The sequence below is a fragment of the Bifidobacterium tissieri genome (assembly GCF_002259645.1).
Lineage (GTDB): Bacteria > Actinomycetota > Actinomycetes > Actinomycetales > Bifidobacteriaceae > Galliscardovia > Galliscardovia tissieri.
Genome location: NZ_MWWV01000016.1, coordinates 1 through 49,722, shown reverse-complemented (window position 1 = coordinate 49,722; position 49,722 = coordinate 1). Strand labels below are relative to the sequence as shown.

Annotated in this window: 36 protein-coding genes, 2 tRNA genes, 1 rRNA gene and 1 pseudogene; 21 read left to right on the top strand and 19 right to left on the bottom strand. The window is 60.3% G+C overall.

Annotation, left to right across the window (positions count from 1 at the left end; all coding sequences use genetic code 11):
* A 16S ribosomal RNA gene (locus BTIS_RS09630) occupies positions 1-179 on the bottom strand; the annotation flags it as partial.
* A 24-nt stretch (positions 180-203) separates the two neighbouring features.
* Between BTIS_RS09630 and BTIS_RS11890 the strand changes: the two genes are divergently transcribed.
* The 10 genes and pseudogenes from BTIS_RS11890 (at position 204) to pknB (ending at position 12,985) form a co-directional block, all read left to right on the top strand.
* Positions 204-488, top strand: coding sequence for a hypothetical protein (locus BTIS_RS11890; RefSeq protein ID WP_158216889.1), 285 nt, complete (start codon positions 204-206; stop codon positions 486-488).
* A 453-nt stretch (positions 489-941) separates the two neighbouring features.
* Positions 942-1,694 (top strand): SIR2 family NAD-dependent protein deacylase, encoded by a 753-nt coding sequence (locus tag BTIS_RS09625; RefSeq protein WP_094664928.1) that lies wholly within the window; start codon positions 942-944, stop codon positions 1,692-1,694.
* A gap of 243 nt (positions 1,695-1,937) precedes the next feature.
* Positions 1,938-2,585 (top strand): NUDIX domain-containing protein, encoded by a 648-nt coding sequence (locus tag BTIS_RS09620; protein WP_094664926.1) that lies wholly within the window; start codon positions 1,938-1,940, stop codon positions 2,583-2,585.
* Between the two features lie 426 nt (positions 2,586-3,011).
* Positions 3,012-3,713 carry an FhaA domain-containing protein gene (locus tag BTIS_RS09615; protein ID WP_093961166.1) on the top strand — a complete coding sequence of 234 codons (702 nt, stop codon included), beginning with the start codon at positions 3,012-3,014 and terminating at the stop codon, positions 3,711-3,713.
* A gap of 33 nt (positions 3,714-3,746) precedes the next feature.
* Positions 3,747-4,262, top strand: coding sequence for an FHA domain-containing protein FhaB/FipA (locus BTIS_RS09610; RefSeq protein WP_094664924.1), 516 nt, complete (start codon positions 3,747-3,749; stop codon positions 4,260-4,262).
* Positions 4,263-4,265: 3 nt separating this feature from the next.
* Positions 4,266-5,966, top strand: coding sequence for a PP2C family protein-serine/threonine phosphatase (locus BTIS_RS09605; protein ID WP_094664922.1), 1,701 nt, complete (start codon positions 4,266-4,268; stop codon positions 5,964-5,966).
* A complete protein-coding gene (locus tag BTIS_RS09600; protein WP_094664920.1) occupies positions 5,963-7,714 on the top strand; it encodes an FtsW/RodA/SpoVE family cell cycle protein in 1,752 nt (583 codons plus the stop codon). The genes BTIS_RS09605 and BTIS_RS09600 overlap by 4 nt, the downstream gene beginning before the upstream one ends.
* Complete coding sequence (locus BTIS_RS09595; protein WP_094664918.1) at positions 7,711-9,177, top strand: peptidoglycan D,D-transpeptidase FtsI family protein; 1,467 nt, start codon at positions 7,711-7,713, stop codon at positions 9,175-9,177. Before BTIS_RS09600 ends, BTIS_RS09595 begins: the two co-directional genes overlap by 4 nt.
* Positions 9,174-10,061: pseudogene (locus tag BTIS_RS09590) on the top strand (serine/threonine-protein kinase); the annotation flags it as partial. The gene BTIS_RS09595 and the pseudogene BTIS_RS09590, both read left to right, overlap by 4 nt.
* A gap of 686 nt (positions 10,062-10,747) precedes the next feature.
* A complete protein-coding gene (gene pknB / locus BTIS_RS09585; RefSeq protein ID WP_094664916.1) occupies positions 10,748-12,985 on the top strand; it encodes a Stk1 family PASTA domain-containing Ser/Thr kinase in 2,238 nt (745 codons plus the stop codon).
* 86 nt (positions 12,986-13,071) lie between these two features.
* Here pknB and BTIS_RS09580 read toward each other — a convergent pair whose 3' ends face one another.
* The 3 genes from BTIS_RS09580 to BTIS_RS09570 form a co-directional block, all read right to left on the bottom strand.
* On the bottom strand, positions 13,072-13,737 hold the full coding sequence (locus BTIS_RS09580; RefSeq protein WP_094664914.1) for an anthranilate synthase component II: 666 nt from the start codon (positions 13,735-13,737) through the stop codon (positions 13,072-13,074).
* A gap of 69 nt (positions 13,738-13,806) precedes the next feature.
* Positions 13,807-14,928, bottom strand: a complete 1,122-nt coding sequence (locus BTIS_RS09575; protein ID WP_375137759.1) for a class E sortase — start codon at positions 14,926-14,928, stop codon at positions 13,807-13,809.
* Between the two features lie 13 nt (positions 14,929-14,941).
* The gene (locus BTIS_RS09570; RefSeq protein WP_094664912.1) at positions 14,942-15,682 is read right to left on the bottom strand and encodes a DUF881 domain-containing protein; all 741 of its coding nucleotides are present in this window, start codon (positions 15,680-15,682) and stop codon (positions 14,942-14,944) included.
* Between the two features lie 119 nt (positions 15,683-15,801).
* On the opposite strand from BTIS_RS09570, the gene crgA reads away from it, so the two are divergent.
* Entirely contained in the window at positions 15,802-16,281 is a 480-nt protein-coding gene (gene crgA, locus BTIS_RS09565) for a cell division protein CrgA (RefSeq protein ID WP_094664910.1), read from the top strand.
* 156 nt (positions 16,282-16,437) lie between these two features.
* On the opposite strand, the gene BTIS_RS09560 is transcribed toward crgA, so the two are convergent.
* Positions 16,438-17,202, bottom strand: coding sequence for a rhomboid family intramembrane serine protease (locus tag BTIS_RS09560; RefSeq protein WP_094664908.1), 765 nt, complete (start codon positions 17,200-17,202; stop codon positions 16,438-16,440).
* Positions 17,203-17,384: 182 nt separating this feature from the next.
* On the opposite strand from BTIS_RS09560, the gene BTIS_RS09555 reads away from it, so the two are divergent.
* Positions 17,385-17,627: a hypothetical protein gene (locus BTIS_RS09555; RefSeq protein ID WP_094664906.1), complete on the top strand. Its 243-nt coding sequence runs from the start codon at positions 17,385-17,387 to the stop codon at positions 17,625-17,627.
* 232 nt (positions 17,628-17,859) lie between these two features.
* Here BTIS_RS09555 and BTIS_RS09550 read toward each other — a convergent pair whose 3' ends face one another.
* Positions 17,860-20,316 (bottom strand): glycogen/starch/alpha-glucan phosphorylase, encoded by a 2,457-nt coding sequence (locus tag BTIS_RS09550; protein WP_094664904.1) that lies wholly within the window; start codon positions 20,314-20,316, stop codon positions 17,860-17,862.
* Between the two features lie 228 nt (positions 20,317-20,544).
* On the opposite strand from BTIS_RS09550, the gene BTIS_RS09545 reads away from it, so the two are divergent.
* On the top strand, positions 20,545-20,934 hold the full coding sequence (locus BTIS_RS09545) for a sterol carrier family protein (RefSeq protein WP_094664903.1): 390 nt from the start codon (positions 20,545-20,547) through the stop codon (positions 20,932-20,934).
* Between the two features lie 133 nt (positions 20,935-21,067).
* Here BTIS_RS09545 and BTIS_RS09540 read toward each other — a convergent pair whose 3' ends face one another.
* Positions 21,068-21,466, bottom strand: coding sequence for a DUF3073 domain-containing protein (locus BTIS_RS09540; protein WP_094664901.1), 399 nt, complete (start codon positions 21,464-21,466; stop codon positions 21,068-21,070).
* A gap of 151 nt (positions 21,467-21,617) precedes the next feature.
* On the opposite strand from BTIS_RS09540, the gene trpS reads away from it, so the two are divergent.
* Positions 21,618-22,709 carry a tryptophan--tRNA ligase gene (gene trpS / locus BTIS_RS09535; protein ID WP_094664899.1) on the top strand — a complete coding sequence of 364 codons (1,092 nt, stop codon included), beginning with the start codon at positions 21,618-21,620 and terminating at the stop codon, positions 22,707-22,709.
* A 734-nt stretch (positions 22,710-23,443) separates the two neighbouring features.
* Here trpS and BTIS_RS09530 read toward each other — a convergent pair.
* Complete coding sequence (locus BTIS_RS09530) at positions 23,444-23,941, bottom strand: MerR family transcriptional regulator (RefSeq protein WP_094664897.1); 498 nt, start codon at positions 23,939-23,941, stop codon at positions 23,444-23,446.
* Positions 23,942-24,102: 161 nt separating this feature from the next.
* Here BTIS_RS09530 and BTIS_RS09525 point away from each other — a divergent pair, with 161 nt between their 5' ends.
* Positions 24,103-25,116 (top strand): aldo/keto reductase, encoded by a 1,014-nt coding sequence (locus BTIS_RS09525; protein ID WP_094664895.1) that lies wholly within the window; start codon positions 24,103-24,105, stop codon positions 25,114-25,116.
* 362 nt (positions 25,117-25,478) lie between these two features.
* Here the strand turns inward: BTIS_RS09525 and BTIS_RS09520 are convergent, their stop codons facing one another.
* Complete coding sequence (locus BTIS_RS09520; RefSeq protein WP_094664934.1) at positions 25,479-27,302, bottom strand: threonine/serine exporter family protein; 1,824 nt, start codon at positions 27,300-27,302, stop codon at positions 25,479-25,481.
* Between the two features lie 369 nt (positions 27,303-27,671).
* Here BTIS_RS09520 and BTIS_RS09515 point away from each other — a divergent pair, with 369 nt between their 5' ends.
* The 4 genes from BTIS_RS09515 (at position 27,672) to BTIS_RS09500 (ending at position 33,603) form a co-directional block, all read left to right on the top strand.
* Positions 27,672-30,431 (top strand): phosphoenolpyruvate carboxylase, encoded by a 2,760-nt coding sequence (locus BTIS_RS09515; protein ID WP_094664893.1) that lies wholly within the window; start codon positions 27,672-27,674, stop codon positions 30,429-30,431.
* A gap of 331 nt (positions 30,432-30,762) precedes the next feature.
* On the top strand, positions 30,763-31,395 hold the full coding sequence (locus BTIS_RS09510; RefSeq protein WP_094664891.1) for a carbonic anhydrase: 633 nt from the start codon (positions 30,763-30,765) through the stop codon (positions 31,393-31,395).
* 112 nt (positions 31,396-31,507) lie between these two features.
* Entirely contained in the window at positions 31,508-32,929 is a 1,422-nt protein-coding gene (locus tag BTIS_RS09505; RefSeq protein WP_094664889.1) for a hemolysin family protein, read from the top strand.
* A 194-nt stretch (positions 32,930-33,123) separates the two neighbouring features.
* Positions 33,124-33,603 carry a Dps family protein gene (locus BTIS_RS09500; protein WP_094664887.1) on the top strand — a complete coding sequence of 160 codons (480 nt, stop codon included), beginning with the start codon at positions 33,124-33,126 and terminating at the stop codon, positions 33,601-33,603.
* 363 nt (positions 33,604-33,966) lie between these two features.
* Here the strand turns inward: BTIS_RS09500 and BTIS_RS09495 are convergent, their stop codons facing one another.
* A complete protein-coding gene (locus BTIS_RS09495; protein WP_245819402.1) occupies positions 33,967-34,635 on the bottom strand; it encodes a M48 family metallopeptidase in 669 nt (222 codons plus the stop codon).
* 270 nt (positions 34,636-34,905) lie between these two features.
* Between BTIS_RS09495 and BTIS_RS09490 the strand changes: the two genes are divergently transcribed.
* Both BTIS_RS09490 and BTIS_RS09485 read left to right on the top strand, forming a co-directional pair.
* A tRNA-Ile gene (locus BTIS_RS09490) sits at positions 34,906-34,979 on the top strand.
* A gap of 48 nt (positions 34,980-35,027) precedes the next feature.
* Positions 35,028-35,100: transfer RNA gene (locus BTIS_RS09485), tRNA-Ala, on the top strand.
* Between the two features lie 626 nt (positions 35,101-35,726).
* On the opposite strand, the gene BTIS_RS09480 is transcribed toward BTIS_RS09485, so the two are convergent.
* The 9 genes from BTIS_RS09480 to BTIS_RS09440 form a co-directional block, all read right to left on the bottom strand.
* Positions 35,727-36,644, bottom strand: a complete 918-nt coding sequence (locus tag BTIS_RS09480; protein WP_158216888.1) for an ABC transporter permease subunit — start codon at positions 36,642-36,644, stop codon at positions 35,727-35,729.
* Positions 36,645-36,649: 5 nt separating this feature from the next.
* Positions 36,650-37,465 carry an ABC transporter permease gene (locus BTIS_RS09475; RefSeq protein WP_094664883.1) on the bottom strand — a complete coding sequence of 272 codons (816 nt, stop codon included), beginning with the start codon at positions 37,463-37,465 and terminating at the stop codon, positions 36,650-36,652.
* Positions 37,462-38,643, bottom strand: coding sequence for an ABC transporter ATP-binding protein (locus tag BTIS_RS09470; protein WP_245819401.1), 1,182 nt, complete (start codon positions 38,641-38,643; stop codon positions 37,462-37,464). Before BTIS_RS09470 ends, BTIS_RS09475 begins: the two co-directional genes overlap by 4 nt.
* 118 nt (positions 38,644-38,761) lie before the next feature.
* The gene (locus BTIS_RS09465) at positions 38,762-39,766 is read right to left on the bottom strand and encodes an AEC family transporter (RefSeq protein WP_094664881.1); all 1,005 of its coding nucleotides are present in this window, start codon (positions 39,764-39,766) and stop codon (positions 38,762-38,764) included.
* 814 nt (positions 39,767-40,580) lie between these two features.
* A complete protein-coding gene (locus BTIS_RS09460; RefSeq protein ID WP_245819400.1) occupies positions 40,581-42,278 on the bottom strand; it encodes an MDR family MFS transporter in 1,698 nt (565 codons plus the stop codon).
* A gap of 284 nt (positions 42,279-42,562) precedes the next feature.
* Entirely contained in the window at positions 42,563-44,251 is a 1,689-nt protein-coding gene (locus BTIS_RS09455; RefSeq protein WP_094664879.1) for a DUF5605 domain-containing protein, read from the bottom strand.
* A gap of 1,214 nt (positions 44,252-45,465) precedes the next feature.
* Positions 45,466-48,141, bottom strand: coding sequence for an alpha-L-rhamnosidase (locus BTIS_RS09450; protein WP_094664877.1), 2,676 nt, complete (start codon positions 48,139-48,141; stop codon positions 45,466-45,468).
* Between the two features lie 273 nt (positions 48,142-48,414).
* Complete coding sequence (locus BTIS_RS09445; protein ID WP_094664875.1) at positions 48,415-49,035, bottom strand: TetR/AcrR family transcriptional regulator; 621 nt, start codon at positions 49,033-49,035, stop codon at positions 48,415-48,417.
* Positions 49,036-49,217: 182 nt separating this feature from the next.
* The coding region (locus BTIS_RS09440; RefSeq protein WP_143248930.1) for an IS3 family transposase at positions 49,218-49,722 on the bottom strand (505 nt) is incomplete at its 5' end.

The following is a 49,722-nucleotide window of genomic DNA, read 5'->3' as shown; positions in this document are numbered from 1 at the left end:
GCATCCGGCATTACCACCCGTTTCCAGGAGCTATTCCAGAGTACAGGGCAGGTTGGTCACGCATTACTCACCCGTTCGCCACTCTCACCACCAAGCAAGCTTGATGGATCCCGTTCGACTTGCATGTGTTAAGCACGCCGCCAGCGTTCGTCCTGAGCCAGAATCAAACCCTCCACAAAAAACCTTCATGAAGAGCCAAAACAATGACTCGAAAAAAAGAAAAGAAAAAGACAGACAAAACACACAACCAGCAACCACCACGGGAAACCCCGCGACAGCCAACCAGCCGCATGCTCGCACAATCCTTCCAAAAACCCGGCCACAATCAAACCCCCTCGGGCACTCCCACCACACAACGACAGGAGCAGCAGCCGGACTGGCAATCAAAACTTAGTAGTACAAAACACGCTCTTGAGTTCTCAAACCACCACCACACCAACAAACACACCCCAAAACCAAGGAGCGCCGTCGTGCCGGGCAACGAGTGAATAACTTACACGACAACACACAACCACGCAAATCGGCATGCAAAAACACACCCCAAATCGTTGAAACGACGGCATTCCCCCGGCGTGTCGCAAACCGCACAAAACCAAGCCCCACAATCATCGCAACAACCGATCATGGGCGCAGACACCATCAGAGTACCGTCAGCACGGTTAACACAACATTGCCAGCACCGGCAATCCGTCTGATCACCAGGGAAATTCTTGACGGGAATCCGAAACCATCACCAGAGCGGCAATGAATCCCCACTCATCTGACCATCCCAGCCGCCCCAACCACGTCGGCAGGCAAACCATATCAGCAGGCAAACGCACCCACGCCTCATGAAGTCCTCGAAGCGGAAAAGTAGAAGTATGGGCGAACGCCAGACGAACAGCATGCCATACAGACGCCAACTGCGGAATCCATACATATTCCGGGTGTAAGAAAGAGGTATGAGTACAAAGAAGATTGCGGTACTGACGGGCGCCGGCATCTCCACCAGCGCGGGTATTCCGGACTTCCGCGGTCCGGATGGCGTGTGGACCAAGCATCCCGAACAGATGAACGTCTACGATATCGACGCCTTCATGACCAGCAAGGAGGACCGCGAATACTCCTGGCGCTGGCAGAAGGAGTCGCCGGTGTGGGGTGCGCAGCCCGGTGCCGCCCACAAGGCGCTGGTCGATCTTGAGAAGGCCGGAATGCTCACGCTGCTGGCCACGCAGAACTTCGACGCCCTGCACGAGAAGGCCGGAAACTCCCCGGATGTGATCGTGAATCTGCACGGCACCATCGGCACGTCACACTGCATGAAATGCCATGCCAAGTACGACACGGCCGAGATCATGGATCGTCTGGACGAGGAGCCTGATCCGCGTTGCCATCGCAAACTGCCGTACAAGGGGAATATGCCCTGCAACGGCATGATCAAGACCGACGTGGTGTATTTCGGCGAGGCACTGCCCAACGGCGCCATGGAAAAGTCGATCAAGCGGGTGCAGGAAGCGGACGAATTCTGGGTCATCGGGTCTACGCTGGAGGTGTTCCCGGCGGCGTCGCTGGCACCCATCGCAGTGCAGGCCGGTGTGCCGATGACCATCATGAACATGGGCCGCACACAGTACGACGGCATCGCCACCCGTCTGATCCATGACGATATCGCCGTCGCACTACCGGAATTGGTGGAACAGACGATCAACGGATAACGCTTCGACTGTATACCGGCTGCATATGCGTACACGCCGTATATATACGTATATATACGTGGTTATACGGCCATGCACGACCGTCCTTCAGACGTATATATACACATCGCATATATACGTATATATGCGATGTGTATCGGCAGTGACACACATACGTGGCCGTTCGGACGAATGCGGAAGCGGTTACGAATTGAATACGACAGTCCCCCTTATGGAAAGTGGGTACGGCAAGTGGGTGACCAGATGAACGACACGAACGATACCAACGATGTGATCAAGCGGCTGGAGGCCAGCAACGACATCGACATGGAAACGACACCGGTGGTGGAATCGGTCGAGACCGTGTATACGGGTGCGATTTTCCGCGTGGAGGATCAGACGATACGACTGACCCGGCACGACGGCTCGTCGACGCGAATCCATCGTCAGGTGATGAGGCATGCACCCTGCGTGGTGATGCTGGTTCATGATTGCGCCACCGACCGATACCTGCTCGAACGTGAGTACCGAGTCGGACCGAACATGTACGCGTTCGGCATACCGGCCGGACTGATCGACGACGATGAGGAACCGCATGCCGCGGCCCTGCGCGAACTGCACGAAGAGACCGGCGTACGACCGGACGGACAGGACGGCATCGTCATCGACGACGTGGCACAATGCTATTCCTCGGAGGGCATGACCGACGAACTGGCGAACATCATGGTGCTGCATCTGCGTCGTTGGCACACGGGGGAGCGGCACTTCGACAAGGACGAACATGTGGCAAGCACGTGGGTGAGCTGGGATGAGCTCAATGCCGTGGGTATCGTCTCGTCGAATGCGACGATCGCGCTCAAGCACGAGGCCTTGCGCCGGGCGCTGGGCAAACCGTGTGGTGACAAGGCCTAGAGCCCAAGTCGTCAGGGGGTATACACCGATCTCGGCCCATGTGACGCGTCACGCGGGCCGCATTGCGTCACGCGGGCTGGGCGGTCCACGTGACGAAGAAATACAAACGTTGAAAAATCAACGATTATGAGATGCCGTCACATGGGCCGGGCGGTCCACGTGACGGTAGTCGGCCCAAGTGACGCAATACCAGCCGGGCCATCGGGGGCGCGGCGACGGCACATCGGGGGAGTGAAACACCCCAAGTGGGGGATTTTCCCTCTCAGCCGAAGGTTTTGCAGGAAGATGCGGGCAAAATTCCCAGTCGGGATTACGATTGGTGGAAGAAAGAAAGCGTAATGAAGACTTTGCAATGATAGCTTGGGATACCCATGCCTTGGTAAAGACAGCTGCGTACGATGGAGCCATTGCGAGAAAGGGATATTCATGAGCGTTCTCGACCGTTTCGAAAAAAGTGTCGAAGGTGCCGTAAACGGCGTATTCAGCAAATTCGCCTCCAAGGACCTCCAGCCGGTGGACCTCTCCAGCGCCCTTGAACGTGAGATCGACGCACAGGCCATGCCCATGGGACGAGATCGTACCGTGGCCCCCAACGAATACCGGTTCCGCCTGTCCACCCCCGATTTCGACCGAATCGAACAGTGGGGGTCCGAGACTCTGGCCAACGAACTCGCCGACAATCTCACCAAGTACGCGGAAAGCCAGCATTACGCCTTCGTCGGCCCGGTCGTGGTGATCTTCGAGGAGGATCTCGATCTGAGCCGCGCCGAATTCAAACTTTCCAGCGAGTCCGTGCAGGGCAACGCGGCTCCCGTGACCACGCCGAGCGAAACGAAGGACTGCCCGGTGCTGGAGATCAACGGACGCCAGTACCTGCTTACCGCTCCGAAGACCGTGATCGGCCGTGGATCGAACTGCGACATCGTGATCGACGATCCGGGTATCTCGCGCAGCCATCTTGAGATCGATATCACCGACAACGGGGTGATCGCGCGTGATCTGCGATCCACAAACGGCACCTATGTGGAGGGACATCAGGTTCCCGCGGCCACACTGCTCGACGGCAACACCATCACCATCGGGCGTACGCGCATCCTGTTCTGGGCGTCTTCCACCCCGCAGGACTGATCCACTTCCCCGACGCACGAACGCGAGCCAATCATGACCGAACTTACTTTCACCGTTCTCAAATACGGATTCCTGATCTTGCTATGGGTATTCGTATGGCTCGCCGTACGCTCTTTGCACCGCGACGTGGCGTCGTACAGCCCCAAGCCTTCCAAGAAGCATCGTAAACGTACCCAAGCCGCCCAGCAGGCGGCTCAGGCGCCTGCCCCCACTCCTACGCCGGCGCCGATCAAACCTGCCCGACCCGTGACGGAACAGCCCACCATTCTCACGATCATCGACGGCCCGCTGGCCGGAACCACCATGCCACTGGGCAATGGTCAGATCACGCTGGGCCGCGCGGCAGGCAATTCCGTCGTGCTCGACGACGAATTCGTATCCTCCCATCATGCGCGCATATTCTGGGATTCCGGCAGTGGCGGATGGGCCATCGAGGATCTCGGCAGCACCAACGGCACGGTGGTGGGCGGTAAGAAGCTCACCGAAGCCGCCGTACTGCCGGCACGCGTACCCGTACGCATCGGTGCGACCACTTTCGAGCTGAGGTAAAGCATGGCCACCAATCAGTCTTCTTCATCGTCCTTACAGCAGGTTCAGCAGACGGCCTCGGAGACCACGGATCCAACGCCCGCGGTGAACGCGGCACCTGCGCTCACGTTATATTCCACAACGGTGTCCGATGTGGGATATGTGCGTAGCAACAATCAGGATTCATCGTTCGCCGGACGCCATTTCGCGGCGATCTGCGACGGCATGGGCGGCCATGCAGGCGGCGATACCGCTTCGACCATTGCAATCCGTTCGCTGGCCCATATCGAGCATGAGGAATCGTCGAACGACATCGAGACCGTGTCGAAGATCATGGAGACCTCCGTGCTGGCGGCGCACGACGCCATCGTGGGCAAGGCGAAGCATGAACGTCGTCTGTCCGGCATGGGCACCACCGTGGTGGCACTGAGTCTGGTCGAAAACCATTGGATTCTTGCGCACATCGGTGATTCACGCGCGTATCTGCTACGTGATGGTCATCTGATCCGAGCGACCAAGGATCACAGCTATGTGCAGCATCTGATCGACACCGGCAGGATCACCGAGGCCGAAGCGAAGAATCATCCACAGCGCAACGTGGTGATGCGCGTGCTTGGAGATTTCGACATCGATCCCCGCCCCGACATCTCCATCCGCCGCGCCAAGGCCGGCGACCGCTGGCTGCTGTGCTCCGATGGCCTTTGCGGAGTTCTGGAGGATTCCACACTTGAAGAGACGCTGAGTGAGCTGACCGATCCCGAGGAGTGTGCACAGCGTCTGGTCGCCATGGCGTTGAAGGCCGGCAGCACCGACAACGTGACCGCCGTGATCGCGGACGCCACCGTGCCGTTGAGCGAGAAGCCAACCGATGAGAATTCGCCGGTGCCTCTGGTGGGTGGTGCCGTAAGCGCCAGCCTGGAAAGCATCGCCGACATCATCGACGAATCCGTGGTGACGGCTCCCGCGCTCAAGGCGGATCAGGGCAGTCCGGCGCAGCGCGCGGCCGCGCTTATGCAGGAGCAGAAGCCAAAGAACGAGCAAACCGACGAGGCGACATCGCCGCGAGTGGCGCAGCCGTCGAGCCAGCGTCCCGAAACCACCGACGTCGCCATGCCGAATACCGGGGAAATCCCCGTGGTGCAGAAACGCGACGGCAGTGCGAGCGCCGACCCGCACGATCCCGAAGTGGCACGGGCCATCAAGACCCAGCAGCGGGAACAGGCGCAGCAGGCGCGCAAGCGTCGCTCCCGGTTCCGCATGACCATCATCGGCATTATCGTGGCGGTGCTGCTGGTGCTGGGAGGCGCCGGCTTCATGGCCTTTCGATGGTCGCAGACGCAATACTATCTAGGCGAGGCGGAAGGTTCGGTGGCGATTTATCAGGGTGTGCCCACCGATCTGTTCGGATTCTCGCTCTCGCACGAGGTGAAACGAACCGACATCACGGTATTGTCGCTGCCGGCGAATTGGCGGGAGCAGCTGAGCCGTGGCATCACGGTCGGCTCGTATGCCGAGGCTGAAACGCACGCGCAGACGATTCGTCAGCAGGCCGAGGACCTGCAGAGTCAGGAGAAGCCGAAGGACGAGTTCGGCGGCGCGGAACAGACTGACCAGTCCGGTCAGAACGATCAGTCGGCGCAAGACAACCAGCAGAATCAGAATGATTCCGCGGGGGCATCGCAATCACCGTCGCCCAGCGCATCGAATACGGAGACTCAGCAATGATCGCACGTCGAATCGAACAGGCCTCAATGCTGATACTGGCGGGTGCGACCGTGATGCTGGGATTCTTTCAGATGTTCATGCGAGTGCATAACTCATTCCCGGCCGCCTACGCGACTCGTCTTGGCATCGTCGGAGCGCTGTTCGTGGTGTTCTGGATCATTCTGCTGGTCCGACAGCCGCATGCCGATCAGACGATCCTGCCATGCGTGATGCTGCTCAGCGGTATTGGTCTTATCATGATCGCCCGTATCGATAACCAGAACGATGTGTTCGGCAAGGGACATAGCACCGTAGCGCTGACGCAGATGATCTGGCTGTGCGTGGCGCTTGTCCTGTGCGCGATCCTGGTGATATTCATGCGGGATTATCGCGTACTGCGCAAATTCTCGTATCTGAGCATGGTCGTGGGTCTGGTGCTGCTCCTTTCCCCCATGCTGCCGTTCATCGGCAAGGAGATCAACGGCGCACGCGTCTGGTTGGCGTTCGGCAGCCATACGTTGCAGCCGGCTGAATTCGCCAAGCTGTTCCTGGCGTTCTTCTTCGCCTCGTACCTGTTTGATCATCGCGACCAGTTGGCCGTGGGCGGCAAGAAGATCCTCGGCATTCGGTTGCCTCGACTGCAGGATCTGGGCCCGATCCTCGTGGTGTGGGTGGTGTGCATGGGCGTGCTCGTGCTGCAGCACGATCTTGGTACGTCGCTGATGTTCTTCGCCATGTTCGTGTCGATGCTGTATGTGGCGACCGGACAGAAGAGCTGGATCCTGATCGGCTTCGTTGGCTTCGCGGTCGGTTCCGTGGCGGCTGTGATGATGTTCTCGCATGTGGGTAATCGTGTGAACGCCTGGCTACACCCGTACGACGACAAGATCTACAACGCAGTCGGCGGCTCCTTCCAGCTGGTGCAGGGTCGATTCGGTCTTGCGACGGGCGGTATGACCGGCACCGGACTTGGTCAGGGGCATCCGACCGTCACGCCGTTCGCCAATTCCGACTTCATCTACGCATCGCTGGGCGAGGAGCTTGGCATCGCCGGACTGTTCGCGATTCTGGCGCTGTACCTGATCATCATCGGCACCGGCATGATCATCGCCATGAAAGTGACCGACGGATTCGGCAAACTGCTGGCATCGGGTCTGGTGTTCACCATGGCGTTTCAGGTGTTCACCGTCGTGGGAGGCGTCACCGGCGTGATCCCGCTGACCGGTCTGACGCTGCCGTATCTGGCGGCCGGCGGTTCCAGCCTGATCGCCAACTGCATACTTGCATCCCTGCTGCTGATCATTTCGAATTCGGCGAACAAGCCGGTCAGCGACACCGATGATGACGCCTTCCAGTACGAGGCGCTGATGGCGCTACGCGAGAAGGAGAAGAAGGCCTCACAGGCCCGTATGGCACAGTCCGAGTCCGAAGCATCTGCAAACGAGGCGGAGGCTTCCGATGAGTCAGGCGCGAATGCCGACGCATTCGCAACCATGGCCGTGCCTGCTCCGGTGACGCCCGTCGCTCCTATTGAGCCCATCGAGCCCATCGCGTCAATGACCGAGACGCCGCGTCACGCACGTCATACCGCGCAGGCCGTCCAGAACCCTTCCAACGAGGAGACCGAGATCATCGCACAGCGTACTCATGATGGCAATACGCTGCCGGAAGCTACGGCCATGCCGAATCTGCGCCCGCCGGCACCGTCCGCACCCCGTCACGCGGCAGGATCGGCAGGTTCGGCCTCTTCGGAGAGGAGGGATCGATGAATAACTCACTACGGCATCTGTTCAACGCGGTCATCGTATTGTTCGCGATCCTCGGCCTGTCCACATCATTGATCATGACCGTGCGCGCGAATGAACTGAACGCGGACACGCGGAACACCCGTGCCCTGTATCACGAGTACGGAGCGCCCCGAGGATCGATTCTGGCAAGCGATGGCACGGTGATCGCCAAATCTGAGAAGTCCGACGACGCGTTCTCCTACCAGCGCACGTATAGCAACGGTCAGGTCTATGCCCCGGTCACCGGATACTTCTCCGTGAACCAGCGTGCGGACCGCGGCGTGGAAGCGAGCCGTAACTCCCTGCTCAGCGGTGAAAGCAGCTCGCTCTGGCTCAGCCGATTCAAGTCGCTGTTCACCGGCGAGGAGAATCTGGGTGCCACGATTGAGACCTCGATCGATCCCAAGCTGCAGACACTGGCCTACCAGTTGCTGGGTGACAAGCAAGGTGCCGTTGTTGCCATGGAACCCAAGACCGGTCGAATCCTGGCCATGGTGAGCACACCCAGCTATGATCCGAACACGCTGGCGAGCCACAACACGTCCGAGGTCAATTCGGCCTATGCCGCACTGGTCGGCGACGCCAACAACCCGATGCTCAACCGCACCACCGGTGAACTGTTCCCGCCTGGATCCACATTCAAGCTGGTTGTGGCCGCCGCCGCACTCGAAGAGGGCGATTACAACACCGATACGCAGATTCCCGCCGGTGCCTCCTACACGCTGCCCGGCACGGTGACGAACCTGACGAACACCACCAGTGCCGCCAACGGATCCAATGGGCAGATCACCCTTGAGGACGCGCTGGCATACTCGTCGAATACCGCCTTCGCACAGCTGGGCGTGAAGCTCGGCAAGGACAAGGTGGCCGATCAGGCCAAGAAGATGGGCTTCGGCAGTTCGATCACCGTGGACGGCAACACCGCCACGGGAACACCGATGAAGGCCACCGCGTCCAAGTTCCCCGACTCACCCACCGACGACAAGCTCGCATTGGCCTCGATCGGCCAGGGTGATGTGCTGGAGACCCCGCTGCTCAACGCCATGATCGCGTCCGCCGTGGCCAATGATGGTGTGATGATGCAGCCCACCCTCGTGGATCGTGTACGTTCCAGCGACCTGACCGTGATCAGCGAAAGCTCCCCGTCGGAGTTCTCGCGCGCGTTCTCCAGCGACACCGCAGGCAAGATCAACGCCATGATGCAATCCGTGATCACCAAGGAGGACCCGCAGCTGCAGCTCGCCAACGCCAAGGTAGCGGCCAAGACCGGTACCGCTCAGATCGGCACTAACAACAACACCAATGACGCGTGGATCACCGGATTCGCGCCCGCCGACAATCCTGAAATCGCCGTGGCCGTGGTGGTGCACAACGTCAACACCTACGGAGCTCAGGCGGCCGGACCGATTATGCAAAAAATCATGCAGGAGGCCCTGAAGCAATGAGACTGATCGAAGGACAGCTGATTCACCGCCGCTACCGTCTGGACCAGCGCCTCGCGCAAGGCGGCATGGGCGAAGTGTGGAAAGGCTACGACATCGAGCTTGAACGGCCCGTGGCCATCAAGGCCCTCCGCGCCGACATGGGCAACGAGGAGGCGAAGCTCAAGCGGCTGCGCGCCGAAGCCCACAACTCGGCGAATCTGGCCCATCCGAACATCGCCGCCCTATTCGAATACTACGAGCACGACAATATCGGATTCCTGATCATGGAATACGTGCCCAACAAGTCGCTGGCCGAAATCTACAAGGCACGGGGACCTCTGAGCACCGACGAACTGCTTCCCATCCTTATCCAGACCGCCCGCGGCCTGTATGTGGCGCATTCGCATGGTGTGATCCACCGCGACGTGAAGCCGGCGAACATCATGGTTTCGGAGACCGGCGAAGTCAAGATCACCGATTTCGGCGTCTCCTACTCCACCAACCAGGCGCAGATCACACAGGACGGCATGGTGGTGGGCACCGCGCAGTACATCTCCCCGGAGCAGGCCCAGGGCGAACAGGCCACACCGCAGTCCGACATCTACTCACTCGGCGTGGTGGCGTACGAGGGACTGTGCGGACACCGTCCGTTCACCGGTGCCACGCCCGTGGATATCGCCGCCGCGCATGTGAACGACCCGGTGCCGCCGTTACCGGACAGCATCGATTGGCAGTTGCGTGAATTCGTAATGAGCATGCTGGCGAAGGATCCTGCGGATCGTCCAGCCAACGCGCTTGTCGTTTCACGCACACTTGCGAAGATCGAGCGTCGGCTGCTGGATCAGGAGGCGTCCGAGGCGCTCACCGAAACCGGCCATCTGACCCGACGGGTCATGAGCGCGCCGCATCAGCCAATCCAGCTGTTCTCCGCGGCCGATTGGGTGGCCAAGCAGACTCCGCGTCCGACTCAGACAACCGTCGCACCGGCCGTGACTCAGACTCCTACGCCGGCGGCTGCTCCGGAAGCGACTATTGTGCCGCCGGCGCCCATTACGGTGCCGGAGTCCGCGCCGGATATCCCGATCCCGGACATTTCACTCGATGCCGGAGCTGGCGGGACTGGAACGTCGGCCACGGACTCGGCAGCGCCCATGGCGTTGGATTCCGTACCGTTACCGAATACACCGGGCGTGCAGATCCCGACGGAGTCGTCCTTGCGGGCATCGTCTCAGTCGGCATCGTCGGAGACCTCGTCATCAGCGTCATCAGCATCGGCATCGTCCTTGCCGTCGGTCGAACCGGCCCTGGCCGGCCCGACGCCACAGGACATTCCGATTCTGGAACCTTTGGACTCCGGACCGCTGCCCGGATTCGTTCCTGCCGCGAAACCGCGTCAGACCGCGATTCCGTCGACGCCGATCGCGCTATCCGTTCCGCCGACGCCAACGCCGTACACGGGCACGCCGGTCACCGGTGCCACAGGAGTGACCGATACGACCGGCATCACAGGAACGCCTCCGACGACGGATGCGCCGTCGGGCATTGCGAATATAGACTTGAACATTAATGAAACAGGGAAGGAAGAGCCACGATGAGTATGTACATCCCCGCATCATTAGCCGGCGGACGGTACACCGTTGGCAATCTCGTCGGGCATGGCGGCATGGCGGAGGTCCACGTGGGTACGGACACTCGTCTGGGCCGCACTGTCGCCATCAAGATCATGAGGGCCGATCTGGCCAGCGATCCGATCTTCATCGCACGATTCCGTCGTGAAGCGCATTCGGTAGCCCAGCTGAACAATCCCAATATCGTATCGATCTACGATTCCGGCGAGGAGAATCTCAAGGACGACGCCGGACGTGACGTCAGCGTCCCGTATCTGGTGATGGAATACGTGCAGGGACAGACGCTGCGCGACATCCTCAAGGCCAACGGGGCACTGAGCCAGCGCGATTCCGAACAGATCATGCTCGGCGTGCTCGGCGCACTCGAGTATTCGCATCGTATGGGCATCATCCACCGCGATATCAAGCCCGGCAACATCATGATCAGCGATCAGGGTGTGGTGAAGGTGATGGACTTCGGTATCGCCCGAGCGCTTGATGACTCGTCCGCCACCATGACCCAGTCGCAGGGCGTGGTGGGCACTGCACAGTATCTTTCTCCTGAGCAGGCCCGAGGCGAGAACGTGGATATGCGTTCCGATCTGTACTCGGCCGGATGCGTGCTGTATGAGATGCTGACCGGACGGCCGCCGTTCACCGGCGACTCCGCCGTGGCGATCGCCTACCAGCATGTGTCCGAAGTGGCCACACCGCCGAGCGCGATCGTTCCCGGACTGCCCAAGATGTGGGATTCGATCTGTGCCAAGGCCATGGCCAAGGACCGTCAGAACCGCTACACCACGGCCACCGAGTTCCGCAACGATGTGCTGGCCCTGATGAACGGCGGCACCCCTGTGGCGGCCGCGTTCAACCCGCTCACTGATCTGGCCAATATGAAGGCCCGCAAGGAGCAGGAAGCCGGCGAGACCATGGTGATGGGTGCCGGTGCGAACGGGGCTGCCGGCAATGGCGGTGCGAACGGCGGCACCATGGCGTTTAATCCGATCGAGACCGGTACCGGTGTTGCCGGCAACGGCATGAACGGTATGGACGCCGGCAACGCCGGTCGCGGCGCGGCCCGTGCCGAGGCCGCCAGGGCCAAGAAAAAGAAGCGGATCATCATCAGCACGGTTCTGGCCATCGTCGCTTTGGTGGCGGCCGGACTGGGCATCTGGTATGTCACGTCGGGCAGCTCAACCGAGCAGGTGACCGTGCCTACGATCACCGAACAGATGTCGAGCGAACTGGCCTGCCAGCGCATCCAGGACGCCGGATTGACCTGCAAGACCGCCGATGACAATGATTCCGCCAAGGAGAAGGGCATGTTCACCAAGCAGAGCCCCGACGGCGGTTCCAAGGCCGCCAAGGGCAGCACGGTGACCGTGTGGTTCTCCACCGGCCCCAAGCAGGGTGAGGTGCCTGATGTGTCCGGCATGACGCAGGAGAAGGCCAAGAAGACGCTCGAGGACGCCGGATTCACGGTGAGTGGCAGCGCCTCCGTTGAGGAGAGTGCGACCGTGGCGAAGGATCACGTCACCCGCACCGACCCGGCCAGCGGCACGCAGAAGGCCAAGGGCACATCGATCCTCATCTACATCTCCTCCGGTATGACCACCGTCCCCGACGGCCTGTCCGGCATCTCCGCCGACGCCGCCGAGGCCAAGCTCAAGCAGGCCGGTCTGAACGCCACCACACAGCAGGTGGCATCCAGTGACGTGGATGAGGGCAATGTGGTCAGCACCAGCCCGGATGAGGGTTCCAAGGTGGAGCAGGGCAGCACGGTGACGCTGTACGTGTCGAAGGGTTCCGATCAGGTGACCGTGCCCGACGTGACCGGCCAGTCGCTCTCCTCCGCGCGTCAGGCGCTGCAGGCGCTCGGCCTCACGGTGAGCTCCAGCGGCAACGACAGCGACACGGTGACCAGCCAGAGCCCGACCGCCAACAGCAAGGTGAACGCCGGCAGCTCGGTGACGCTGAATACCAGCGGCTCCGGCTCCAACAATGGCGACACAAACAGCACGGTTGGATCCTCGCCGAGCCCCAACACCAGCTCGTCGGGCAGTGATCCGTTCGGTGTGATGGGCAAGTCGCAGTCCGAGATGAAGTCGATCATGGACGGCCAGAAGGTGAAGTACACCATCAGTGGTCCCGGCAACGACGATGCCAAGGTGACCGGTGTGACCAAGAACGCCGACGGCTCATACACCATCACCGTGCAGTAGTCGGTGATCGCAAAAGGTCCGGCGGAAGATTCCTATTCAGGAGTCCTCCGCCGGACCTTTTCGTTTGCCGTTTTCCTCGGTATCAATCACTCCGCGTCGACGGCAACCTTGGGCTTGAGCCCCTTGGACTTCTCGACGGCGTTGGTCTGTCCGCACACCGCGAGCCAGTTAGCGAGCAGACGATAGCCGCCTTCGGTCATCACGGATTCGGGGTGGAACTGCACGGCGTACAGCGGCAGTTCCTTGTGGCGAATCCCCTGTACGATATGATCGCCCTGCGTCCACGCGGTCACCTGCAACGTGTCGGGCACACTGTCGGGTTCCACGGCCAGCGAATGGTAGCGTGTGGCGGTCATCGGGTTGGGGATGCCGGCGAAGATCTCATCGTCCAGATGCTCGATCTGGCTGGTCTTGCCATGCATGATCGTGGGCGCATGCCCCACCGTGCAACCGAACACCTCGGCGAGCGCCTGCATGCCCAAGCACACACCGAACATGGGCTTGCGCACCTTGGCGCACAGTCGGATCATGTCCTCGCTCACGCCGGAGTCGGCGGGCGCGCCGGGGCCAGGGGAGATGAGCACGCCGTCGTAGTCGTCGAGCAGTCCGGGCGTGGCCGGGTCGATCGCGTCGTTGCGCACCACTGTTACCGTGGCACCCAGCGTCTCCACATATCCGACGATCGTGTATACGAACGAATCGTAGTTGTCGATGACCAGAATCCTTGCGGAATCGGTTGTCGTATCCGTCATGGCTGCTCCTCCGCTGTCTGCTGTTTGCTGCCTGTTATTGGTCGTTCCGTTGAATGGGCTTCGCTGCGTCTACTCTACGGCAACGAAGTTCGACGTGACTTTCAGATATGGAATATTGGACGCCGCCCACGGGAACGCCCATTCGAACAGGGTCGCGGCGATCGCGAGGGCCAGAATGAGCATCAATACCCATCGGATGAGCATGGGGCCGGGCTGGTGCCGGTAGAACCATCCGTAGAGGCTTGCGGAGGGCTTGCTGCGCACGCCGTACTTGATCTGCCTGAGTACCGGGTATCGCCAGGCGACAAGCGCGGCGAGATACACCACGACGTAGGCGATGGCGAGCGCGATCACCAGGTTCTCCATGGATCCGGACACTTTGGCGAGCGGTGAGGACTGGCCGCGTTCGAACTGTACGCCGCCGGATGATGCGGATGCGGCGAGTTCCTGTGGGATGCCGTCGGAGACCTTGGCCCAGTAGTCGAATTTGCCGTAGGAGATCCAGCGGTGTGTGGCTTCGGTGTATCGCGGCTCGCATGTGGTGAGTGTGATGTAGCGGTCGGTGGGCGTTGCTCCGGGCTGTCCGGGGACCGCGGCCACGACTTCGGTGGATTCGGGGGTGACGATCTTGTAGTCGGTGTACGTGTACACGTACCAGTAGTCCTGTGTGCGCAGGATGATCTTGTCGCCGGGTTGGAGTTCGTCGACGTGGGCGAGGGGTTCGCCGTAGCCGGATCGGTGGCCGGCGATGGCCACGTTGCCGAGTTGTCCGGGCATCTGGGTTTCGGAGTAGTGGCCCAGGCCGTGGCGGGAGAGCTGGTAGGCGTCGGTGCCCTCCACGACGTTGCGCTGCCATGATTGTCCGAATCGGGGGACGTAGAGCTGCGCGATCAGGTCGCCGGTGACGGCTCCTTGCGGCTGGACCGGCGGATCGCCCTGCTGTGCCTTGGCGATGGTGTAGTCGTTACCGTTTTTCTGCGGGTCCACCCAGGAGACGCTGTCTCGTTGGGAGCTTTGCGCCTGTTCGGATTCCACGCCGGTCCACCACAGCTGCCATGCGATGTACAGGGCGAGTACTGCGGCGAGGGTGAGCAGGATCTCGCCGAGAATGCCGAGGATCGCGGATGCCGCGGAGCCCCTCCCGCTGCCGGGGTTGCGCGTCATACGGGCGTTGGCGGTCGGTTGGGCCATGGTTTGTGCCATGTTAGCTTTCCTTTACCTTGGCGTATTTGAGTGTCTGCGGCACCGCGTTGGCGGCGTCGAATCGAAGATTGTCGGATCGTTCGACCTTCCATCCGAGGCCGATCGAGTCCACGTATTCCTTGTACACCTGCACGGTTGGTGAATTGTTGAGCGCCTGGACCATGTCGTTCACCGGTCCGATGGCGGATATCTTGAACGGTGGCGCGTATCGCTTGCCTTGGAGCAGCAGTACGTTGCCTACGCATCGCACGGCGGAGTTGTAGGTCACGCGCTGGTCCTCGATCATCATGGATTCGGCGCCACCGGCCCAGAGCGCGTTCACCACGCCTTCGATGTCCTGCTGGTGGACGACGTAGTCGTTGATGTCGGCCGATGATCCGGAGTCGCCCACCTTGGTCTCCCACAGTGGGGAGTCGTCGAGCGTGACGGTGACGCCTGGCCCCTCCACGGCCTTGAGTTTGGTGCCTGATCCCACGTCCTCAGAGTTCGTGGAGCTGTCGTTGCCGGTCAGGGTTTTCAATGCGTCGATCTTGTCACTGAGAGTGTTGACATCGCCTTCGAGTTCAGTGACCTTGCGGGATCGCTCATTGAGCAGCTGGGTGGTGTCGGACGTGACGGTGACGGAACGGTTGATGCGCACGTTCGTGACGAAGAGGTATCCGGCGAGCGCGAACACGATGATCACGGAGAGCGCGCCGACCATCGACTTACGCGCTACATGTCTGCCTCCGTGCTTGCCCATGATCGTCAATCCGCCTTATCCGTTCGTATTGTTCGTCCTATTATTGGATTCGACTTGTCAACTGTTTCCACTCTAGCCACTACTATGACTAGTAGCTTACGTTAAAGGAGTAATCTCTCATGGCTGAACAGGACGAGCAGAAGCTCGACGAAACCAAGGCGGACACCGTCACCGACACCACCGCCGATGTTGATGTCAAGGAACCGGACGACAAGACCGTGGATGTCGCCGACAAGGACGAGACCGCCGACAAGGACAAGTCCGACGACAAGGACGACGATTTCGGCATTTCCATGGACAAGGTGGAGGCCGTGCTCAACAAGAGCGTTGACGAGGCCGCCATGACGCCGCAGATGCGCAAGATGTTCGCCCGTCAGCAGGAGAATACGAAGCGTGTGGAGGAGTCGATCAAGGGCACCAAGTCGAATCCGGCCTGGTTCGTGCCGCTGTTCTGCGCGCTGCTGGTGATCGGTCTGGTGTGGGTGGTCGTGTACTACATGACGTACGATTACCCGATTCCGAACATCGGTGCGTGGAATCTTGCCATCGGATTCGGCATCATGCTGATCGGATTCCTGATGACCATGTGGTGGCGCTGACCCGCTCAATGCACCGTACCGCACTACGACACCGTATGCTGTCGACATACGGATGGGTATGGCACTGATCGTATATATGACGATCCTCCCGGATCAATTCATGATTCGGGAGGATCGTTTGGTATTGGTGCCGTGCGATGACTCGTCGTATCGGCCTTATCCCAGTGTGGGAATCAGGCACCACGCGCTCACACCGGCAACGACGATGAACAATGCGATGCCGTATACCCAGGCCCGCGCGGTAAGGCCTGTTTTGCGTAGTGCCGGCAGTCCGGCGACCATCAGCCATGCGTACAGTCCGCCGATCACGAATCCGCCGACGTGCGCCTGCCATGCGATGCCGGGGGCGATGAACGGCATGATGAAGTTGATCGCCAACCATACGATCATGGATGTCATGTCCATGCCGATGCGACGGTAGGCGACGAAGATGGCGGCGAACAGGCCAAACAGGGCTCCGGACGCCCCGTATGTGGACATGCCCCAGCCGGTGCCGCCGGGCAGCAGTCGGGCCCAGAGCAGCAGTGCCATGTCTCCGCCCAATCCGGACAGCAGATAGAAACCGAGGAACTGCCAGTGGCCGAGCATGCGCTCCAGTACCGGCCCGATGGCCCAGAGGGTGAGCATGTTGAACAGGATGTGGAAGATGCCTGGTTCGTGCAGGAACAGTGCGGTGATGAACGTCCATGGCATCTGCGCGGCAAGTGCGGAGGTGAACATACCGTAGCCGAGTATGGTGCCCAGCAGGTTCGGCGCGATGAATCTGGTGATGATTTCCACTGCCCACATGACCACGCAGATCATGATGATCGCGGAGGTGATCACTGGTCCGCCCATGCGCCACTGATGGCGGATGTTGTCGCGATCGAATAGGTCGTGCGATGTGGGGGAGTTGGGGAACAGACGAAAACGTTGGCTCATGGACCCTACTGTATGGCATGGTAGGGCCGGTGAGAAGAGACGGACGGGCGAGGATGCCTGTGATGGGATGACTTTCAAGGGACGTTCGGCGTGGATGCTCACAGCTTGGGCACATCGTCGGCTTAGAATGGGTGAAAGCGGTCTGAAAGGGCAGGCTGTAATTCCCTGTGAAAGGAGCCAATATGGAGAACAAGTCGTCGAACGGGTGGAAGTTCTTCGCGCTTCTGTTCGGTGCGTTGCTGGCCGGTCTGGCGGCGCTGTACCTGTACAAGCAGCAGAACCCGGAGTATGACCCGTGGGAGGAGCCGTGGGAGAACAGCTCTTCTCCGGTCGATCTGAGTGTCACGAAGAAGGAGAAGGCCGAGGCCGACGAGGCCGCGGAAGAGGCTGAGGCCGACGAGGCTGAAACCGCCGAAGAGGCCTGAGAGTTTTCCCGTTAGGGTTGGGGTTCAGGTTCGCCTGACATACAAAACGTGGGTGGTGGCGCTACCGGAAGCACATTGCTTTCGATAGCGCCACCACCCACATTGTTTATGTACTCAATCACCCTCCGCAGTCGCGAGCAAGCGAGTTGACTGACGAGTGTGGCATCGGCTGCGCAGAAGGTGAAGGCGTACAAAGGTACGTCGAACCTTCTGCGCAACCGATGACACTCCGTCAGTCAGCGAGCGGAGAAGTGTGCCAGATTCGCTCGAGATAATCCTCAATCGCGCGGTCGGAGCTGAAGTAGCCGGTGTTGGCCACGTTGAGGATGGCCTTGCGGTTCCACTCCATGGGCTGACGGTAGAGGTCCTCGATCTGGTACTGGATGTCGGCGTAGGCGCTGAAGTCGGCGAGGGTCATGAAGTAGTCCTTGGTGAGCCAGTCGGCAACGAGCGGCGCGTAGGTGTTGCGGTCGCCGTCGGAGAAGGTACCGGAGGAGATCATGTCGATGGCCATCTTGAGGCGGGGGTCGGCTTCGTAGTACTTGGCCGGATCGTAGCCTTCCTCGTAGAGGGCTTCGACTTCGTCGACGGTGAGACCGAAGAGGAAGAAGTTGTCGGCACCGACGCGTTCGCGGATCTCGACGTTGGCACCGTCGAGGGTTCCGACGGTAAGGGCGCCGTTGAGGGCGAACTTCATGTTACCGGTGCCGGAGGCTTCCTTACCGGCCTGGGAGATCTGCTCGTCAAGCTCGGTGGCGGGGATGAGGTGCTGAGCGAGACGAACGTTGTAGTTGGCGGGGAAGTGGACGGCCAGCTTGCCCTTGACGTCGGGGTCGTTGTTGACGACACGGGCGACGTTGTTGATGAGCTGGATGGTGAGCTTGGCCATGTAGTAACCCGGGGCGGCCTTGGCGCCGAAGAAGACGGTACGGGGGAGAACGTCATCAACGTTGACGGTACCGTTCTTGATGGCGGCGTAGCGGGAGATGAGGGCCAGGATCTTGAGGGACTGGCGCTTGTACTCGTGGAGGCGCTTGACCATGGTGTTGAACATGGTGTCCGGGTTGGCTTCGAAGCCGTAGCGGTCCTTGGCGAAGTTGGCGAAGGCGACCTTGTTGGCGTGCTTGACTTCGGCGAACTTCTTGACGAATTCGTCGTCGTTGGCCAGAGGAACGAGGCCCTGGAGCAGGTCGAGGTCGCTGAGCCACTTGTCGGTGCCGAGGCCTTCGGTGATGAGGGCGCTCAGGCGGGGGTTGGCAAGGCGGATGAAGCGACGGGGGGTGACACCGTTGGTGACGTTGGTGAACTTGGTGGGGAAGAGGTCGGAGAAGTCACGGAGGGTGACGTCCTTGAGGAGCTGGGAGTGGAGCTCGGCAACGCCGTTGACGTGGGATCCGCCGGCGGTAGCGAGGTAGGCCATACGCACCTGCGGGTGCTCGCCTTCGGTGACGATGCGCATGCGGTTGATGCGCTCCTTGTCACGGGTGAGGCCCTTGAGCTCGGCGAGGAAGTGCTCGTTGATCTCGTTGATGATCTCCATGTGGCGAGGCAGCAGCTCGTTGATGAGGTCGACGGGCCAGACTTCGAGGGCTTCCGGAAGCAGGGTGTGGCAGGTGTAGTTGAAGGTCTTGGTGGTGATATCCCAGGCGGTATCCCAGTCGTAGTCGTATTCGTCGATCAGGATGCGCATGAGCTCGGGGATGCCGATCACCGGGTGGGTGTCGTTGAGCTGGAAGGTGATCTTGTCCGGGAAGGTGGTCAGATCAGGCTTGTCCTGGCCGGGGTAGAACACGCGGATGGCGTCGTGCAGGGATGCGGCGACGAAGAAGTACTGCTGCTCGAGGCGCAGGCGCTTGCCCTGAGGAGTGGAGTCCTCCGGGTAGAGGATCTTCGAGATGTTTTCGGCCTCAACCTGCGGCTTGACGGCGTCGAGGTACTCGCTCTTGTTGAAGGTGAGGAGGTCGAACTCGTCGTAGCTCTTGGCACTCCACAGACGCAGGGTGTCAACACGGCCGGAGGCGTAGCCCGGAACCATGTAGTCGACCGGGACGGCGCGCACGGACCAGACCGGCTTCCAAACCTTCTTGCCGTTCTCCTCGACGACCTCGCCGCCGAAGGAGACCTTCTGGGAACGGTTGTAGTCGATGTGGCCCCACGGCTCATCGTTGGCGAGCCAGTAGTCAGGGCGCTCGACCTGCTTGCCCTCGGCGTCGAACTCCTGCTTGAAGATACCGTACTTGTACTGGATGCCGTAACCGAAGGCCGGCACGCCCAGCGAGGCGAGGGAATCAACGTAGCAGGCAGCCAGACGACCCAGACCACCGTTGCCGAGGCCGGGCTCGTACTCGGCGTCGACGACGAGCTGCGGGTCATGGCCCAGAGTCTTGACGGCTTCATCGAACTCGGTCAGCATGCCCAGGTTGAGCAGCGCGTTACGCAGCTGCTTACCGATGAGGAACTCGGCGGACAGGTAGCCGACGGCCTTGGTGTTGCCTTCGACCATGGCCTTCTGCGTAGCGGTCCAGGAGTCCATGAGGTGGCGGCGAACGGCCAGGGACGACGCGACGTAGATGTCGGCGTCGGTAGCCTGTTCAAGAGTCACGCCCTGGTTGTACTTCAGCTGCTCCTTGATTTCGTCAATGAACTGCTCGGTGGTCACCGGGGACTTCGGTGCGGTTTGCTCAGTCATAAAGCACTCTTTCTCGTGAGAAACATCTCCCGCTAGACATTATCCGTCCGCAAAGGCGACTCTGCCTAGCTTTCAGATGAATTCTGGATGACGGATTCACCTGTCTGAGACCAACAATATCCGATGGTAGCACTTGAACGTGCCAATTGCAGTTGTTTCAAGTGAACAAACGCTGGCGCAATCATCCTTCAAACCACACATCGGAAAGGGACGTGGGATGATGATCATATGGCATCCATTTTGAAGAAGGATCTACCCGAAGGAAAACGGGCGTTGGAGCAATGGCGGCAAACGGCAGCGAACGAGCCCGCGGAAACGGACGATCTGCCTCGTCGGGTCTGGGCCATGGCCGTGCGATATTCGTTGTATCTCATGGAACGCAGAGCGCCGGGTGAAGGCGTGGAAGTGCGCGTAGCGCCATGGGGCGCGATCAAAATTCTGGATGGGCCTGCATCAGATCCGCATAATCTCACGCCTCCCGACGTGATCGAACTCGAACCGGACGTATGGCTGCGATTGGTCTGCGGAATGAGCACATGGGACGAGGAGAAGAACGCCGGACACATCAGCGCGGTGGGCGAGCGCGACGATCTGAGTGAACTGCTCCCGTTGATATAGCGGAAGGGAACTACCGCGAACGACGACGCGCACAGACTTCGATACAAATATATATAGGTATGAAAAAGGGGCAGGCACCCGAATGGCGTCTGCCCCTTACATTATCTGCCGAATACGAACGATCACTGATCGATCATTCGTCGGAATCGGACTCGGAATCCTCCGTCTTCGGCTTGGCCGGAGCGGCTGGTTTTACGGTTTTCTTCAATGCGGAAGGCATCGGCATGGGAATCGGTCCCCGTCGAACGGGAGCCTTGGCGGCCGGCTTCTCCTCCGCCTTCTTGGCGGCTTCGGCGGCCCACTGCGCGTACTCGTCCAGTTCCTCGCCATCAACCCCGCCGGACGCATGATCCGCATGATCATCGGCATGAATCTTGGTTTCGATCGTCGCAAACGGATCCGCAGCGGATGGAGTCACCTCATCCTGACTTGACAGTTCCTTCGCGAGCTCATCGTAATCGGTATCAGTGGTGAGGTACTTGAGCTTACGGGCAATTCGCGTCTGCTTAGCCTTCTGACGTCCGCGGCCCATCTGACCCCCTTCGCCAGTCTATTGTGCCCGAGGCAACACGTTTCCTAATTCATCACATAAGAGAGTACCACTAATCTTGGGATGTCGGCTCAGACTTTTACGATTAGAGCGTTATTTTTCAATACCTTCAACAAAAACGGGTTGGTGCGTAATGGCCGAAGAGCAGCAGTTGACAGCAGCAGGCAACGAAATGAGCGCGAGCTTCCTCGCAGCGAAGAAACGCTCCGACGCCACGCTCGCCAAACTTGAGGCCGATCCCAGCAAGTTCACCATGCTCACCGGCGACCGCCCGACCGGCCGTCTGCACCTCGGCCACTACTTCGGCTCCATCAAGGAGCGCGTGGCCATGCAGAACCGCGGCGTGAACACCAACATCATCATCGCCGACTATCAGGTGATCACCGACCGCGACACCACCGAGCACATCGAAGACAACGTGCTCAACCTCGTTCTCGACTACATGGCCGCCGGCATCGACCCGACCAAGACCATGATCTTCACGCATTCCGCAGTGCCCGCCGAGAACCAGCTCATGCTGCCGTTCCTCTCCCTCGTCACCGAGGCCGAACTGCACCGCAACCCCACCGTCAAGTCCGAGATGGAAGCCAGCGGCCACGCACTGACCGGCCTGCTGCTCACCTACCCCGTGCATCAGGCATGCGACATCCTCTTCTGCAAAGCCAACGTGGTGCCGATCGGCAAGGACAACCTGCCGCACGTGGAGATCACCCGCACCATCGCCCGCCGCTTCAACGAGCGTTTCGCCAAGAAGAACCCCGTGTTCCCCGAGCCGTCCGCCATCCTGTCCGACGCTCCGGAGATCCCGGGCCTCGACGGCCGCAAGATGAGCAAGTCCTACGGCAACTCCATCATGCTGGGTGCCACCGCGGAAGAAACCGCCAAGCTCATCAAGAAGAGCCCCACCGACTCCGAGCGCACCATCACATTCGACCCGATCAACCGTCCGCAGGTCGCCGCCCTGCTCACCACCGCCGGTCTGGTAACCGGTCGTGACCCACAGGAGATCGCCGACGAGATCGGCGCCGCCGGTGCCGGTGCCCTCAAGAAGTACGTCACCGACTCCGTCAACGAGTTCCTGGCCCCGCATCGCGAGCGCCGCGCCGAACTCGCCAAGGACATGGATTCCATCCGAGACATCCTCCACGACGGCAACAAGCGCGCCAATGCGATCGCCGAAGAGACGTTGGATGAAGTGCGCTCCGCCATGGGCATGAAATACTGAGTTTTGGATGATGGAGTGTCCGCGGCGTTACTCCTCAGTCGACGTACCTTTGTACGCCTTCCTTCGGTGCGCCTTGCGGACACACACATCATCCAAAACTCGACAATGAACCGGCGTTACGGAACACTCGACGTACTTTTGTACGCCTTCGCGTTCCGCGCCTTGAAGACACACGCATTACACAAACAATCAACCACACGCAAATGGAGTGTCCGCGGCGTTACTCCTCAGTCGACGTACCTTCGTACGCCTTCCTTCGGTGCGCCTTGCGGACACACACATCATCCAAAACTCAACGGCGAACCAGGGTTTGTGGTTCATAAATCGTGGTTATGGTAGGTAGCCCCGCGGAATGTCTCGGTAAGTGTGTAGCTGGTTTTGGTCGCATGCGTGCGTCGAATGTGCACTGAAGCGTGCCCCTTGATGCGGGTTTGGCACAAGCGTGCGTCGAACAAGCACTGGAGCGTGTCCCCGGTGCTTGTTCGACGTCTCTGTGCGTCATATGCGCATCGGGGCGTGCGTCCGGTGCTTGTTCGTCACAAGCGCGCGTCAGATACGCACCGAGGCGGGGAACCGTCTTTCTCCATGTCGTCACCGCTTTGATCGGCGCGGCTCTCAGCGGGAGACCCTTCCCGCCGGCATCACGACCGGTGGCAGCCAAAACCAGTCACACACCTGTCGAGACAATCCCCAGCCCCATGGAACTTCTCGGTGTTCCGCGGGGTTTTGTCGTGTCATGAACCGGAAATCTCCGTGAACACCGCGTGGCGATAGTCGGACCATTGGGGGAGTGGGCGACGCTCACGAGCGGCTTTCTGGATGTCGCCGTAGAAATGCAGTTTGCAGAGCAAATGCGCATGCGCCTCCTCAAGTGCACGACGCTGTTCGTCCAACGCCTCATGCCGCTCGTACAGCAGCTCCATGATCTCATCGATATGGCCGACTTCGTCGGACTCGTAGGAGAAAAACCGCTGCAACTCGCTGATGCTCATGCCGGCGTGCTTGAAGCAGCAGATTGTGCGCAGTCGGTTGATGTGACATTCCCGGTACACGCGCTGCCCTGCGGAGTCGCGTTCCACGTTGGTGAGCAGACCCGCATCCTCGTAATAACGCAACGTGGACGGCTGCATGTGAAACATCGCGGCGACCTGCCGGATGGAGTATCCGACGGGATCGGCAATGGCAACGTCGTTGTTATCATGGCCGTTGTCGATATGCGTAGTCGTTGCCATACATCAGCTCCTGTCTTGAAATCATCGCCACCGCGCAATCATCGTCATCGTGCAATCCGGTGTGATTTGCGTTCAAGTGCGCTTGAAGTGTAACGATGGAATCACGATATCAACCGATTTCGATATCGCCTGGTTTTTTGCATGTCAGCAAAGGAGCAATGATGTTCGAACCCACAACCGTGTACACGCCCGCGCCCAGCCGATACGATGACATGGTCTATAACCGTTGCGGCAATTCTGGTTTGAAGCTGCCGGCACTGTCACTGGGATTTTGGCATAATTTCGGTGATCTCACGCCGTATGAGCATATGAAGCAGCTGGTGTTCACGGCGTTCGACCATGGCATCACACATTTTGATCTTGCGAACAACTATGGGCCGGAACCGGGGCAGGCCGAGAAGAACTGCGGCCGTCTGTTGCGCCAGTATTTCCGCGGGCATCGTGACGAGCTGATCATCAGCACCAAGGCCGGGTATGAGATGTGGCAGGGGCCGTACGGCGATGGAGGCAGCCGCAAGTATCTGTTGGCGAGTCTGGATCAGAGTCTGGAGCGTCTGGGTTTGGATTACGTGGATATCTTCTACCATCACCGTCCGGATACGGAGACGCCGCTTGAGGAGACGATGAGCGCGCTGGCGCAGGCGGTGAGCAGCGGTAAGGCGCTGTACGTGGGTCTGTCGAACTATGACGGCCCGACGATGGAGAAGGCGACGGCGATGCTGCAGGAGCTGCGTGTGCCGTTCATCATCAATCAGAACAAGTTCAATATTTTCGATCGTCGTCCGGCGGATAACGGACTGCTGGATGCGGCGGAACGGCTCGGCAAGGGCGTGATCACGTTCAGCCCGCTGCAGCAGGGACTGCTGACGAACCGGTATCTGAACGGCGTGCCGGACGACAGCCGTATCAAGGCGGATGGCCGGTTCCTGCACGAGAACGCGTTGACGCCGGAACGTCTGGCGCAGATTCGCGCGTTGAATGATCTGGCCGCCGATCGTGGTCAGACGCTGGCGGAGATGTCGGTGGCGTGGCTGCTGCATCATCCGGCGGTGACGACCGTGCTGGTGGGCGCATCGAAGCCGCAGCAGATCGTCGACAACATCGGTGCGCTAAAGAATCTCGAGTTCAGCGACGACGAACTGCGCCGCATCGACGAAATCGCCCTAGGCAAGTAACGCACAGCCGCACCGAAGAGACGTACAAAGGTACGCACCCCGTAAAAATCATCGGATAACGCGTGCGACATCAAGGCACAGAAGACGAAGGCGTACAAAGGTACGTCGAGTCTTCTGAAACGCAGATGACGCTCCGTTATCCGATGATTTGGCATTATTCACATGATGCGTGCGACACCAAGGCGCACCGAAGGAAGACGTACAAAGGTACGTCGACTAAGGAGCAACGCAGGCGGCGCTCCGTTACCCGGTGACCCGAATTATTCACATGATGCGTGCGACACCAAGGCGCACCGAAGGAAGACGTACAAAGGTACGTCGACTAAGGAGCAACGCAGGCGGCGCTCCATCATGTGAATAATTCAGATGTCGTAGCGCCAGGAACGGTCAGTCACCACACGTGCCATGGCGAGTCCAACGGGCAGGCAGATGATGACCATGAAGGCGCGGAAGGCCCAGTCGAGGGCGTTTTGGGTGTCGAACTGGCCGAGGTAAAACATGGCGCGGTACATGTACATGCCGGGAACCATGATGACGATGGAGGGGACGGTGAGGCAGATACGGGGGTAGCCGAGGTGTGGGGGAAGCCAGCCGTGGCGGACGGAGGAACGCCAGCCGGCGGCGAGGAGACCGGCGAGGAAGGCACCGATGAAGGTGGCGGCTTCCGGGGGAACGCTGAGAAGGTCCTGGATTTCCAGACGCAGGGTGTCGGTGATGGCACCGATGGAGGCGGCGACGAGGCACATGCGCTGGGGGGAGTTGAACATGACGGAGAAGCCCCAGACGCCGATGAAGGCGAAGATGAAGCGCAGAACGCCGGTGACGGCAGTACTGAGGCCTTGGGGTTCAAAGCCTTGGGGGTTGAGGAAGACGATGCGGGCGACGGCCCAGCCTGCGAGGGTGGCCATGAGGATGATGGAGAGCGCGTAGGTGAGTCGTTGGATGCCGGAGGGGAAGTCGATTTTGGCGATGTCGAGGCCGCCGGTGATGAGGGGGAATCCGGGGATGACGAAGAGCATGGCACCGATGTAGGCGGTGTCATGGGCGAGCGCGATGGGATCGTAGAAGCCGATGAGTCGCAGGGTGCCGGTGCAGGCGAGCGCGGCAACGAAGACGGCGACGAAGGTGACGAAGAACTGGTTGAGGTGCTTGGCGAAGAGTTTGCGACGGAGCCAGTGTCCGATGCCGGCGCCGACGAATGCGGCGATCATGTCGTAGAGTCCACCACCGAGTAGGAATACGAAGGATGCGCAGGCGATGGCGGATGCGAATCCGGCGAATTCGGGGCTGTAGAGCGGCTTGCGATGTTCGATAAGGTCGAGTCGTTCGTGGGCCTGGCGCACGGTGATGGGGTGGAAGTCCGGGTGCGCGGGGTTGATCGGATTGGTGTGGTGTTCGAAGTGTTTGGCGTATTCGCGCGGGGGTTTGATGCCGCGCTTGGTGTCATGTTTGAGACTGCCTGTGGCGGCAGCGCGGGAGATGGGATCGTTATCCCCGGAGTTTTCCGCATGCTGTGGATCGTGTGAAGCGTGCGGGTTGCGGTCGTCAGGGGTGTTGTGCGAGTCATGCGCGTGAGCGTTTATCTGTTCGGCGATGGGATCGGTGCTGTCCTGACGCTGCTGTCGGGCGATTTCATCGAGGCGTTCCTGTGCGGTGGATGCGCTGGTGGGCTGCATGGGCAGATCGGCATCTGCCATGCCGTCCTGCGCGTTCGCGTTTGCCGGGGAATTGGCTTCGGGATGTTTGGCGGCGCGACGTTCCTCCTTGGAGGCTTCGGCGGACAGCTGCGATGCGTCACGCACGTCGAGATGTTCCACCAGGGTGTCGGAGACTTTGAGTCCGCGGCTGTGATAGACGGCGGAATGGCCGAGGTTGACGCTGAACCAGTCGGCGAAGTGTTCGAGCAGCCAGATGCGTTCGGTGTTGACGCCGGTGGTGGGGAGATCCACGACCTCGGTGTTGCGGTTCTTGCCGTCGGTGCAGGAGGCCTCGATGTCGGTGAGGTTGACGTCGGCGCGCACGTGCACGCCAAGCGGGTAGGCGATGCGATGCATCATCTGGCGTACACGGTAGCTTCCGGTGCCGGCGGCCAGATCGAGCATACCGACGCGTACGATCACGCTGGTTTTCGCGGCGATACCCGCCTCTACCACGGGCTTGTCGAGATCCCGTTCGATGTCTTCCATGTCGAGCGGAATGGAGTGGGTGTGGAATTTGGTGACCTTATCGACGCCGGCGGGAATCGCGGCGCCGTGAGGGGTCCCGTTCTTGTCATGCTTCTTCCCGAAAATCACACTTCCTATTTGTACTCCTGCACGCAGAACGAGGCGTAACGAAAGCGGATTTACGGCACTGTGAAGCGAATCCAAGGTACGTAGACAACTCGAGATTGTCCATTATGAAAACTTCCCGTAATAAACGGAGGGTTCGGCGCAATAGAATGGTGGGGCGTCTGTTCATCGGCTTTGGGTTCGGAACGGTCGGCAGCCATAACTGCGGAGGAGCCGCAGAACGCCGATAGACGAACAACCGATGACGAGGCAAAGGAGGTCTGAATGACAGACGAGACGATTAAAGCCGCCGATTCGGGAATCGTTAGCACCGGAACCGGCACGAAGGGTCCCGAGGAGCAGAATCTTCCTGCCAACCTTGGCGACAACATGGATCTGTTCCTTCGTTTGCTGCGTACGGTGCTGAAAGAGTACGACGGTAATCTGCTGGACAACTTCGATCAGCTGCTGGAATACGCCAATGAGGCGACCAGTGGCGAGTTCGGTGGCACCAGCGGGGAATACGACGATGACGATCCTGAGCAGGTCGGCTTTGAAAAGGCCGTGAAACTCATTGATTCGGTATCCGTGGATGACGCCACTCTGCTGGCCCGCGCATTCACCACATACTTCCATCTGGCGAATCTGTCGGAGGAGAACTACCGAGTCAGCGTTCTGCATGAGCGCGAGAAGCAGGTTCCCGTTGACGCCCCCACCGATCCGATCAACGAAATGACCGGCGCATACAAGCGCATGATCGAAGAGTGCGGACCGGCGAAGGCCAAGGAGCTGCTGGAGAAGCTGGAGTTCCATCCGGTGTTCACCGCGCACCCGACCGAGGCCCGTCGTAAGGCCGTGGAAGGCAAGATCCGTCGTATCGCCGAACTGCTTGAGGAGCGCCCGCGTCTGGGTGGTTCCGATCTGGCGGAGAACGAGCGTCTGATGCTCAATGAGATCGACGCCATGTTCCGTACGTCTCCGATCGCGCTGAAGAAGCCGACCCCTGTTGAAGAGGCCGACACAATTCTTGACATCTTTGATAACACGCTGTTCGACACCGTGCCGAAGGTGTACCGCCGCTTTGATGATTGGGTGCTGGGCGACAAGGCGGGCAAGGTTCCGCCGGCATGCCCCGCGTTCTTCCACCCGGGCAGCTGGATCGGTTCCGACCGTGACGGCAACCCGAACGTGACCGCTCGCGTGAGCCGTCAGGTGGCTCGCAAGTTCAGCGATCATGTGATCGCGAAGCTTGAGAAGGCCACCCGTGAGGTGGGCCGTAACCTGACGTTGGAATCCAAGGACACCAAGCCGTGCGCCGGCCTGCTGAGCCTGTGGAGCCACCAGCGCGAGATGAGCGAGCGCCTGACCGAGAAGGCCGAGCTGATCTCCACCAAGGAGCCGCATCGTGCGGTGATGCTGGTGATCGCCGACCGTCTGCACGCCACCATTGAGCGTGACACCGATCTGATGTACCACTCCTGCGATGATTACATCGCCGATCTGAAGACCGTGCAGAAGTCGCTGGCCGACGCCGGCGCTCCGCGTAGCGCGTATGGCCCGCTGCAGACGCTGATCTGGCAGGCCGAGACGTTCGGTTTCCACATGGTCGAGATGGAGTTCCGTCAGCACTCCGTGGTGCATTCCCGTGCTCTTGCCGATATTCGCGAGCACGGTCTGCATGGTGAGCGCGGCGAACTGCAGCCGATGACCCGCGAGGTGCTCGACACCTTCCGCGCGCTCGGTTCGATTCAGCGTCGTAACGGTACGAAGGCCGCTCGCCGCTACATCATCTCGTTCACCAAGTCCGCTCAGAACATCAAGGATGTGTACGAGCTCAACCGTCTGGCGTTCGAGCACCCGGAGGATGCGCCGATCATCGACGTGATTCCGCTGTTCGAGCAGCTTGAGGATCTGCAGAACTGCGTGGATGTGCTTGACGCCATGCTGAAGATCCCGGAGGTGCAGGCTCGACTGAAGGCCACCGGTCGTAAGCTCGAGGTCATGCTTGGCTACTCCGATTCGTCGAAGGATGCCGGTCCGACCACGGCTACGCTGGCCCTGCATTCGGCCGAGGCGCGCATTGTGGAATGGGCTGAGGCCAACAACCTTGATCTGACGCTGTTCCACGGTCGTGGCGGTGCCGTCGGTCGTGGCGGTGGCCCGGCCAACCGTGCCGTGCTTGCCCAGCCGCGTGGTTCCGTGAACTGCCGCTTCAAGCTCACCGAGCAGGGCGAGGTCATCTTCGCTCGTTACGGCAACCCGGTGCTGGCCGTGCGCCACATCGAGTCCGTTGCTTCGGCCACGCTGCTGCAGTCCGCTCCGAGCGTGGAGAAGACGAACACGGAGATGACCGCGAAGTACGCTGACATGACCAAGCAGCTGGATGACGCGTCTCACGCGCGCTTCCTCGATCTGCTGAACACGCCGGACTTCGCCCCGTGGTTCTCCATCGTCACTCCGCTTACCGAGGTCGGCCTGCTGCCGATCGGCTCCCGTCCGGCCAAGCGTGGTCTGGGCGCGAAGTCGCTCGACGATCTGCGTACGATCCCGTGGGTGTTCTCCTGGGCTCAGGCCCGCATCAACCTGGCCGCCTGGTACGGTCTGGGTTCCGCATGCGAGCAGTTCGGCGACCTTGCCACCATGCGCAAGGCGTATCAGGAGTGGCCGCTGTTCAGCACCTTCATCGACAACATCGAGATGTCGCTGGCCAAGACCGATGAGCGTATCGCCAAGCTGTATCTGGCTCTCGGCGATCGTGATGATCTGCGCGACAAGGTGCTTGAGGAGATGGCGCTCACCCGCAAGTGGGTTCTGAAGATCGTGGGCGATGAGTGGCCGCTGCAGCACCGTCACGTACTCGGTCAGGCTATTCGAATCCGCTCGCCGTACGTGAACGCGCTGTCGGTCACGCAGGTGCGTGCGCTGCGTTCGGTGCGTCGTCGCGACGAGAAGAACGAGCTGAGCGAGTCTCAGACCGCGGACTTCATCTACCTGATCCTCTGCACCGTGTCCGGTGTGGCGGCAGGCCTGCAGAACACGGGCTGATCGGCCGCCGGTCTCCCGGTTCCCGTTGACAGGGCCCGCAAGGATACGTTCCGTTTCGGACGTACCCTTGCGGGCCTTTGCGTTACCGGTCTGGGTCAAACCATGTCATGAGGAATCAATATCGGGAGTGCTCGTGACATGGTTATACCCAGACGTCCGGTTTGACCCAGACTTATGGGACCGGATTTCCCCAGACCCGTGTCCCGATTCACCCAAACCCCAATTCGATACGTCCGGTTTGACCCAGACCTAGGTCCGATGAGTTCCGATTACCCCGGATTCCGGTCCCGATGTCACAGCACACGGGTTTCATTGCAAGTGGAGGTGCAGCATGGCACAGAATGAATACGATGAGCAGAATGGCCGTACCCGCGCCGACGCGGCATGGAGCCGAATGTTGGCGGGCAATCGTCGTTTCGCCGAAAGCAAGGCGGAACATCCATGGCAGGATCGCGAAACCCGCGAATCGTTGATCGACGAGCAGACGCCCGACGCGGCGGTGCTGTCGTGCTCTGACTCCCGGGTGCCGCCGGAGATCATCTTCGACGAGGGACTGGGCGATCTGTTCACCATCCGTACTGCCGGTGAGGTTGTGGACGAGGCCGTTCTTGAATCATTGGAATACGCAGTGCAGCATCTGCGCGTCAGTCTGATCGTGGTGATGGGTCATCAGAACTGCGGCGCGGTGGCCGCCGCCATGAAGGTGTTATCCGGCGACGAGAACACGGAGGACGAAGGATTCCGATCGATTCTCATGCGCGAGGTGGGCGCATCGGTACGCCTGGCCTTGGATTCCGATCTGGACACCGCCGAGGATGTGGAACGCATCCATGTGGCGCAGACGCTGGAGGCACTGGTCACCGATTCGGCCGTGATCCGCAACGCCGTGCATTCGGGCGAAGTGTCGCTTGTCGGTGCCCGCTACAAGATGGACGACGGCAAGGTGGAGGTACTGTCGTTCTGATCATTCCCCGTGTGGAGGAACAGACGGGGATGATAAGCCGATCCGTTCCTCCACCATGGCAGTGGCAAAGGGATCAACCCCTGCTGGTGGGGGCTTCCATTAGTGTGGAATCATGTCACTTGGTTTGAATATCCTGCTGATTTTCGTCTTTCTGGTCATCGGTGCCGTATTCGCAGGCACCGAGCTGGCTCTGGTAAGCTTGCGCGGCTCTCAGATCGAACAGATGGAACAGGAGGATGCCCGTGGTGCCCGCGTGGCAAAGATCGCCCGCGATCCGAACACGTTCCTGTCCACCGTGCAGATCGGCGTCACACTGTCCGGCTTCCTGTCCGCATCGTTCGGCGCATCGTCCATCGCACCGTTCCTGATCCCACTGGTCGAAAGCTGGGGCGTGCCGACGTTCGTGGCCAATCCACTCATCACCATCGGCCTGACGCTCATCATCTCCTACTGCTCGATCGTGATCTCGGAAATGGTGCCCAAGCGCATCGCCATGCAGAAGACCGAAGAGATCGCACGCGCCGTCGTGCCCGCGATCGACGTGTTCGCCACGATCTGTCGACCGATCATCTGGCTGATCGGCAAGAACACGAATGGCATCGTACGACTGCTTGGTTTTGATCCGAACGAAACCGAAACCGAAGTGTCCGATGATGAGCTGCGCGTACTCGTGTCGTCGAACACAAACCTGAGCAAGGACGAGCGCGTGATTCTCGACGACGTATTCGACGCATCCGAAACGATCGTCGCCGAGGTGATGCGTCCACGCGCCGACGTCGTGTTCATCGACGGCGATATGCCGCTCGACAAGGCGGCCGACTTCGTGCACGACATGCCGTACTCCCGTTATCCGGTGATCGGCAAGGACTTCGACGACGTACTCGGCTTCGTGCATGTGCGTGACCTGCTCGACGTACGTAACAAGCAGGCGCAAACCGTGGCCGACGTGACACGCGAAGGCATCTCACTGCCCGGCACGTCGAAACTGCTGCCCAGCCTGTCTCTGCTGCGCAAGCGCGGCATCCATCTGGCCATCGTGATCGACGAATACGGCGGCACCGACGGCATCGTGACACTGGAAGACATGACCGAGGAACTCGTGGGCGACATCCGTGACGAATACGATCTGCCCGAGGAGGCCGGCGGCAAGAAGCCTGGATCGGCATTCATTGGTGGCGTGGCACGCATCGACGGCGGCATGACGATCGAGGACTTCGACGAACTCACCGGCATCGAACTTGAGGACGGCCCGTACGAGACCGTGGCCGGATACTTCCTCGCCAAGACCGGCGAAATGGGCAAGGTCGGGGCCGTACTGCATTCCGACGACGGCTACGACATGGTCATCACCGAGGTGGACGGCAGGCGTATTCAGACGATCGAGGTGCGGAAGCGTGACGGCAATAGTACCGCCGGCACTGGTAGCGGCATCGGCAACATTGGGCGCGACGACAACGCTGGGCGGGTCGACAACGGTACCGATGATCATGAGAACGACGATCGCAATGATGACGGGCGCGACGAACGTTCGTGATGCCCGTAGTGCTCAGACTGCGGTAAAAGCACTCGTCGGCACAGCACGACTCGCCCCCGATATGCCGTGAGTATCGCTCACATCATTGCAATATCGCGGCGGATCGTTTCTTCGCTGAGCGTTGAACGATTTACCGACCGCACGTATCTAGAATTGAAGTACCATTCCATCCGTCCAACACAAGGAGGAATATCATGACGCTTCCGTTCACTGTCCCCGGCCTGAGCGAAGAACAGGCCGAGAAGTCCATCGCCATTCTGCAGAACCGTCTCAGCCAAGAGCAGGAGGCCGCGCTGGTCCTCAAGCACGCCCACTGGAACGTGACCGGCCCGAACTTCATCGCCGTGCACGAGATGCTCGACCCGCAGGTCGACGTGGTGCTCGCCCAGGCCGATGAGACCGCCGAGCGCATCGCTACGCTGGGTGGTTCGCCCGACGGCACGCCTGACGCGATCGTGCGCAACCGCTCGTGGAAGAGTCTGGATCTCAAGGGCCGCGCATCCACCGAGGAGTACATCAAGGCGCTCATCGACTACTACGACGTGTTCATCACCGACGACCGTAAGGCCATCGCCGAACTCGACGAACTGGACGTGGTCAGCTCCAACATCATTCAGGACCATGTGCAGGCGCTGGAGCTGTTCCAGTGGTTCCTGCGCAGCCACATCGCGTAGTTACGCAACCACAATCGCGTAGCTGATCGTCTGATCCGCTTGGATTCCGATCGGATTAGACGATTATGTGCAATGGACCCGCAGCGGGCGTCGTTTCGCTGCGGGTCCATTGTGTAAACCTCACTGACCCGCACTCAGGCGGGCTCCATACTGCGGGTCTGCAACTCGAACGTGATAAACCCACATTTCACCGGCTTCTTCGCTGCGGGTCTGTAATGCAGACGCGACGAACCCGCAGTACAGAGTCGGTTCCAATGCGGGTTCGTTGCAGATGATTGTTGAACCCGCACATAACCAACCGCACGGATTCCCGATGCCAACTACGATCCGGCCTCGTTGCGGAGTGGCACGCGCTCGAGTTCGTCACACCAGCTGGTTGAGCTCCCGACGCAGACGCCGCCATTCGGGCAGATATGCGGTCATACGCCGACGAAATCCCTCGCCGTGGTTACGTTCCCACAGATGCGTGAGTTCGTGCACGAGCACGTATTCCAGATATCGTTCCGGCAGATACGCCAGCTCCAGATTGAGACGGATTCGCCCGGTGGCAGGAGTACACGATCCCCATCGTGACGTCATTGCCCGCAACGAGATGTTCGTCGGTGATTTGCCGATGATCGGCGTCCATTTCCGTAACAGTTCCGGCAGACGCGCGTTGATGATCCGCTTTGCCTGAGTTTTGCGGGCCGTGGTCCACGGTTGTCCGAACGACGGACGTGCGGGAGTGGGCGTATTCGTTCCGGATTCGCTGCCGTTCGCGTTACGGCCATCCGCGCCCGGCGCACCGTCCACGGCGTTGAATCGCGCTGCATGATCGAGAATCCGCTTCCGGGACGTCATGATCCACGTCCGACGAGAGCGCACGAATTCCTCGATGCGTCTATGACTTGTCCGCACCGGCGCGGTGATCTCGATACGACCGTCCGGCGGCTTGATACGCAGATACATGTTCTTCACCGCCTTGCGCGAGACCTGTATACGGAGATCATCCATTTCCAGGATCTCCACCGCCAGCGTTCTTTTCCCGGCCATGTTCCTCCCTCCGCAACACGTATACTCCACGACTCCACGACGACCGATCTGCTCGCCCCCGACACCGATAGCGGTGGTTCATCACCACCATCATGCATTATGCGCTGTGCATCATGCCCAAACGACAAAATCCGCATGAATTCGCGTACCTCCGCGCGGCTTGAAACCGCCCAAAACCCGCATAAAATAAGGCGACACGCCGATATTAGACAGAACAGGAACCCATCGCTATAGTAATTGCTTGTGCGATTTCGAGATTGCACATGGATCGGGCCCGTAGCTCAGGTGGTTAGAGCGCATCCCTGATAAGGATGAGGTCGGAGGTTCAAGTCCTCCCGGGCCCACACAGAGAAGACAGCGGCTTTTCGAGCCGCTTTTTTTCTCTCAAAACTGGGGCATTGGCGCAGCTGGTAGCGCATCTGCTTTGCAAGCAGAGGGTCGCCGGTTCGAACCCGGCATGCTCCACTATTCAAAACCCTTGGAATTGCAACGATTCCGAGGGTTTTTGTTCTTGCATTTTCTGCTTACTTTCATCTCATTTCAGCAATTTTCGACAGGTCTTATGGCACGCAGAGTGCACAAGATAGTGGGGTTATATGTGTGCGTCTGGTGGTCTAGTCGTTGGCGGGCCATTCGGTCCGGGTGGGAGCCTGACATCTGCCCCATGCCGCCGTATCGTAAAGCGCCGGCGTCGCCTTCAACCGGCATCGGCATATATACGATTCTCGACCGTTGCCACTGTAACCGGGGAAATGCTCATCGGACGCACGTGCATGTCGAACAAGCACCGAGGAGAAGCCTCCATACTCATATGACGCACGCATGTGTCCGATGAGTATGGAGGACGGGACAGGATGCCCATCGGACGCACGCATACGGCAAACAAGCACCAGGGAAGACGCCCCGTGCTCATCGGACGCACGCCTATGTCGAACAGGCATCGGATGGCTACGGATCGTAGTCCTCAATGTGTGTCCGGGAGTGGATGCCTATTCGCCCCCACGAAAAACCGCACAACCGTTGTCCCGCAAGACCTCACGGCCTGTTCCAGACACACATTCCGGCCCTATGACCCGTCAGCGGAGAAGACCTCAGCGGGAAACCAGATCGCGTTTGTTGAAGATGATGTAGGTGGCGGTGAAGCCCGCGATCACGATCAGCGCGGCCAAGACAGCGAACGGCACCGGCACATGGCCGTTGATCACCTCGTCCGGCGTGACGTAGCGGAACGGGGACAGAATCCTGGCCACGACCGAGGCGTCGTGATCGGCGAACATGTCGTACACGACACCAGCGCCATAGGCCACGATCACCGAACCATTGCCCACGGCCGCGCCGCGCGACGGCACGGAACTCGCCAGCGATGCGCACGCGCCGATCGCGCCGAACACCAGCATCATCACGAACAGCCACAGCGAGAACCGCCAGATCACTGCGACACCGTCGTCAAGCCCATGCTCAGCCCCGGCGGAACCATCGCCCAACATCGGCAGACACGCCAACGACGACACCAGATTCACCGCGGCGAACACGATCGCATCGATCAACGCGGCCACGAACTTCGCCGTCAGAATCCGCGATCGGGACACGGGACGGACGAACAGAAACTCGTATGTGCCGTCCACCATCTCCCGCAGCACCGCATTGCGCGCGAGCGCCACCGCATATACTGCCGCCATAATGCCGACGTAGAACTCGAGCACCGCGTAGTATCCGGCGAACGTGGACATGTCCAGTCCGGAAATGCCCATGACGGCGAGCGCGACTTTCGGGAATGCTTCGGTGAGCTGGCGTATGGCTTCGGTGTCGCCGGCGGCTATGCCTTCGAATTTCATCATGCCGGCGATATTGAACAGTATGATCGTCAGGCTCCACACCAGCAGGGGTTTGATGTTGGCCCGCAGCTCGCGGATAATCATCGCGATCATGGTGGTGAGTCCGGTGGCGCTGGCACTGACGCTGGCACCAGCACCAGCGGTATTGGAAGTGTTGACGGTATTGGTGGCCATGTCGATCACAACCCTTCCACGTCGCCGCGCGCGTATGCGATGGCGCTTGCCGTCAGACAGGCCAGAGCCACCACCGCCGCGAGGATCAGATATCCGGCTTCGTAGTGGCCGTGGTTCATCGCCTCGTCGATGTTGAACCATGTGAACGGGGCCACGATGCGGTATGCGTCTTCGCCGGTCATTTCCGGCAGTGAGACCAGCATGAACGCGAGCACGCCGTACGCCGTGGCGATGCCGGACACGCTACGGATTCGTCGGAGCAGCACCGCGGTCAGCGCGCCGAAGGACAGAAAGACGATACCTACGCCGAACAGCGATGCGGCGGCAAGCAACAGGCGGGGGAGCGGAATGGCGGTTGCGGTGGGATCGTCGCGGTACCGGTCGTAGGAGAACGCCACGGTGAGGAGGAAGGCCGCGCCCGCACCGGCGATCAGCGTGCATCCTGCCGCGAGCTTGGACAGATACAGGCTGATTCTGGACGTTGGCATAACGAAGAGGAAATCAATGGTTTTCGATCGTTTCTCACGGCCGAATATGGCCAGTCCCCATGCGCAGGACATGATGGCCATGATCAGCATGAAGTACAGCGAACTGAATCGGTAGAATCCGCCGAAGGAGAATATGTTGTCGTTCACGCCGAACAATGCGGCGAACTGCGGCGGGAATCCGTCGATCACTTTCTCGACGTCCGCTTTGGAATCCCGGTAGATCGGATAGGCACCGACGAGGAACAGCAGCGCCGTGCCGATCAGTATGACCGTACCGGCGAGGAAGACGCGCAGCTGGGATTTCAGTTCGAATCCGTAGACGTTGACGTTCATCGTGCCGTCGCCTTCGATTGGGCGGAATCCGACTGCACGGAAGCGGAGCCTGATTCCGGTGTCTGGTAATAGTGCATGAACACTTCCTCCAGCGTCGGTTCGGCGATCTCCACGTCCGTGAGGGTCATGCCGGCGAGCGCGGATATCAGCGTATTGCAGTCGCCTTCGTACAGCAGCGACGCCGTGGAGAGCCTGTCGGCGGTGTGTTTGGCAACGTTACGTCCGGCAACGTCGCGCCCGGCGACATCATGATCGGTGCCATCACGATCGTCGATATCATGCCCATCGATGCTGAGCGAACGGACGCCGGGAACGGTGAGGAATGCATGCGTGACTTCCTCGATATCGGTTCTGAGGAATTCCACCGTTACGCGCTTGACCGCGGATCGCCGCAGATCGGCCACCGACTGCGTGGCGATAATGCGACCCTCGCGGATGATGGCCACGCGATCGCAGATGCGCTGCACTTCGGACAGGATGTGCGAGGAGAACAGTATCGTCGCTCCTCGGCTGCGTTCCTCGAGCATGAGATCGAAGAAGACGCGTTGCACCAGCGGGTCGAGTCCGCTGGTGGGTTCGTCGAGGATGATGAGGCTGGGCGAGTGCATGAGCCCTTGCACGATGCCGACTTTTTTGCGGTTGCCGAGCGACATGTCCTCGACCTTCTGGTCGAGGTTCAGATTGAGTTTCGCCGCAAGTTCGCGGATGCGTGCCGTGCAGTCGACGCGGTAGAAGCTCGCTGCGTAGGACAGCAGATCGCGGGCGCGCATGCCGTCGTAGTAGAACACTTCGCTGGGTAGGTATCCGACCTGTTGCAGAATGCGGGTGCGGTCTTTTTCGCAATCCCAGCCGAAGATGGATGCTTCGCCGCTGGTCTTGTGGATCAGTCCCAGCAGCGTGCGGATGGTGGTGGATTTGCCGGCGCCGTTGGGGCCGATGAATCCGAAGATCTCGCCCGGCAGCACCGTCAGGTTCACGTCTTCGATGCCGCGTGCCTTGCCGTAGCGTTTGGTCAGGTGGCTGGTGGAGATCGCCGGTGCTTGAAGACCGGATGATTTCGATGTGGGGGACAGGCCCGGCTGAGACGACCGGGCCGGCGTGCCGTTCGGCGTTCCGCCGGACGTTCCGCCAGCCACGGCATCGGTTGTTGTTGCGTCGTCGCGTATCGCGGTCATCATGCTCTCCCCGGATGCGGATGCCCCGTACCCCATCCGGGAACATGATAAATACGTCATGCTCTGGCTGTCATATCGTCCTTACGGTATCCATATGCCAGTCAGGGCACCGATAAAGCCATTACGCAGGAATGACGATGTTCGCCACGGTCATGGCGATCAGGCCCAGCACTGCGGTCGTGGCCAGACACAGGCCTGCCAGACGGGCGTTGCCGAGCACACGGTCGGTGAACAGCGTGGAGAACACGCCCACCGGTGCGAAGCACACGAAGATCACGGCCTTGCGGATCTCGGGATCCACCGGCAGGATGAACCAGGCCGCCACGGAGAAGATGAACGCGAACGCCCACCTCCATGCGACCACGGTCGCCACCGACTTGACCTCCTTGGTGCCGTGCGGCAGATCCATGAGCATGCCCACCATGAACATGGAGCAGAATGCGTTGGCGTTCGAAAGCGGCTGCAGCACCGTGCCCACCCAGTGGGGGATGCTGAATCCCACGACCATGAACAGCAGCATGAGCATGTAGGTCATGAATGCGGCGGAGGAGTAGAAGTTGCGGGCGATGCGGCGGAAGTTCGCCCACCGCTGCAGGCGTCGGGCATCCTTGTCCATGATCTTGCGCGGCGGACGCGGGCCGAGTGGCTGGGACTGCTCCTCCGGCGTGAGCGGCTGCGTGTCGTCGATGCGCAGCAGCTGCGTGGTCACCGCGTTCATACCGGCCGACATCATCACGGAATTACCGATATCGAACATGATCACGGCGATGGCGGGACCGGGGCCCATCAACGCCAATACCACCGGCAGCGCGAAGCAACCGATGTTGTAGCCCGATCCGTTGAGCATGTAGAACGCGCGATTGCCCAGCGGGGTTTTGCCAGTGACCGCGTAGATGGTGAGGATCGGGATGACGGATGCGCAGAAGCCGAACAGCGCCACCCACAGCAGTCGCATATCGTGCTCGTTGTTGATGAACGACGCCACCACCGCGGCCGGCAGCAGCAGGTTGAACACGATCTTCTGCATGACCTTGTAGTCGTCGGATTTCACCCAGCCGATGCGTTTGAACGCATATCCGAGCAGGATGATGCATAGAAACACCACCGGCTCAACGATCTTCTCCATAGCGCCTCCCACGGCCTGCGCACAGTTCGCCGTTCTCGTGTCGTCTGCTGTTTTCGTTGTCTGCGTCTGTGGACGGCATCCCGTCGCCCGTGATCTTCCCGGTCTTTCGCCACAATTGCGAACTCGACAGGCAGCATCCAGACAGTAATACGGTATACCGATACACCACCGGACGCATATCGGTAACCACTTTTTTCCATAATCGGAGACGCCGCCGCGCATGACATACATGGCATGGTCACGGATTCATCCGCGCGACACACGCCGCATGACACACGCAGCGCGCCGTTTCATACGACATCACATAATCGCCACGTTTTGCCCAGAAAAGTCCAAGGATTTGACATCCTTGCCCCAAGAGTCATGCGGTTATATAAGAACTGTCAACGGAAACAACCGCTGATCAGGTTCCACTCGGAACCCGATAACTGAACCCTTCTTCTCTCTTCCTCTCTCTACCCCGGCGCCCAACCCGCCGGGGTTCTCTTTTTCACCGGGCTCGAATTCCGGATTCAATCATTGCGCTGGAACGCTCGACATGTCTATCCCGCCATCCCGCACACCTACCCCGCCTATTCCGCGTTCGGTAGGCAGATATCACCTCATGCTGAGGTCAAATCACACCTCACTGGGCAGGTACGGGAATAGCTCGACCGCGTACCCCATTGAAGCTGAATGGGGTTTGCCGCAAAAGCTCCCTTACAACAACCTAGCGAAACGTAGTTAGATGTTCGCAAAGCCAGAAATCAACCCAGCGAAGCGTAGTTAGCTCGTATATGCCCCGAGATAAGCCCATCGGGATAGGCAACGCCCATTACCGATGCGCACGCACGCGGACCTCGCGGACGCGCTGCAAGGCGCCATGCGCAGTGCCGGCACCTTGACCGCGCACGCCGAACACGGCGATCAACACCATGCCCACGCACAACAGACCGCTGATGCGCAGTACCCACTGGATGCCGAAGATGCTGGATGCGATGGCGACGTCCGCTCCACCACCAAGGGCGGCCTTGCGGGCGGCGGCCATGGTCTCCATAAGGATGACCAGCACCGGGGCACCCATGGCACCGGCGATCTGACGCGCGGTGTTCGTCACGGATGATCCGGCCGACACGTCCTCCGGGTCCAGACAATTGAGCGACCACGTGGTCACGGGCATGAGCACAAAGCCCATGCCGATCTGACGGGTGAACTGGCAGATCGACACCCACCAGATCCACGAATGCATGGAGATCAGACTCATGGCGAATGTGCCAAGCGTCAGGATCACGCTACCGCTGATCACAACGGGCCGGGCACCGAACCGGTCGAGCGCCTTGCCGCCGAAGAACTGCGTGATGGCCATGCCGATCGCGCCGGGCATCATGATCAGACCACTGAGCGTGGCCGAATATCCGCGATCGTTCTGGATATACAGCGGCATGATCACCATGATCGAGCTGAATGCGAAGAACGCGATCGACGCGATGATGGTGCCGACCATGAACCCACGGTTCGTCAGCACCCGCAGATTGAGCAGCGGCTTGTCACGACGCAACTGTCGGGTAACGAACCAGATGATGCCAAACACGCCGATCGTCATGGGCAGCCAGGTCATCGGATGGGTGATGGGGAAGGATTCGATGTTCGTGAAGCCGAACATGAGCCCGCCAAATCCGAAGATCGACAGCATCACCGAGAAGAAGTCGGCCTTGACCGACGGGTCATGCGCGCCGAAGTTATGCAGCCATACCACCGACGCGATTAGGCACAGTACGCCGACCACGGTGAGGGTGAGGAAGATGGAACGCCAACCGCCCATATCGGTCTGCCAGCCGCCCAACGTGGGGCCGAGCGCCGGTGCCACGCTCATCGCCAGGCCCACGGTACCCATTGCCATGCCTCGCCGAGACAGCGGGTAGATGGAGAACACGGTGATCTGCAGCACCGGCCACATCACACCGGTACCAATGGCCTCGAGCATGCGGCCCACCAGCAGCAGAATGAACGATGGCGCAACCCAGGCGAGCGCGGATCCGATCGTGAACACGAGCATCGAGGTAATGACGATCTGTCGCGTGGAGAATCGCTTGGTCATGAATGCGGTGAGCGGCACCATCACGCCCATGACGAGCTGGAACACCGAGGTGAGCCATTGCCCGGTGGTCACGCTCACGTGGAATTCGGTGACGATCGACGGCAGTGCGGAACTGAGCTGGAGCTGCGTGAAGTTGCCGACGAACGTGATGAAGGTGAGGATCGCGAGTGATACGAACGCGGTATGGGTGAGATGCCCGTCGCGATAGGATTCCTCGCCGGTAAGGGTTCGTGAGACGTTGGAGTTCCGGCTCCCTCGCGGATTCGATCCCTTGCCGTTCTCACGGTCCTTGCCGTTCTCACCGACCTTCACCGCCAGGCATTGCACATGATTGTCGTTGCCGCCCTGGCAATCTTTTGTATGACGTTGTTCCGTGGTCCGTTCGTTGTGTTCATCTGCCTGTTCATCACGTTCGTCAATGTCCATCGATGCCATATCTCACCCGTTTCCACTCAGCCTCAGTCCATCGCCGTACGGTGTACGGCGATATCCGTTGCCGTCACACGATGCGGGCATAGTGTCGGGGGTTGGATTGGATGGTGTTCGTCAGTGCCCTCGTGCCATTGTCGCGTACGGATCGGTTGCGTCGGTCACCTGTTTGACCGACGCAAGTACTCTACTCCTGTTCGGGACAAACACCCCGTTCGTTTCCGATTGTATCCGTCAGCGAACAATATCGGGCAATGCCGAACAATGGGCGGGCAGCGGCTTCCGCAAACTCACACGCGCTGGATGCGCACGGCCATATACTGTCTGCCGCCGAGGTCGGCGCGCACGGTGCCGGTGTAGGTGCCGGGCATGCGCTCGACGGTCATGTTCCACGTGTCGATCACGTCGACCGTGTACTCGCCGCCTGCGGGCAGATCGAATTCGCGGTAGAGCTGCTGATACCAGCCGAAGTACACGAGCTGCCAGTCGGTGCCGGCACGCAGTACGGGCACATCCCAGAACTTCATGGCCTTTTCCATCGCGCCGTTGAGCGGCTGCGAGGCATCGACCGGATTCACGCTCCACACAGCGGACGGATCGGTGTTGGCGCCGAGCGGACTCGCGGCACGCGGTGCGGCTTCGAAAACACGCCTCATGAACGCGATGCGCTCGGGGGCTTCACCATGCAGTTTGCCGCCATGCGCCCACCAGATCTGGTCGCCTTTATCAATGAACGTCTCACCATGTGTCACGGTTCCGCAACGCATGAGTCCTTCCCAGTAGCGGCGCATGAGTTCGGTGGCGGGCAGGCTGCCCCAGCCCCAGTAGATATTGCCCTCGTAGCCGGGTTCGTCGCACACCACGGGCTTGCCGTAGGCTTCGCGCCAGTCGGCAATGCATTCGGTGGTGCGGGTGACGTCCACGCGCTGGATCGAGCAGTGCGTACACCACGGTTCGTTGTAGTCGTAGACGGTCACGCAGTTGTGGATCGAACGCAGATGGTCGAACGCGTCGTTGGTCATGACCACACGCGCGTATGTCCGCCAGTCCTCGAGGGATTTCTGCGGCATGAGATCGTATTCGTTGGCGAGCGACCACCATACATTGCGATACGCGCTGTAGCGTCGGGCCATGTAGGTGAGATAACGGATGTCGTCCTCGCGGCTCATCTTGGAAAAGCCCCACTGTTCCTTGTCGTACGGATGCAGCAGGATGATGTCTGCTTCGATGCCGAGCGCGCACAACTGCCCGATACGACGATCGAGGTTGGCGAACAGTTTCTCGTTGAAGCGCGTGTGGTCGAAGCCGTGGTCCATGTCGCCTTCGTAGGCGAACACGTCGGGGTCGGCGTTGTTGAAGTCGTAGAACTTGGGGAATACGCACATGCGGATCTTGTTGAACGGGGCCGCGGCGAGCGTGGCGACGGTTTCGTCCTGCACGCCCTGGCTCTGGCTGGTCCACGCATAGCAGGTGGTGCCGAAGGGCAGGTATCGGGTGCCGTCCTCGTAGCTGAACTGGAATCTGAGCTCGTCGCCGGCCGGATCGGCTTCGGATATGCCGGCGCGGTGCGCGTCGGTGGCGCGCAGCACGCGACCGTGGTTGTTGTCGCCGGCCGGATCGGCGATGAGTTTGCCGGTGATGGCATTCAACGCGGAATCGGTGGAGTGGGTGACGTACCTCCATTCGCCTTCCTCGATCGGCATGAATCGGATGGAATACCGACCGTTGCCTCGATAGAATCCGCCGACGGCGACGGTTTCGCCGGTGGTCGCGCTGATAAAGTCGGCGGTGAGTTCCACGTCGACGTATGGATTGCCGTCGGATGTTCCGTCGAGGTTGATTTCAAACAGACCGTAGCGTTCGACGTGTGGAGTGTCTGCTACGTCGGCGTTGGACTGCGGGCTGACATGTACGACGGGGATCGGGTCGACGATGGTTGCTGCAGTGACTGTGGCCTTGGCTTCGGTTGCTGCGGTCATGGTGTCCTCCTGATGTTTGGACGGCGATCGATGCCGACGTGCTTCGATGGACGTCGGATGGAGTCAAGTCTTGGCCCGATCAGCCGGGAACCCAAGGGTGAGTAAGGCTCGTTGACGTGATGGGCATAACGTAAGTCGTTTGACGAAACCGGAACGTTCTTCGCCGAACGACTTAAGTTACTACTTGGTAACTTAGTATGGGTTGCTGGTTTTGTCCAGTCGACGCGCCGGGGAGCGGGAGTGCTGGGTGTGTGTGTGGGCGGGGCCGCGGGTGGATCGGTATGCCGTTCCCGATACGCTCCGGGCCGCTCAGGCCGAGTCCTTACGATCGGGAACGGCATACCGATCCACCCGCTAAGCACACTAGGGAATATACCTAGCACTCATGGGCCGCATAGAGGGCAAAAAGGGACGAAGGCAAGAAGAAAGAATTCAACCAAGCTGCTCAGGCCGAGTCTCTATGACCTGGAACAGCAGGTTGTTGCATTTCATCAGGTTGGCGTTTCGGGTTTCATTACTGATCATCTAAGCTTCGGCTCGAGGTGGTTCACGTGCTCCTGTTCTGGGTATGACCGGACTCTTATTCTGGGTATAACCGGCTGCTCTGGGTATAACCGGGTAGGTTATAGGAAGAAAAGAAGGTGCTGGTGACCCGGTTATACCCAGAGCCAGTCCTCATGACCCGGTTATACCCAGATTCTTGTCCGGCTCGACCCAGAACGCAGGTGATGGCAGTGCGACTCGGGCGGGGACAGGGCTTTCGCAGGTGGGTTGGTATGCCGTTCCCGATACGCTCCGGGCCGCTCAGGCCGAGTCTTTACGATCGGGAACGGCATACCAACCCACCCGCTAGGCACACTAGGGAATACACCCAGCACGCAAAGGCCGCATAGAGGGCAGGGTGACGGAACGGGCGGAGGTGGAGGGATGGGTGTGGATCGACTGTATCAGCGGAGGTGATTTGATATGCTTTGCAATCAAATCGCAGGAGCGAGGCCAAACGGCCCGAGTGTGTCGATCCATACCCATCCCTCCACCCCAAGCCCAAGCACCTACCTGCACCTGCAACCGCCCCATCCCGACAATCTGGGTCAAACCGGACAAGGTTCCGGGTCAAACAAGGTCATGACGGTCGGCTCTGGGTAAAACCATGTCACCAGCGACCCCTTTTCCGCCCCTAACCTACCCGGTTATACCCAGATCAACCGTTTGCGTCAGAACGGGAAGGTGAGAGTGTGGTGGCCGGAGGGGAGATCCCGAGGTTCGGACCCGATCTCCACGGAGGCCGTGGTTCCCACCGGCACGTCGATTTCCACGGTCATCACGCGACCGGTGCCAGACAAACCGGCATCACCGTCGCTCACACTCCACGAGCAGGCGGCCAGGCCGTATGGCGTCATGTGGGATGTGGAGGCGTGGGTGATACCGCCACCGGGCATGGGGGCCACACGGAACCGCTTCCAGCCCGGCTCGACCGGCTCAAGTCCGCCAATCCTCGCATGCAGCCAGTGCGCCACCGAACCGAGCGCGTAATGGTTGAACGATGTCATGCCTCCGGGGTTCACCGTGCCGTCGGGCATCATCGAATCCCAGCGTTCCCATGTGGTGGTGGCACCCATCTTCACCTGATACAGCCAGCTCGGGCATTCGGTGGACAACAACAGCGCATACGCTTCGTCGTCATGCCCGGTACGGCTCAGCGCGGGCAACACATACGGCGTGCCGGCGAAGCCAGTCGCCACTTTGCCACCGGATTCGCGCACCAGCTGCGCCAGACGGTCGCCGGCCGCCGTCCGCAACGTATCATCGTCGTCAAGCAAGCCGAGCGCAATGGCGAGCGCGTACGCACACTGGGTGTCGGATGTCATGATGCCGTTCTCGCCGACATATCGTCCGATGAATCCGCCGCGTACATGATCGTACAGTTCACCGAATCGAATGGCGTCGGCAGGTTCACCCAGTACGCGAGCCACGTCGGCGGCGATCCGGCAGCTTTGCGCGAAGAACGCGGTGGCGACGAGTTCCTTTTCGGTCATGGCGAGCATGGGGTTGTCCGGCGGGGCGGCCGGGTCGAGCCAGTCTCCGAGCTGACCGATGGCGAATTCCGGTCGTCGATCCCACACTCCGTCGTCGGACAGGTATCCGGCGACCTCGTCGATCCACGCGGTCATCAGCGGATAGGTGCGGCGCAACGCGTCCGTGTCGCCGCCGTCCATGTAGAGCGCCCATGGCACGGTGGCCGCGGCGTCGCCCCAGATGGCGATGGCCGCGCTCTGCGCCCATACGCCGAGCGGTACGAACGGCACGTAGAACGGTATGGTGCCATATCGCAACTGTTCTCCGCGCACGTCTTCGAGCCAGTTGGCGAGGAAGCTTTGCGTGTCGTACAGGTAGGTTGCGGTGGGCGCGAACAGGGAGATGTCACCGGTCCAGCCCATGCGTTCGTCGCGCTGCGGGCAGTCCATGGGAATGGAGACGAAGTTGGATCGCATGGACCATACGGCGTTTTCGTGCAGTCGGTTGATCATCGGGTCGGAGCATTCGAACCATCCGGCGCGTTCCATGTCCGTGTGGTAGACGCGGCAGTCGATGTCGTCGGCGGTGAGTTCGCCTTTGTATCCTTCGATGCTGGCGTAGCGGAATCCGTGCATGGCGAAGCGCGGCTCCCACCAGGCGTCGGTGCCGTTGGATGTGTAGACGTCACACTGCTGTCCGCGACGCAGGGTGCGGGTGGCGAGCGATCCGTCGGGGTTGAGAACCTCCACGTGGCGCATGGTGACGACGTCGCCGGAGTCGAGTCCACGCATGTGAACGCGCATGCGCTGCGAGCAGTTCTGTCCGAAGTCGATCAGCCAGCTGCCGTCGTCCCGTTTGGTGATCGATACGGGTTCGTCGCGTTCGATGGGCGACACAGGCGGCAGTTCGGCGTTGACGAGTTTGGCGGTGTCGTAGTGGACTTCGGCGACGTGCTTCCATGAGGAATCGTCGAAGCCGGGCATGGACCAGCCGGGTTGTTCGAGTCGGGCGTCGTACCGTTCGCCTTCGTAGAGGTCTGAGCAGACGATCGGGCCGGGCGTGACCTTCCATGCGCGATCCCATGAGTTGGAGAGGATGCGTTCGGTGCCGCCGTCGGGGTAGACGAGGTCGATCTGCGCGGCCACGCCGATCTTGTCACCGTAGAAGTTGACCCATCCGCCGTCGAATCCGAGACGGCCACGCCACCAGCCGTCGCCCAGCCAGAAGCCGAGTGCGTTCGCGCCGGCGACGAGTCGGTCGGTGATGTCGAAGGTCCAGCAGTCCAGACGATCGGAGTAGACGGTCCAGCCTGGTAGCAGTGCATCGTCGGCGATGCGGACGCCGTTGATTTCCGCTTCGACCATGCCGAGTGCGGTGAGTGTGAGTCGGGCGGCAACGGGCTTGTCACGCAAAGTGATTTCCGCACGAACGAGTGGCAGATGACGGTGATCGGTTTCCGGCTCCGCCCAGGACGGTCCTACAAAGTCGGCGAAATGATCGAAGTTCTCGAGTAGCGCGGTTTCGAATCGCAGCGGCTCGGATACGGGGGAGAGCGGTTCACCGGATCGGCTTACGAGTCGCACGGTGGCGACCGCGGATTCAAAGGACGCGAGCGCGGGAAACGGCCATGCGCACAGGACGTTGTCATCAGCGGGAACGCGCGTCTCCTGTACGACAGGTTCGACCGCGCCCAACGTACGGCGTTCCACGTGAAACACGATTTCCGAGTCGGCCGGCGGCACGGTCTCGTAGTCCCATGACAGACGTGGAGCACCGGTCGGCAGACCGATCGTATCGCCATGGAAATGTTCGACGCGCAGTTGGGAAATCGCCTGTCCGGCCGGGGATATCAAGGATTCGGATTCGTTCGTCATGTCTCATCACTCCTTTGTGCACCACGACGGAATCGTCGTGATCCGTGCATGATCGGGTCGTCCGACTCGCAATCACACACGTCGGTATTGCGTATACGTCTATCCGTTTATCCGCACGATCACAGTCAGCAGAACATGACGATGACGACAACCAACGTCGACATGACGTATCCCGGCACAACTGGTCGCGGATCAGCGGATTATGGGGGAGCAATGAAGTTGAGACCCACTATAACTGTCACCGAATCGACGACACGCCGGACCATCAACGGATCAGCGGTAGCCGTCCCAGACGGGGGAAGGGAACAGGTAGTCGGCGTAGCGCTGCCATTCCGCGGGATAATCGATCTCCGGATTGGCAAGCCAGCGACCTTCCAGGCCATACATGGCCGCGTATGCCAGCATGTAGACCAGATGGCCGTCCACACCGTCGGGCACCAGCCAGTCGGTGCTGTAGTAGCCGTCGGAGATGTCTTGCGTGCGGTGAACAAAGTAGTCATGTGCGGGATGACCGGGATACATGGATTCCGTGTTGAGCATTTCGAACAGACGCACCAGTTCCGGCTGTTTCGAGTTCTGTTCGACCGTGACCCGCATCATTTCGGGAATGCGCGGACGATCGCCTTCACGAGGCCCGCCGGGTTTGAACTGCGCCAGATACTGGTTCGCCGCCCCGGTGTGGTCGTAGTAGCGCTGCAGCACCAGCATGAGCAGGTTCTGCTTGTTGAGGATTCGATGGATCACCGCGGTCTGCGAGACGCCTATTTCACTGGCCACATCCTGCAGTGAGAAGCCGTTGTAGCCTTTTTCGCCGATGAGGCGCACAGCCACGTCAAGGATCTGTTCGAGCCTGTCCTCGGCGCTCATGCGCTGGGTTCCCTTTGCTCCTGCCATCTGCCCCACCTTCCTCTGCCGTTCCGAACCGCACGTCCGCAACCGAGCACTTATGGTACCCGAGACCCACCATGAGCATCGCACACAACCGAACGCAACCGCACATTTTCACAATTAGGGGGTGGTGACGTTTTGTTGGACTTCGTTGTCTGAATGGTCGTTCAGAACGATATCACATGTGTTCAGGCGACGAGCCCGAGCTGGATGCGCTTGTCCATGATGCTCATCCCGTATTCGAGTTTGATGCGCTTGTCCCGGTACCAGACCATGTACTCGTCCAGCATCGCAATGAACTCGTCGATCGTGACGCCCTGGAAGCTCCTCTTGTGGAAGAACTCCTGCTTGAGCCGGCCGAAGAACCCCTCGGCGGCGGCGTTGTCCGGGCTGCAGCCCCTCGCGCTCATCGACCTCGTCAATCCATGATCCGTGCAGATGCGAATCCATTCGGGCCACCGGTAGTGGCATCCCCGGTCGGAGTGGATGACGGGCGTCTGACCGGGTTTGAGCGTGGCGCACGCGTCCTCGAGCATCCCATTGGCCAGCGCGGCGTTGGGGCTGGTGCCGATCGTCCACGCGACCGGCATGCCGTCGTAGCAGTCGATCACCGGCGACAGGTACACCTTGCCCGCGGGGATCGAGAACTCGGTGATGTCGGTGACCCACAGCTCATTCGGATTCGCGGCGTGG

What these genes read in the sequence shown, in the direction of transcription:
- BTIS_RS09575 (WP_375137759.1), bottom strand. Translation starts at nt 14,928, where the DNA reads ATGGCCCAACCGACCGCCAACGCCCGTATGACGCGCAACCCCGGCAGC.
- BTIS_RS09600 (WP_094664920.1), top strand. Translation starts at nt 5,963, where the DNA reads ATGATCGCACGTCGAATCGAACAGGCCTCAATGCTGATACTGGCGGGT.
- crgA (WP_094664910.1), top strand. Translation starts at nt 15,802, where the DNA reads ATGGCTGAACAGGACGAGCAGAAGCTCGACGAAACCAAGGCGGACACC.
- BTIS_RS09605 (WP_094664922.1), top strand. Translation starts at nt 4,266, where the DNA reads ATGGCCACCAATCAGTCTTCTTCATCGTCCTTACAGCAGGTTCAGCAG.
- BTIS_RS09620 (WP_094664926.1), top strand. Translation starts at nt 1,938, where the DNA reads ATGAACGACACGAACGATACCAACGATGTGATCAAGCGGCTGGAGGCC.
- pknB (WP_094664916.1), top strand. Translation starts at nt 10,748, where the DNA reads ATGAGTATGTACATCCCCGCATCATTAGCCGGCGGACGGTACACCGTT.
- BTIS_RS09545 (WP_094664903.1), top strand. Translation starts at nt 20,545, where the DNA reads ATGGCATCCATTTTGAAGAAGGATCTACCCGAAGGAAAACGGGCGTTG.
- BTIS_RS09510 (WP_094664891.1), top strand. Translation starts at nt 30,763, where the DNA reads ATGGCACAGAATGAATACGATGAGCAGAATGGCCGTACCCGCGCCGAC.
- BTIS_RS09580 (WP_094664914.1), bottom strand. Translation starts at nt 13,737, where the DNA reads ATGACGGATACGACAACCGATTCCGCAAGGATTCTGGTCATCGACAAC.
- BTIS_RS09515 (WP_094664893.1), top strand. Translation starts at nt 27,672, where the DNA reads ATGACAGACGAGACGATTAAAGCCGCCGATTCGGGAATCGTTAGCACC.
- BTIS_RS09480 (WP_158216888.1), bottom strand. Translation starts at nt 36,644, where the DNA reads ATGGCCACCAATACCGTCAACACTTCCAATACCGCTGGTGCTGGTGCC.
- BTIS_RS11890 (WP_158216889.1), top strand. Translation starts at nt 204, where the DNA reads ATGACTCGAAAAAAAGAAAAGAAAAAGACAGACAAAACACACAACCAG.
- BTIS_RS09615 (WP_093961166.1), top strand. Translation starts at nt 3,012, where the DNA reads ATGAGCGTTCTCGACCGTTTCGAAAAAAGTGTCGAAGGTGCCGTAAAC.
- BTIS_RS09455 (WP_094664879.1), bottom strand. Translation starts at nt 44,251, where the DNA reads ATGACCGCAGCAACCGAAGCCAAGGCCACAGTCACTGCAGCAACCATC.
- BTIS_RS09475 (WP_094664883.1), bottom strand. Translation starts at nt 37,465, where the DNA reads ATGAACGTCAACGTCTACGGATTCGAACTGAAATCCCAGCTGCGCGTC.
- BTIS_RS09520 (WP_094664934.1), bottom strand. Translation starts at nt 27,302, where the DNA reads ATGGAAGACATCGAACGGGATCTCGACAAGCCCGTGGTAGAGGCGGGT.
- BTIS_RS09500 (WP_094664887.1), top strand. Translation starts at nt 33,124, where the DNA reads ATGACGCTTCCGTTCACTGTCCCCGGCCTGAGCGAAGAACAGGCCGAG.
- BTIS_RS09550 (WP_094664904.1), bottom strand. Translation starts at nt 20,316, where the DNA reads ATGACTGAGCAAACCGCACCGAAGTCCCCGGTGACCACCGAGCAGTTC.
- trpS (WP_094664899.1), top strand. Translation starts at nt 21,618, where the DNA reads ATGGCCGAAGAGCAGCAGTTGACAGCAGCAGGCAACGAAATGAGCGCG.
- BTIS_RS09540 (WP_094664901.1), bottom strand. Translation starts at nt 21,466, where the DNA reads ATGGGCCGCGGACGTCAGAAGGCTAAGCAGACGCGAATTGCCCGTAAG.
- BTIS_RS09495 (WP_245819402.1), bottom strand. Translation starts at nt 34,635, where the DNA reads ATGGCCGGGAAAAGAACGCTGGCGGTGGAGATCCTGGAAATGGATGAT.
- BTIS_RS09460 (WP_245819400.1), bottom strand. Translation starts at nt 42,278, where the DNA reads ATGGCATCGATGGACATTGACGAACGTGATGAACAGGCAGATGAACAC.
- BTIS_RS09610 (WP_094664924.1), top strand. Translation starts at nt 3,747, where the DNA reads ATGACCGAACTTACTTTCACCGTTCTCAAATACGGATTCCTGATCTTG.
- BTIS_RS09465 (WP_094664881.1), bottom strand. Translation starts at nt 39,766, where the DNA reads ATGGAGAAGATCGTTGAGCCGGTGGTGTTTCTATGCATCATCCTGCTC.
- BTIS_RS09625 (WP_094664928.1), top strand. Translation starts at nt 942, where the DNA reads ATGAGTACAAAGAAGATTGCGGTACTGACGGGCGCCGGCATCTCCACC.
- BTIS_RS09595 (WP_094664918.1), top strand. Translation starts at nt 7,711, where the DNA reads ATGAATAACTCACTACGGCATCTGTTCAACGCGGTCATCGTATTGTTC.
- BTIS_RS09445 (WP_094664875.1), bottom strand. Translation starts at nt 49,035, where the DNA reads ATGGCAGGAGCAAAGGGAACCCAGCGCATGAGCGCCGAGGACAGGCTC.
- BTIS_RS09525 (WP_094664895.1), top strand. Translation starts at nt 24,103, where the DNA reads ATGTTCGAACCCACAACCGTGTACACGCCCGCGCCCAGCCGATACGAT.
- BTIS_RS09470 (WP_245819401.1), bottom strand. Translation starts at nt 38,643, where the DNA reads ATGATGACCGCGATACGCGACGACGCAACAACAACCGATGCCGTGGCT.
- BTIS_RS09505 (WP_094664889.1), top strand. Translation starts at nt 31,508, where the DNA reads ATGTCACTTGGTTTGAATATCCTGCTGATTTTCGTCTTTCTGGTCATC.
- BTIS_RS09560 (WP_094664908.1), bottom strand. Translation starts at nt 17,202, where the DNA reads ATGAGCCAACGTTTTCGTCTGTTCCCCAACTCCCCCACATCGCACGAC.
- BTIS_RS09555 (WP_094664906.1), top strand. Translation starts at nt 17,385, where the DNA reads ATGGAGAACAAGTCGTCGAACGGGTGGAAGTTCTTCGCGCTTCTGTTC.
- BTIS_RS09530 (WP_094664897.1), bottom strand. Translation starts at nt 23,941, where the DNA reads ATGGCAACGACTACGCATATCGACAACGGCCATGATAACAACGACGTT.
- BTIS_RS09450 (WP_094664877.1), bottom strand. Translation starts at nt 48,141, where the DNA reads ATGACGAACGAATCCGAATCCTTGATATCCCCGGCCGGACAGGCGATT.
- BTIS_RS09570 (WP_094664912.1), bottom strand. Translation starts at nt 15,682, where the DNA reads ATGGGCAAGCACGGAGGCAGACATGTAGCGCGTAAGTCGATGGTCGGC.